The sequence below is a fragment of the Parabacteroides sp. ZJ-118 genome, assembly GCF_011038785.1.
Lineage (GTDB): Bacteria > Bacteroidota > Bacteroidia > Bacteroidales > Tannerellaceae > Parabacteroides.
Window position 1 is genome coordinate 1 of record NZ_JAAKDT010000016.1, and the last position, 57671, is coordinate 57671.

The 57671-nt window shown below is 47.2% G+C and carries 40 protein-coding genes and 2 tRNA genes (1 of these 42 running past the window's edge); 8 read left to right on the forward strand and 34 right to left on the reverse strand.

Translation table 11 applies throughout. The features are described from left to right. Positions 1-216: 216 nt before the first annotated feature. Together G7Y39_RS06030 and G7Y39_RS06035 are read right to left on the reverse strand one after the other, a co-directional pair. A tRNA-Arg gene (locus tag G7Y39_RS06030) sits at positions 217-290 on the reverse strand. A gap of 77 nt (positions 291-367) precedes the next feature. Beyond that, positions 368-2728 (reverse strand): BamA/TamA family outer membrane protein, encoded by a 2361-nt coding sequence (locus G7Y39_RS06035; RefSeq protein ID WP_165156053.1) that lies wholly within the window; start codon positions 2726-2728, stop codon positions 368-370. 76 nt (positions 2729-2804) lie between these two features. On the opposite strand from G7Y39_RS06035, the gene G7Y39_RS06040 reads away from it, so the two are divergent. After that, positions 2805-3572: an RNA methyltransferase gene (locus G7Y39_RS06040; RefSeq protein WP_165156055.1), complete on the forward strand. Its 768-nt coding sequence runs from the start codon at positions 2805-2807 to the stop codon at positions 3570-3572. 273 nt (positions 3573-3845) lie between these two features. Here G7Y39_RS06040 and G7Y39_RS06050 read toward each other — a convergent pair whose 3' ends face one another. The 5 genes from G7Y39_RS06050 to G7Y39_RS06070 form a co-directional block, all read right to left on the reverse strand. Then, positions 3846-4631, reverse strand: coding sequence for a DUF4296 domain-containing protein (locus G7Y39_RS06050; RefSeq protein ID WP_165156057.1), 786 nt, complete (start codon positions 4629-4631; stop codon positions 3846-3848). Then, entirely contained in the window at positions 4632-5249 is a 618-nt protein-coding gene (locus tag G7Y39_RS06055) for a lipoprotein signal peptidase (protein WP_165156059.1), read from the reverse strand. It abuts the gene before it with no gap. Further along, a complete protein-coding gene (locus tag G7Y39_RS06060; RefSeq protein ID WP_165156061.1) occupies positions 5250-5630 on the reverse strand; it encodes a TraR/DksA C4-type zinc finger protein in 381 nt (126 codons plus the stop codon). A gap of 167 nt (positions 5631-5797) precedes the next feature. Continuing rightward, on the reverse strand, positions 5798-9220 hold the full coding sequence (ileS, locus tag G7Y39_RS06065; RefSeq protein WP_165156063.1) for an isoleucine--tRNA ligase: 3423 nt from the start codon (positions 9218-9220) through the stop codon (positions 5798-5800). A 183-nt stretch (positions 9221-9403) separates the two neighbouring features. Beyond that, positions 9404-10453 (reverse strand): DUF3810 domain-containing protein, encoded by a 1050-nt coding sequence (locus G7Y39_RS06070; RefSeq protein ID WP_241159968.1) that lies wholly within the window; start codon positions 10451-10453, stop codon positions 9404-9406. Positions 10454-10670: 217 nt separating this feature from the next. On the opposite strand from G7Y39_RS06070, the gene G7Y39_RS06075 reads away from it, so the two are divergent. Next, positions 10671-12227 carry a M81 family metallopeptidase gene (locus G7Y39_RS06075; RefSeq protein ID WP_165156067.1) on the forward strand — a complete coding sequence of 519 codons (1557 nt, stop codon included), beginning with the start codon at positions 10671-10673 and terminating at the stop codon, positions 12225-12227. 114 nt (positions 12228-12341) lie between these two features. Here the strand turns inward: G7Y39_RS06075 and metH are convergent, their stop codons facing one another. The 13 genes from metH to G7Y39_RS06140 form a co-directional block, all read right to left on the reverse strand. Beyond that, the gene (gene metH, locus G7Y39_RS06080; protein ID WP_165156069.1) at positions 12342-16034 is read right to left on the reverse strand and encodes a methionine synthase; all 3693 of its coding nucleotides are present in this window, start codon (positions 16032-16034) and stop codon (positions 12342-12344) included. Next, positions 16027-16986 (reverse strand): nucleoside recognition domain-containing protein, encoded by a 960-nt coding sequence (locus G7Y39_RS06085; protein WP_165156071.1) that lies wholly within the window; start codon positions 16984-16986, stop codon positions 16027-16029. The genes metH and G7Y39_RS06085 overlap by 8 nt, the downstream gene beginning before the upstream one ends. A gap of 6 nt (positions 16987-16992) precedes the next feature. Further along, on the reverse strand, positions 16993-17454 hold the full coding sequence (smpB, locus tag G7Y39_RS06090) for an SsrA-binding protein SmpB (RefSeq protein ID WP_165156073.1): 462 nt from the start codon (positions 17452-17454) through the stop codon (positions 16993-16995). Between the two features lie 14 nt (positions 17455-17468). Then, positions 17469-18035: a YIP1 family protein gene (locus tag G7Y39_RS06095; protein ID WP_165156075.1), complete on the reverse strand. Its 567-nt coding sequence runs from the start codon at positions 18033-18035 to the stop codon at positions 17469-17471. 35 nt (positions 18036-18070) lie between these two features. Continuing rightward, positions 18071-18820: a hypothetical protein gene (locus G7Y39_RS06100; protein WP_165156077.1), complete on the reverse strand. Its 750-nt coding sequence runs from the start codon at positions 18818-18820 to the stop codon at positions 18071-18073. A gap of 5 nt (positions 18821-18825) precedes the next feature. Further along, complete coding sequence (locus tag G7Y39_RS06105) at positions 18826-19587, reverse strand: hypothetical protein (RefSeq protein ID WP_165156079.1); 762 nt, start codon at positions 19585-19587, stop codon at positions 18826-18828. A 125-nt stretch (positions 19588-19712) separates the two neighbouring features. Continuing rightward, positions 19713-20462: a hypothetical protein gene (locus tag G7Y39_RS06110; protein ID WP_241159969.1), complete on the reverse strand. Its 750-nt coding sequence runs from the start codon at positions 20460-20462 to the stop codon at positions 19713-19715. A gap of 73 nt (positions 20463-20535) precedes the next feature. Then, positions 20536-21807 (reverse strand): porin family protein, encoded by a 1272-nt coding sequence (locus G7Y39_RS06115; protein ID WP_165156083.1) that lies wholly within the window; start codon positions 21805-21807, stop codon positions 20536-20538. Next, positions 21804-22340 (reverse strand): RNA polymerase sigma factor, encoded by a 537-nt coding sequence (locus G7Y39_RS06120; protein ID WP_165156085.1) that lies wholly within the window; start codon positions 22338-22340, stop codon positions 21804-21806. Before G7Y39_RS06120 ends, G7Y39_RS06115 begins: the two co-directional genes overlap by 4 nt. Positions 22341-22691: 351 nt before the next feature. Next, a complete protein-coding gene (locus G7Y39_RS06125) occupies positions 22692-23939 on the reverse strand; it encodes a DUF1015 domain-containing protein (protein ID WP_165156087.1) in 1248 nt (415 codons plus the stop codon). A gap of 12 nt (positions 23940-23951) precedes the next feature. Then, complete coding sequence (locus G7Y39_RS06130; RefSeq protein WP_165156089.1) at positions 23952-24875, reverse strand: NAD(P)-dependent oxidoreductase; 924 nt, start codon at positions 24873-24875, stop codon at positions 23952-23954. A 17-nt stretch (positions 24876-24892) separates the two neighbouring features. Then, complete coding sequence (gene serC, locus G7Y39_RS06135) at positions 24893-25960, reverse strand: 3-phosphoserine/phosphohydroxythreonine transaminase (protein ID WP_165156091.1); 1068 nt, start codon at positions 25958-25960, stop codon at positions 24893-24895. Positions 25961-26059: 99 nt separating this feature from the next. After that, positions 26060-27331 carry a replication-associated recombination protein A gene (locus G7Y39_RS06140; protein ID WP_165156093.1) on the reverse strand — a complete coding sequence of 424 codons (1272 nt, stop codon included), beginning with the start codon at positions 27329-27331 and terminating at the stop codon, positions 26060-26062. A gap of 552 nt (positions 27332-27883) precedes the next feature. Between G7Y39_RS06140 and G7Y39_RS06145 the strand changes: the two genes are divergently transcribed. Together G7Y39_RS06145 and G7Y39_RS06150 are read left to right on the forward strand one after the other, a co-directional pair. Then, on the forward strand, positions 27884-31057 hold the full coding sequence (locus G7Y39_RS06145) for a SusC/RagA family TonB-linked outer membrane protein (protein ID WP_165156095.1): 3174 nt from the start codon (positions 27884-27886) through the stop codon (positions 31055-31057). A gap of 15 nt (positions 31058-31072) precedes the next feature. Further along, entirely contained in the window at positions 31073-32602 is a 1530-nt protein-coding gene (locus tag G7Y39_RS06150) for a SusD/RagB family nutrient-binding outer membrane lipoprotein (protein ID WP_165156097.1), read from the forward strand. 50 nt (positions 32603-32652) lie between these two features. On the opposite strand, the gene G7Y39_RS06155 is transcribed toward G7Y39_RS06150, so the two are convergent. From G7Y39_RS06155 to G7Y39_RS06180, 6 genes are all read right to left on the reverse strand, one after another. Further along, complete coding sequence (locus G7Y39_RS06155) at positions 32653-33846, reverse strand: site-specific integrase (protein ID WP_165156099.1); 1194 nt, start codon at positions 33844-33846, stop codon at positions 32653-32655. Between the two features lie 127 nt (positions 33847-33973). Beyond that, on the reverse strand, positions 33974-35443 hold the full coding sequence (locus tag G7Y39_RS06160; protein ID WP_165156101.1) for an ATP-binding cassette domain-containing protein: 1470 nt from the start codon (positions 35441-35443) through the stop codon (positions 33974-33976). Between the two features lie 133 nt (positions 35444-35576). Further along, the gene (locus G7Y39_RS06165) at positions 35577-37097 is read right to left on the reverse strand and encodes a SusD/RagB family nutrient-binding outer membrane lipoprotein (protein ID WP_165156103.1); all 1521 of its coding nucleotides are present in this window, start codon (positions 37095-37097) and stop codon (positions 35577-35579) included. 30 nt (positions 37098-37127) lie between these two features. Beyond that, complete coding sequence (locus G7Y39_RS06170) at positions 37128-40328, reverse strand: SusC/RagA family TonB-linked outer membrane protein (protein ID WP_165156105.1); 3201 nt, start codon at positions 40326-40328, stop codon at positions 37128-37130. A gap of 477 nt (positions 40329-40805) precedes the next feature. After that, positions 40806-41573 carry an acetylglutamate kinase gene (gene argB, locus G7Y39_RS06175; protein ID WP_165156107.1) on the reverse strand — a complete coding sequence of 256 codons (768 nt, stop codon included), beginning with the start codon at positions 41571-41573 and terminating at the stop codon, positions 40806-40808. Between the two features lie 142 nt (positions 41574-41715). After that, positions 41716-41788: transfer RNA gene (locus G7Y39_RS06180), tRNA-Gly, on the reverse strand. Between the two features lie 655 nt (positions 41789-42443). On the opposite strand from G7Y39_RS06180, the gene G7Y39_RS06185 reads away from it, so the two are divergent. The 4 genes from G7Y39_RS06185 (at position 42444) to G7Y39_RS06200 (ending at position 49631) form a co-directional block, all read left to right on the forward strand. After that, on the forward strand, positions 42444-43631 hold the full coding sequence (locus tag G7Y39_RS06185) for a DUF4105 domain-containing protein (RefSeq protein WP_165156109.1): 1188 nt from the start codon (positions 42444-42446) through the stop codon (positions 43629-43631). After that, positions 43628-45214: an alkaline phosphatase family protein gene (locus G7Y39_RS06190; RefSeq protein ID WP_165156111.1), complete on the forward strand. Its 1587-nt coding sequence runs from the start codon at positions 43628-43630 to the stop codon at positions 45212-45214. The genes G7Y39_RS06185 and G7Y39_RS06190 overlap by 4 nt, the downstream gene beginning before the upstream one ends. Positions 45215-45348: 134 nt before the next feature. Continuing rightward, positions 45349-48729, forward strand: a complete 3381-nt coding sequence (gene secA / locus G7Y39_RS06195; RefSeq protein WP_165156113.1) for a preprotein translocase subunit SecA — start codon at positions 45349-45351, stop codon at positions 48727-48729. 158 nt (positions 48730-48887) lie between these two features. After that, complete coding sequence (locus tag G7Y39_RS06200) at positions 48888-49631, forward strand: lipopolysaccharide assembly protein LapB (protein ID WP_165156115.1); 744 nt, start codon at positions 48888-48890, stop codon at positions 49629-49631. Positions 49632-49765: 134 nt separating this feature from the next. Here G7Y39_RS06200 and rseP read toward each other — a convergent pair whose 3' ends face one another. From rseP to G7Y39_RS06240, 8 genes are all read right to left on the reverse strand, one after another. Further along, complete coding sequence (gene rseP, locus G7Y39_RS06205) at positions 49766-51094, reverse strand: RIP metalloprotease RseP (RefSeq protein WP_165156117.1); 1329 nt, start codon at positions 51092-51094, stop codon at positions 49766-49768. Positions 51095-51124: 30 nt separating this feature from the next. After that, positions 51125-52276, reverse strand: coding sequence for a 1-deoxy-D-xylulose-5-phosphate reductoisomerase (locus G7Y39_RS06210; RefSeq protein ID WP_165156119.1), 1152 nt, complete (start codon positions 52274-52276; stop codon positions 51125-51127). A gap of 6 nt (positions 52277-52282) precedes the next feature. After that, a complete protein-coding gene (locus G7Y39_RS06215; RefSeq protein WP_165156121.1) occupies positions 52283-53146 on the reverse strand; it encodes a M23 family metallopeptidase in 864 nt (287 codons plus the stop codon). A gap of 28 nt (positions 53147-53174) precedes the next feature. Further along, positions 53175-53696, reverse strand: coding sequence for a ribosome maturation factor RimM (gene rimM, locus G7Y39_RS06220; RefSeq protein WP_165156123.1), 522 nt, complete (start codon positions 53694-53696; stop codon positions 53175-53177). A 12-nt stretch (positions 53697-53708) separates the two neighbouring features. Next, positions 53709-55013, reverse strand: a complete 1305-nt coding sequence (gene murA, locus G7Y39_RS06225; RefSeq protein WP_165156125.1) for a UDP-N-acetylglucosamine 1-carboxyvinyltransferase — start codon at positions 55011-55013, stop codon at positions 53709-53711. After that, the gene (locus tag G7Y39_RS06230; protein ID WP_165156127.1) at positions 55010-55615 is read right to left on the reverse strand and encodes a DUF4290 domain-containing protein; all 606 of its coding nucleotides are present in this window, start codon (positions 55613-55615) and stop codon (positions 55010-55012) included. Before G7Y39_RS06230 ends, murA begins: the two co-directional genes overlap by 4 nt. 66 nt (positions 55616-55681) lie before the next feature. Beyond that, positions 55682-56179, reverse strand: coding sequence for a GNAT family N-acetyltransferase (locus G7Y39_RS06235; RefSeq protein ID WP_165156129.1), 498 nt, complete (start codon positions 56177-56179; stop codon positions 55682-55684). 2 nt (positions 56180-56181) lie between these two features. Next, a protein-coding gene (locus tag G7Y39_RS06240) for a glycoside hydrolase family 2 protein (protein WP_165156131.1) crosses the window boundary here: on the reverse strand, positions 56182-57671 show its 3' portion. 325 nt of this gene lie beyond the right edge of the window; only the last 1490 of its 1815 coding nucleotides appear in the window; its start codon lies off the right edge, out of view — the gene reads right to left on this strand; its stop codon occupies positions 56182-56184.

The following is a 57671-nucleotide window of genomic DNA, read 5'->3' on the forward strand; positions in this document are numbered from 1 at the left end:
CAACATCGAAGTTGTCTATCAGCACATCCGGCAGGATGGCTCGTAACAATTGTTCGGGTTTCATGCCCCTAAGTTAATCAATATAGTTGAGAACGTCATCCCCCCAACCGGAAAAATCCGCTGACCCCAACTACGCCCCTTATGGACTTTCACCACAGATGTATGACATGCCCGTCATACTACAAAAAAGGGAGACCCTCTTTAGAATCTCCCTCGTGATCAGGCTGGGATTCGAACCCAGGACCCACAGCTTAGAAGGCTGTTGCTCTATCCAGCTGAGCTACCTGACCATCCCAATTTTCGTGGTGCAAAGGTAAGGATTTTTCTTTCCCTTACAAACTTTTAGTACACTTTTTTACGTATGGGTTCAGAATGGATAACCAACAGCAAAATGCAAGGCGAAATTATCCTTGAAATTAGGATGGGTTATCGCCCAACGCTTAGACTTTTTCTCTTGAGGGTTATAGGCTTTGAAGCCGGTATCCAAACGAAGCAAGAAGAAATCAAAGTCCAAACGAAGTCCCAAACCATAGGAAACGGCGATCTCCTTGTAAAAACGAGAGAAATCAAAGTTTCCAGCCTTATAGCGCTCATCCGAGACATTCCGGGTCCATATGTTCCCGGCATCTATGTAAGCGGCCAATTCAAACTTCCAAAAAAGCTTCGTACGATATTCCAAGTTCAAATCCAAGCGGATATCCCCCGATTGAAGCGCGAAAGAGGTCGTACTGTCAACTTCCATACTACCCGGACCTAACTCCCGCACAGACCATCCCCGGACACTATTCGCTCCACCCGAGAAATAAGCACGCTCAAAAGGTAAATAGCTTGAGTTGCCATAAGCCATCCCCACTCCCACTCCTATATGGAAAGCCAACTTGTTACGACTGTCAAGCACGATCCCTTTGCTAAAATCGAAATCCAATTTCACATATTGCGCATATTCCGTACCAAATAGCTCATAATAACCGTTATCATTCTTCTTCGCTCCCGTGAGATGAGAAAAGGCACTCAACAAATTTCCCGCGATCTCGACTGACGCACGCAAGGAATGCGTGTTTCTCAAACGGTTCTGGGGAGAATAATTGCTGAAAGAATAGGTATATCCTGAACTCATGATAAAATGGTTCGTATAGTTATACAGGACCATATAATCTGGCAAGCTATTGATAAAGTCCATGTTCTTATCCGGTAAATACACATAATTCAAATCCAAAAGCTTAAAGGTATGACGTGCCTGCGTATTCCCCCTATCTTGCCAGATATAACTCCAACCACCGGATAGAATCGCCCTCGTATACTCCGGACGTTTTTGCAGGTTGTAACTTATTTTCGTCTCGGTTGACGCACGCAGCCGCCTACGAAAATCCGCGCTTAGGAACGGGAACAAGAAACGAGGGAACAGCAAGGATCCCTCCGCACCTAACTCCCAGTAATTACCAAAGCCATTCGCCTTATTTCCGGATAATGCCTCGTAAGCTCCTCTCACCCTCACCGAGAACATCTCCGATCCCCGGAAGATATTCCTATGCTGATAATTCAAACTGGAGGCAAACCCATAGTCACCCGCCGAGTTGGTACCTTCCAGGTCCACTCCTACCGTATTTATCTTCGCGGGAGAAGTGAGAATGTAGCAATCCAACTTCATCGTATCCCGCTCCTCTACTTCCGTAAAACGTATATTCACGTTCCTCAAAGCCCTTAGGGAAGCGAACGCCGAATAGGTCTGTTCTATGTCCTTCTCACTAAATAATTGCCCCGGACGGATATGGGTACTCCTCCGGAGTACGCTCGGGCGGATGCTCTTCCCGTTCCGGCCATATACGATATTCACCCCCGCGCTGAGCATCGTATCCGTAGCCATGAAACCGGAGTCCTCTTCTACCCCTATCGGATTATAATCGGTTAGGACCGTTACATCCTTAATATAATACTGACGATGCGGCTGATCCTCTACCGCCCCATTCGGCAACACCTTCCGGTAAGGTCTCATGTACATATCGAGATCCACTACATTTTGGTTAAAAGAACTATCAGCGATATATCCTAAATAATCCCGGTTAAAACCATAATACCCGTTCCAGCGGAGTAAGGTCGTGATACGTTCCCGCTCCTTATCCAATATATCCCGGTCAAATAACGTTCCTTCCTTAACTAATTGGTTATACTCTTCCTGTGAGGATCGGAACGCTGATGCCAAGGGAGAGCGGCGGGGCGCTTTCAGGTGCGCCAAACTATCAATTCTCGGATCCGGGAACTTCATCGTGTAATCGCGTATCCTATACGGATCGTTTGCCTTTATATGATAAGTTACAACCGCCTTCTTATGGCGTGTCGTATCGATCGTCGTTGATACATCCGCATGGATATATCCTTTATTAATGTAAAAACGCTCCAGCTCCATAGCGGATTGTTCCACCAACGTCGTATCCAGCACCACGGGAGGCTCACCAATCCTACGTAACTGTTTGTTGATCCATTTCTTCTCATTCTTACCCGACCAATCATAGACAAACAACTGCCATTTCATCAAACCAAACACCTTGAAATTCGGTTGCTGCCTAAGATAAGACCTTAAATCCGCCGACTTATAATCCTTGTTATCCGACACGATCTCCACCTTATCCAACAAATATTCCCCATCCGGCACAAACTTCGTCGTACTGCAGGAGGCTAGCAGCAGTATGACGCAGATAAAATGGCATATACGTAGGGATCGATTCATCATTCCAAGCTTTTTACGATCGCGAATGTACTGGAATTTAAAGAATTTACCGTACTTTTGTTTTGTAAAAAGAACTAAGATGCTAAGCAGGGCCAAAGTCAAATACATCCGTTCTCTGGAATTAAAGAAATTCAGGAATGAAAACAATGTTTTTGTAGCTGAAGGAAATAAGTTGGTAGCCGATATGTTACCGGCCTTTGAATGTGAGCTACTGATAGCCAAACCATCATGGATGGCTACACAAGGCGATATTCCGGCGAAGGAGTTATTGGTAGCGGAAGAAGATGATATTCGTAAAGCCAGCTTCCTAAAAAATCCTCAAGATGTACTCGCGATCTTTAAACGCCCCAATTGGGATATAACGGGAATAACGCCGGAAAAGGAGCTTGTTCTTGCCTTAGACGGAATCCAAGATCCGGGCAACTTGGGTACGATCATCCGGATAGCGGACTGGTTCGGTATTTCCCATATCGTATGCAGCAAAGATACCGCCGATGTTTTCAGTCCCAAAGCCGTACAAGCCACCATGGGTGCGCTCGCCCACGTAAAAATACATTACACCGATCTGGAAATGTTCTTACAGGCCCAGTCAGCCCAAGCCATACCTTTATACGGCACTTTCCTTGATGGGGAAAACTTATATGAGAAAAACTTATCCGAAAACGGTATCTTGATAATGGGTAATGAAGGAAATGGAATACGTCCCCCCATCGAGGCTTTTGTAAACGAGAAATTGTATATCCCGAACTATCCGGAAGGGAGAGACTCCTCAGAGTCGCTCAATGTGGCCATCGCCACCGCCGTAGTCTGTGCCGAGTTTCGCAGACGCCAGGGGAATACCGCATAAACGGTATATATGGACAGAACATCCCGGCGTGATCTTTTCAGTTAATGCCGGCCAGGATCTCATGACCTGCTTAAAACCAATCGTCGGTTCCGAGGAAAGGACCGGCACTAGCGCTCCATCATAAAAAGCGGTTCCGGCGATCTCCTCATTCAACGGATAAACACCACGAAACACACCGTTATCATCCAGTTCGATATAATGCATACGATAGACCTGCTTCCACCAAACGTAATGAGCGGCAATTCTTCTCATAGGTACAATAAAACAGAGATATTACTTTACAGAATCCTTCGGTAATCCGGCCAGTTCCTTACCATAGTTGTATTTCATCAAGCTTAAGCTATCTATATACACCTTATAATAAGTCGTATCCGTATTATCCATACGGATATATCCAAATACACGCTTTACTTTCTTAGTCGGTATAGTCTTTAAGATCGTCTCGTGATATCCATCTTTCGTGATCTTACTATTCACCGTCAAGGTCGTATCACCCTGGTCCGCGCTTAAACGCACCTCCGGTGTATAAGTCATTTTGTCATTCAATCCCCAGACACGCGTACCCAACACAAAACTACTGCCCGAGGAATAATTCGTTTCCGGACGTATATCGAAAGTCACCCCATTAAATACAGCGGTAGGAGACAAGGTCATATAAGAACGGCGGGGCCAAATATCCACGGAATCCCGGTTCGATACCGGCGCGGCGTCTGCCTGTACATCCCCTAAGTCATTGATCCGTTTATTAAGATCGGCCAAGACCCGGTTGTAGACCTTCATGTAAATATCCAAGTTACGGCCGTACCACACCAACGAGCTATCATACACCGCTTGTGTAATATCATGCTTACGGAATACGGATTCATACAAGGCCAGCTTCATGGTATCGGATTTATACGCGTTATAATCCACATTTACCAAGGCCTCGGCCAGCAACATATCCGTTAAGACACGCTGCATCTTTTTCTCCGACAGAATACCATCCGGAACCTTACTACATGCCGATAGCAACGTCGTGACCAATAAAGCCATACCATATATCCGCAATTTTTTCCGCATTTATTTCTCCTCTTTCGAAAGACTAGCCGACAAGGTATGCCGGTAAAACAGTAACAAAAGGAAAACTCCCACGCAAATCGCCGAGTCCGCCAAATTAAAGATCGGGCGGAAGAAAACGAACTCCTGTCCACCCCAGATCGGAACCCAATCGGGGAATACGGTCTCTATCAATGGGAAATAGAACATATCTACCACCTTCCCATGCAACCACGAGGCATAACCACCTCCCTCCGGCATAAAAGTAGCGAGTTGCCCAAAACTGTGGTCAAAGATCACGCCATAGAACACCGAGTCGATTATATTGCCCACAGCCCCCGCAAAAACCAATGATATACAGGCAATAAAACCGAATTTATAATTCTCTTTAACCAGCCTATACAAATAATACCCGATAAACAATACAGCCACGATACGGAATAGGGAAAGGAACAGTTTCCCAATCACCTCTATCCCGAACGCCATACCCGGATTCTCGGTAAAATAAAGATAAAACCACGGAGTTATCTCTATACTCTCATGCAACTGCATATGGGTCTTAATCCATATCTTCAGCGTTTGGTCAAGAAGAAGGAGCAGTATTATGATTAACACTGCTCCCCAACCTTTGGAATATCTCATTTACCTCGCGCCTCCCTGTTTTGCTTCGATACTTAAGGTCGCATGAGGCACGGCACGTAGCCTTTCTTTCGGGATCAATTTACCGGTCTCCCGGCAAATGCCGTAGGTCTTATTCTCGATACGGATCAAAGCGGCCTGCAAATTCTGGATGAATTTCATCTGGCGTTGCGCCAAACGACCCGCTTCCTCCTTCGATAATGTAGAGGCTCCTTCCTCCAGCACCTTGAATGTAGGAGACGTATCAGCCACGTCGTTACCGTCGGAATTCGTAACTCCGGATCGCAAAAGATCGTAATCCCTCTTGGCGATTTCCAGCTTCTCTAATATAATAGCGCGGAACTCCTCGAGCTCAGCGTCTGAATATCTCGTCTTCTCTGCCATGGTTCTAAAAAAATTTGGGTTCAAAAATTGTTCAACTATCAATCAAAAAGAAGAATTAAGAATGAATATAAGATCCTATCACTTCCTCCTTGCATGCAAAGATAATATAATTATCGATTCCCCTATATTTCATTCCTAATGCTTCCGCGGCAAATGCTATTCTATTTTTAAGCTTTCTCGATCTTCACGGACAACTTAAAGTCCTCGAAATCGAGTTCCGTAGCGTCGCTGATCGCGTTATCCATGATTTCGATCGATTCCGCCAATACTTGGTTAGCGATATAATCCTTATACTCATGGATCGCCTCATCCATCTCCTCGCAAGAAAGCATAGATACATAGATCTTATCCGTTATATCGAAACCGCTGCTCTTGCGCAAGTTCTGGATACGATTCACCAACTCACGGGCCAAGCCCTCCTTACGCAAGTCCTCGGTTACGGTAATATCCAAAGCGACGGTCAAGCGACCTTCATTAGCGACCAACCAACCCGGGATATCCTCAGAGATGATCTCTACATCCGTACGCTCCAAAACAGCCTCCCGTCCATCTACCATCAAGGTAAACGTTCCGGCTTTCTCGAAAGCGTTGATATCCTCTTGGCTCATCGTTTGGATCGTAGCGGCCAATGCCTTCATGATCTTTCCGTAGCGCGGGCCCAACTTCTTAAAGTCCGGTTTGATCTTTTTCACCAAGATGCCTGCCGTATTATCCACGAACTTCAGCTCCTTCACGTTCACCTCGTTCAAGACCAGGTTCTTCACGGCCTCGATACTCTCCTGTTGATGAGCGTCTATGACCGGGAGCATTATCGTCTGCAGCGGCTGGCGCACCTTGATATTCACCTTACGGCGAAGAGCCAATACCATAGAAGAAACATCTTGAGCCACTTGCATACGCTCTTCCAGACGCTTGTCGATCTTAGACGCGTCGTAAACCGGAAAATCGGACAAGTGTACGGACTCAACGTGCTCACGCCCCGTAACAGCGATCAAGTCCAAGAATAACTGATCAGAATAGAACGGAGCGATCGGAGCCATCAACTTAGCCACCGTTTCCAAACAGGTATATAAAGTCTGGTAAGCGGACAACTTGTCCTCCGTCATGCCACCCCCCCAGAAACGACGACGATTCAGGCGCACATACCAGTTACTCAAGTTATCATTTACGAAATCAGAGATAGCACGTCCGGCACGAGTCGGCTCATAAGCCTCCAAGTAGTCATCCACATCCTTCACCAAGCTATTCAACAGAGAAAGGATCCAACGATCGATCTCCGGACGCTTACTCCATTCCACATCCGGATCGGAGTAATCGAAGCCATCCACGTTCGCGTATAACGCGAAGAATGAATAGGTATTATACAATGTACCGAAGAACTTACGGCGAACTTCCTCGACACCATCGATATCAAACTTAATATTATCCCAGGGTGAAGCGTTCGTGATCATATACCAACGCAACGGGTCGGAACCATATTTTTCGATCGTAGAGAATGGATCTACGGCGTTACCCAAACGCTTGGACATCTTGTTCCCGCTCTTATCCAATACCAGACCGTTAGACACGACAGCCTTGTATGCCACACTATCAAAGATCATGGTGCCCAAGGCATGCAAGGTGAAGAACCAACCGCGCGTCTGGTCAACACCCTCGGCGATAAAGTCCGCCGGATAGATCTGACGATTATCGAACTCCTTCAAGTTCTCAAACGGATAGTGGATTTGGGCATAAGGCATAGCGCCGGAGTCAAACCATACGTCGATCAAGTCCGTCTCACGCTTCATAGGCTTGCCAGAAGCGGAAACCAAGATAATATCATCCACATACGGACGGTGCAAATCGATCTTCTCATAGTTCTCCTTCGTATAATCACCCGGAGCGAAATCCTTGTAAGGGTTAGACTCCATAAAGCCGGCCTTCACGGATTTCTCGATCTCACCAAACAACTCTACCACGGAACCGATGCACTTCTCCTCGCTACCGTCTTCCGTACGCCAGATAGGTAATGGAGTACCCCAATAACGACTGCGACTCAAGTTCCAGTCTTGCAAGTTCTCCAGCCATTTGCCAAAACGCCCTGTACCCGTACTTTGCGGCTTCCAGTTGATCGTATTGTTCAACTCGATCATACGCTCACGGCAAGCGGTCGTGCGGATAAACCAGCTATCCAACGGATAATACAATACCGGTTTATCGGTACGCCAGCAATGCGGGTAATTGTGGACATGTTTCTCAATCTTGAACACCCGGTTCTGGGCCTTCAACATCATGCAGAGCTCAATATCCAATGTCTCATCTTTATCCGTCTTCGTATCATCGTAGGCGTTCTTCACGAATTTCCCTTGCCATGGATCATAATCAGAGGCGTTCATACAATTTTGCACAAACTCCGGAGCCAGGTCTTCCAGCTTATAGAACTTACCGGTCATATCCACCATAGGGCGCATATTCCCATCTTTATCCTGCATCATCAAAGGTGGGACCCCGAATGTTTTCGCCACACGGTTATCGTCCGCACCAAACGTCGGCGCGATATGTACGATACCCGTACCATCCTCTGTCGTAACGAAATCACCCGTGATCACACGGAAAGCACCTTCACCCGGATTTACCCATGGAATCAATTGCTCATATTTCATACCGGCCAACTCGGCACCCTTCCACTCACCTACCACGCTGAAAGGAACCAGCTTGTCACCCGGCTTGTAATCAGACAAAGAAAGCTCCGCGGCTTTCGGATTGAAATAAGCTGACAATAAATCCTTCGCTATAACAGCAGTCATCGGGATACCCGTATAAGGGTTATAAGTCTGTACAGCCAGATAAGTAATATTCGGGCCTACGCAAAGCGCCGTATTGGAAGGCAACGTCCAGGGAGTCGTTGTCCATGCCAAGAAATAAGGATCGCCGAATTGCGCCATCTCCGGTTTCGGGTCCAATATATGGAATTGCGCCGTACAAGTCGTATCCTTCACGTCACGGTAGCAACCCGGTTGGTTCAACTCATGCGTGCTCAGGCCTGTACCCGCGGCGGGAGAATACGGTTGGATCGTATAACCTTTATATAAAAGGCCCTTCTTATAAAGTTCTTTCAATAGATACCACAAGGTTTCGATATAGCGATTATCATATGTGATATACGGATTCTCCATATCCACCCAATAACCCATCTTCTGCGTCAGATCCTCCCACTCTTTCGTGAACTTCATCACGTCCTTACGGCAAGCGGCGTTATACTCAGCGACAGAAATCTTCTTCCCGATATCTTCCTTTGTAATGCCCAAAGCCTTCTCCACGCCCAACTCAACAGGCAGACCGTGTGTATCCCAACCAGCCTTACGATTCACCAAGAATCCCTTCATGGTTTTATAGCGGCAGAAAATATCCTTGATCGAACGGGCGATAACATGATGAATACCCGGCATACCGTTCGCGGATGGAGGCCCCTCGTAGAATACAAATGTAGGATGTCCCTCTCTTGTTTCAAGACTCTTATGGAAGATGTCTCCATCCTTCCATCTCCTCAGCACCTCTTTATTTACGTTCGACAAGTCAAACTTAGAATATTCGGTAAATTTCTTACTCATATCGCGATGTATTTATCTTGCTTCTAAAAAATTGCCGCAAAGTTAGTGATTTCTTTCGAATCAGGCAATATGGTTTTTCATTAAAGGAAACCTCTTTCTTGCCGATCCTTACACCGACCCTTACAACCGATAAATCCCATTATCGATAAGACACCCAAATCGTCTTCTTCCTTTCTGAATGAATCATTCTCCTTCCAAAGCGATCAATAAGGCGATCACCTCCGAATAATTAGCGGTTCCGGTCGGTATCTTATTGCCTTTCAAGAAAAGATTATAGACGATGTCTTGCGCCTCGCCGATCAACGGGCTGTATAGGGATTGCCAGTAGGCGACTTTCTCGTTATACAAATCCTTGATCTCGGGGCGTAATCTTTTCTTCCATGCCTCGAAAGAGTCTTTGTCCAAAGCCACATATGCGTTGCTCAATACATAAGGTAGCAAGGAGAAGTAGCCTGAGAACCGGATCTCCGGCACAGAAGATCCCGTACAGATTAAATAACTGTATAGATTAGCCTCAGCCTCGTTGGATATACTAAGCACATGGGCCATCTCATGGGCGTAGGTGGCGGGGTATTGCGCAGGCAGGAGCTGGTCGTTTAAATTGAACTCCGTGAAAAACGGTCCCATATATCCCATCACCCCTACTCCACTCATCAGCCGGGAGAACAGCATCGTTTTAGAATGAAGATAGGCTCCGGGAGTGATAAGGCCGAAACGAGCCGGCAATTCCCGATACCCTTCCAGCACCGTTTCTTTCACGACCTCACGATCGATCGTCTCTATCGGACTCCATGAGGCATTCAAGGAATCTGTATAGGTGTCCAGGAAAGACCGGAAACGTTCCGAGGAAAAGGGTACACAAGTAGTTTGCGTACGAGTGAAAAAATCTTCCCGGAAATAATTCAATCCCCATGCGATATAGAACCAGACATACACCCACGCTATGTATTCCACGATATGCCTGAATGTCCTCCCGAGCCTCCGTTTCTTTATAATCGCATACGACAGATACCCTAGTAACCCGGCGATGCTACCATAAATAAAGCAATCCCCTATCGAAAAAGGAAACAAGCAGGAGAAACGGGATAGCATACCCGATACCCATGGATAAATCGAACGGGAATACCATTCGCCTGATCCGGGATTCCCCATCACGATCCGGACAGAGATGAAAAGGATCACCAATATAACCCAACGAACACGTATCTTTTTTAGAAATTCAAGTTTTATCATGGGAGACAAATATATCATATTCTTTTCAGTCCACCAAATCACCGGTCTCCCTCTTCCACGCTTGATCATAGGCAACTATCACTGTCCGGTAAACGCTCAACAGGGTTTGTGTTTTCTGTCGATCTAAAAAATTAATGGACTATTGCTTGCAGATGTCGATAAAATTCGCAAATATTGCATGCGAATGGTGATTACAATTCACAAAAATTATGCTAATATGAAAAGGAATTTATTATTGCTCGGAATCTGTCTCTTGGCTGTATCATTCGTTGGAGAAGCCTTTGGACAGAAGAAAAAACCTCGTATCGGTATTGCCGGTATACAGATAGAAAACAGCGTGTTCGTCCCGAATAGGCAACCGCTCGTAGGATACCCCGTAAGAATGCCGGACTATCTCAGCCCAGACTCCGTAATGGGACAGGCAGCCACTTGGCTCCCCACGCAGATTGGCTACGGCGGTGGAAGAGGCCCCGTGACAAAAGAATCGTACGACGCATTTGTGGAAAAAACATTGGAGATGGTCAAGGCCAATATGCCTTATGACGCTTTCTGGTTTTATAACCACGGAGCTTGTAGCGTGGAAGGCGTGGCCGATCCTGAGGGCGAATTCATGGAGAAGGTGCGTAGTTTGATCGGAAACGACGTCTTGACTACCACCACGATGGATCTTCACGGAAATACGTCTTGGTTGGTAGCTCTCAACTCCGATTTGATTACGACATATCGTCAAGCGCCGCATGCGGATTCTCGCGAATCACATCGGCGAGGGGTTGTCAATTTGCTGGAACGTCTTGAGTCGGGGAAAGGGCGTCCGGCATACAAGGCATGGGTCGCTGTTCCTGTCCTAGTATCCGGCGAATGGTCGAGTACCCGCGTCGAGCCCGCGAAATCGCTATACGCATTGGTTCCAGAGGTTGAAGCCATGCCCGGAGTGGTAGACGCAGGGATTTGGATCGGTTATGTTTGGGGAGACAACCCACGGAACCAAGGAACCGTGATGGTTTACGGTGACGATGAGGAACAGGTAAAAGCCGGGGCGAAGAAGCTCGCCCAGAAATTCTGGGATGTCCGTAAGCAATTCTCGCTGGAAGCTCCGGGATATTCGCTCGAAAAATGTATTGATCTGGCAATAGCAAGTAAAAAGAAGCCCTTCTTTATCAGCGATATGGGAGATAATCCCGGTGGAGGTGGCTCTGGTGAAGTCACTTGGACTTTGGCGAGACTCTTGAAACGTCCGGAATTTCAGACGGATAAGGGAAAGAGCGTTCTTTATTGCTCCATCCCGGGAGAAGAAGTGGTTGAACAGGCACGTAAGGTTGGTGTAGGCGGACACGTGGAAGGCATGGTAGGTGCCATGGTAGATAATTCCTACGAAGGTCCCGTGAAACTGTCGGGTACCGTGGTTTATGTCAGCCCAGAAGAAAATAAGAATGAGGGATCTCAGAGACGTAAGAGAAATATCGCTATCATAAAGACCGGAAGTGTTTATGTGGTAGTAGGCACATCGTCTCCCACGCCAAACCTAGAGGGTTCAGGAATCGATCCGAAGGAGATGGATATCGTAATGGTTAAACAAGGTTACCTCGTAACCCAATGGTATAATATTCAAGCGGATTGGGTGATGGCTTTTACACGAGGGGGTGTGGATCAGGACTTCAAGAAGCTTCCCTATAGGAATATCGTGAGACCGATGTTTCCGATCGATCCAGACATGGCTGATCCGGAGTTGAACGTTATCATGGTTCCTTCCGCCAAGCATTACTATGGCAGATAATAGTTTATTTTTTTACTGCAATGCCTATGCAGTGTTACTGCGATAGGTATTGCAGTATTGCGGCATCGGTGCCGCGGCATCACCTCGGATCCGAGTCGCGGTGATGCTGCTAAATTATCCGATATTCTTACTTAACAACTTTCGGGCTTGCTCTTCCGTTAAATTCCGGCGGCTCGCATAATCTTTCAGTTGCTCCTCATCGATAGGACCGATCATGAAATATTGAGAAGAGGGATGGGCGATGTAGATTCCACTGACCGAAGCCGTAGGATACATGGCACCATTCTCGGTGAGCGAAATGCCAATTCGCGACATATCGAGCCATCCATCCAATGTGAAATTCAATAATTGATCCGGTAGAGAGGGGTAACCGATAGCCGGACGGATTCCTTGGTATCTCACCTTGTAAAGATCCGGGATAGACAAGGATTCGTCTTTAGCATATCCCCAATATTCTTTACGTACTTTCTCATGAAGATATTCGGCTGTAGCTTCCGCTAGGCGATCGGTCAAGGTTTGCAGCAACATTGAATTATAGGTATCGCCTTCTCGCTCGAATTCATCCTTCAACTCATCCACACCAGCTCCTGCCGTAACCACAAAGGCCCCCACATAGTCGGTCCGTCCTTCAGAAACCGGCAATACATAATCGGAAAGACATTTGTAGATATTCTCCTCCTTTTTCGCTTGCTGTCGTAATAAAGGGAAAACGGTATCCCCCATCCGAATCGTATCCCGTTCGCTATTCGCAGGGAAAAATCCGTAAATCGCCTTACAACACTCGACCTTCCTTGCGGCCAGACGGTCTAAAAGCCTGACAGCGTCCTTATGCAATTGCATCGCCTCAGCGGCTTTCGCACGATCCTTTTCCGGAAAGCTTGACAGCCAAGAGGCACGACAAGAATCGCAACCATGTATCTGGGAGATTTCCGAGAAACGGCCATTCAATTTCCATGCGCTAAAAAAGAAGGTCCAATGGATATAAGGGATAACCTCTTCCAAAGGGATATAAGGGATAACATGTACCCCCATCCTGACCGGAACAACCGGTGTATACCCGGTCCAATCTATTTCAATCGGATGCTTACGAGCCTCAGAAAGAGAGACCAAGACTTCTTTCTTCTGCCCTAAAGAGGCACGTAAGGCTTCTTGTTCCTGTTCCAACCCCCTAATATAAGCATCACGCATATCCGGATTCAATAGTTTGGCGGCGATCAATGGATTCTGTGAGGCATCCAGCACATGGATCACCGGATAATCGTAATGCGGAGCGATCTTCACCGCCGTATGCAGTCTGGAGGTCGTAGCGCCACCCACCATCATAGGAATTGAAAGTCCCGCTTTTTGCATCTCATCCGCGACATGCACCATCTCTTCTAAAGAAGGGGTTATCAAGCCGGATAAGCAAACCAGATCCGGTTTCTCCTCGATCGCTTTCCTTATGATCACATCCGCAGGAACCATCACCCCCAAATCAATCACCTCGTAGTTATTACAAGACAATACGATAGAGACGATATTCTTACCTATATCATGCACATCCCCTTTTACCGTAGCGAAAATCACCTTACCGGCCTTCGCGGAGCCGGAAGCTTTCTTTTCAGCCTCAATAGCGGGTCGCAAAATAGCCACGGCTTTTTTCATCGTACGTGCAGTCTTCACGACTTGAGGGAGGAACATCTTACCGGCACCGAATAATTCGCCGACCTTATTCATTCCGCTCATTAACGGACCGTCTATTATATCCACGGCATGTGGATAAATCCGCAAGGCTTCTCGTAAATCGTCCTCCAAATAGTCTCCGACTCCTTTGATTAATGCATGCTCCAAACGCTCCTTCAATGAAAGCTCACGCCAAGCCTCATGCTTCTCCGGAGTTTCTCCGGAAGTTTGTACATGTAAGTTTTGAGCATAGGTAATTAATTCCTCCGCAGCCTCCGGACGGCGTGCCAAGATCACGTCTTCCAACAAGGTACGGAACCCTGGCTCTATATCCTCATACAGTACGGAGGTAGACGGATTCACGATACCCATATCCATCCCTTTCCCGATCGCATGATATAGAAATACAGAATGCATAGCCTCACGTACATGATTGTTTCCCCGGAAAGAAAAAGACAAGTTACTTACACCGCCGCTCACCTTCGCACCCGGCAAGTTCTTCTTGATCCACTCAACGGTACGGATAAACGCCAGACCATAGCCATTATGTTCCTCCATACCGGTAGCGATCGCCAATACGTTCGGGTCAAAAATAATATCTTGGGGATTGAAATCGATCTTCTCGGTCAATAGGCGATAGGCCCGTTCGCAAATTTCAACCTTTCTTTCATAGGTATCCGCCTGCCCCTTCTCGTCGAAAGCCATCACGACCGCGGCCGCCCCCAACTGCTTTATACGGGCAGCGTGTTTAAGGAAGACCACCTCTCCTTCTTTCAAGGAAATGGAATTCACGATGCTCTTTCCTTGCACACACATCAAGCCTTGCTCGATTACTTCCCATTTGGAAGAATCGATCATGACGGGTACACGGGAAATATCCGGCTCAGAGGCGATCAAATTCAAGAAAGTCTTCATTTCTTTCACGGCATCCAACATACCATCGTCCATATTGATGTCAATCACTTGAGCGCCATCCTCCACTTGTTTACGAGCGATAGTCAACGCTTCCTCATAACTGCCCTCTTTTATCAAGCGTAAGAATTTCCGAGAACCGGCCACATTGCAACGCTCTCCCACGTTCACGAAATTGTTCTCCGGTTTCACTTCCAGCAGTTCCAGACCTGACAGCCATAGACAATCCGGTTTTGGAGCGGGGATATGTGGTTTAGCTCCTTTCACCAACTCCGGATACCGGGAGATATGCGCCGGAGTCGTTCCGCAACAGCCTCCGATAATGTTTACCAACCCCTCTTCCACAAAAGGCTTCACATGTTGGGCCATTTTATCCGGTGTCTCGTCATAGGTACCGAAACTATTCGGCAATCCGGCGTTCGGATAAGCGCTGATATAATAGGGGGCATACCTCGCCAACTCTTGTAAATAAGGCTTCATATCCGCCGCTCCAAAAGAACAGTTTAAGCCAACCGAAACAATATGTGTATGCTGTATGGATGCCAAGAAGGCCAATAAAGTCTGTCCGGAAAATGTTCGTCCACCTTGCGCGGACAAGGTCAAAGACAACATAATCGGCAGGTCCTTTTCTTTCTCTCTCAACACGACCTCAGCCGCTTCCAATCCTGCTTTTACGTTCAACGTATCGAAAGTAGTCTCGAAAAGGATGATATCCACCCCACCGTCAATAAGTCCCTCGACTTGCTCCTTGTAGGCATTATACAGATCTTTGTAAGTTACGGCACGATAAGCGGGATCGTTTACATCCGGACTCATGGAAGCTGTCTTATTGGTAGGACCGATCGATCCAGCCACGAAGATCGTACGATCCGGATGCTCAGTCATATAGGTATCCGCCACCTTTCTAGACAATCGTCCGGCGGCAAGGTTTATCTCACGTACATAGGCCTCCATGGCATAATCCGCCATGGAAATAGCATTCGCGTTAAACGTATTCGTAGCGAAGATATCCGCTCCCGCATCCAAATATTGACGATGGATAGACTGGATTACATCCGGGCGGGTGATACACAATAAATCATTGTTTCCCTTCAACTGTCCCGGAAAATCAGCGAAACGTTCGCCTCGGTAATCTTGTTCGTTTAGTTCGAAACTTTGGATCATGGTACCCATACCACCATCCAAGATCAAAATGCGCTCATTCAAGAGTCGCAGAAATCGTTCCTTATTCATAAATATGTTTTACCTTTCTTGCGTACATATAGCTATATCCCCGGAGGATCCATACCACGGCGATAGCGAAAAACAGACGGGTAGGCACCACCCAAAGGGCGGGTACCCCTATCGCGGCAAAGATAATCGTATCTTCCAACAGGGAATGGCACACGGCCAAATGATGATTCAGCAAATTGCCGTCACCGTAAGACAACTTCCTCAGCTCCATTTGCTCTACCATAATAGCCCCGCCATAAGCCAGTCCGACCACATTACCTACCAACCACAAAAAAGCGGCATCTTGAGGCAAGCCCAATAATCGCATCAGCGGAGAAAATACCGAGGACAATCCTTTCATTAGATTAAACTCTTCCAATATACAATGGAGGATCATCAAAGCCGTAACAATTATCAAAATAGAAATTACCACCTTCATCGAGCTGGTAAACCAAAGAACGAATACTTCCAACCAATTATCGCATACGGCCGCACTTTGAGCGATCCCAACCTGTCCCCATCCTTCATGGGGCATTACCCCATTCAAAGAAAAGGCGATCACGAAACTCATAATCAAACGGAGCAACGTCATCTCCCAAAAAGAAGACCCGGTCTTTGCTTGTACGGAAGATTCCACCATTAGATTATGGGAAGTAAGGCACATCAATGCCAGTATCGTAGCTTCACGGGCTCCTAAAGACATCGAGGTGATCAAAGCGATCGGGGCATATAATGGGGAGAATATACTGGTTATAAAAACAATGGCTGTCTCCCCCGGCAGACCAACCAACGAGAACACGGGCACTAACCAATCCGATATCTGAGCCAATATTCCGGAATATTGCAGTATACGGACCAATAAAGAAATAGGCAAAATAATCTTTAGCAACCATAAGCACGTCTTGCCTGCTTTAGGCAGAGCTCTCAGGATACATTCCCAAACCCTACCGATCACGCCTTGCCCTGTTTCCATCTCGACTTATCGTTTGAAAACCCGATCCATCTCCCGTCGGTCGTCACGTTCCCGGATGGAGTCTCGCTTATCATATTCCTTTTTACCCCGTGCGATCGCGACAACCACTTTCGCCAATCCCTTCTCATTGATAAACAAACGAGTGGGAACGATCGTAAAACCACTGGCACGAACCGCACCCTCGATCTTTCGTAATTCCTTTTTGGTGAGAAGTAATTTCCGGTCCCACCGTGCGTTGTGATTATTGTACGTACCGTAAAAATATTCGGCGATGTACATATTCTTCACCCACAGTTCCCCTTTTTCCACGATACAAAACGTATCTACCAAACTCGCCTTCCCTAAACGGATCGATTTAATCTCCGTTCCGGTCAGTACGATCCCGGCCGTAAATGTATCGAGCAACTCGTAATCGAACGTCGCCCGCTTATTCTTTATCTGTATGTTATTACTAATCCTCTCTTTCATCTTGTGTTATTCTGTCAAAAGCTCAAACCGGGCATCAGCATCGATAACAAAACCTCGATTACTGCCGGAGTCAGTAATATTATGGCGGTTGTAAATCCTACGAACTTCAGACGGATCTTCTCCTCGACTCCCATGTAAAGGCCAGCGCCTTCCCAAACAATATAAAATGTATAAAGGATAAATATCCGCAAGAAGAAAAATTCAGGAAGCAACATCAATACGATATTCAAAGCGAACATCAACGACGAGGAATACCCGACGAAGCGCAACCACAGTTTCAAATCCTTCTCCCGCTTAAATAAACCTTGCCATATCTCGTTCATCAGATAGGCCCCCAGGTAAAAACCTCCGAACGAGGACACCAATGTCCGGATAGACGACTTCAAGGCCAGCTCTAAATCAAACTCCTTCCGCGTAAACAATACGCCCAGAAAGGCCGCAACGGTAACGAAGCCGATCAATGGATACACGAATCGGGATAAGAACTCCTCATGCTTCTCTCCTTTTTTCGCTAACAAAACCCACGCTTTCGCCGGCTGTGAGATGATAGCGATTACCCATCTGAATATCTCCTTATACATTTCTATTTGCTTTTTTAGATAGCAAAAGTATATATTTAATTCGTAAAACGCAACGTAAATACGTCGGTAGCCCCCCAAACGCATGCGGTTGTATCCGCATTATAGCGTTCGGCATAATTTATTTTAAAATTTATCACACTTTGCCCCTCACGGCTCTCGATCACTTTGGCTTGGTCCAAAAACCTATCGATCGTAAAAGCAGTCGTATTGATCCACCTGGAGGAATCGCCGGTACCCCCCTCTTGGATTACCCGGAGATATAGGTTATAGATCCGTTGTCCGGTACTGTCTTCTTCCACCTTCTGATCTGAGTCATAGGATAAATTGAAAATATCCTTTTGATCAACCTGATGATTTACATGTTGGGTTTGCAAGAAGAAACGTCCCTCCAAATAAATACTTTTCTTAAAGTCCAGCGTAACCAGACACTCCTTGTCCAATACAATCGCCGTGTCAGTCAATGTCTCATGCAAAGGCCATACCGCGACCGAGTCATACTTATAAATCTCAGCGTCGTAAACACCATTACCCAATGCTTCGCTAAAATTCGTCTTGAAATCAACCACGCAGCAGTCACCATCTTTCAAATCCGTCCGGTTCTCAAACTCAGAGGAAGAGACGATAAAGATATTCCCTTGATCATCCGCCGTATAGATACACCGCATAGGATTCTCACGTATCACCCCTACCCGATGATAATTGATGGTATTACTTCCATCTCCCATACAAGAGGTCATCGATAAAAACAAGGATAAAAATAAGCCATATATGATTCGCGTTCCCATCTTCTTTAGTTTATAAGTAAAGGATCTGTTACTCCCCATCCGAACCGGGTACTATCTTTCGGATTAATTCGATCGATATAATGAATCCGAACATACATATCCGCATCACGTTCACCTTGTTCTCGCTTATCCTTGATAAAGTTCGCCAAATTAAAGGCATTGATAACCGCGATAGCCTCTTCAGCCTTGTCCTCCGGCTTACCGGTCGTAGCAACAGCCCGTAAATATAAGGAATAAATGGATTTCCGATTTTCAACAGCAGCCTTTTGAGCCGGGTCATAAGTCAGCTGCCAATTCAAGGTCCGACCTTCCGTTGTCCAACAAACCGAGGGCAGAAATAAATAGTCTTCTAATTTAACGAACAAAGCAGAATCATTTGGATTAACCGCAAGCACCGGTTGCTCATTTGTTAACAACGCAAGCGTATCCGTAAGCGGTTTATCCGCATTTTGCTGAGAAACTGCGGTTACCCCTTGCAATGTTACTGTAAAATATCCCTTTTGTTCCGCATCCGTATTCTCTGGCAGGCTCGGATCGTAATCAAAGCTCACCAACAAACATTTACCCTCCGAGTATGAACTCAGTTTTGTCGTGTAGATCCAACCGAACCGGGTATTAGCCATCATCAACGCACTATCTCCATGTTGACGGACTACAGCGGCGGTCGTTCCCGGATTATATACGTTATTTATGTCTTTCAGGCAAGAAGTAAACAGACTCACGATAACAGCCATCAAGACAAACCCTATTAAATTCTTGTATCTCATTTCACAATACTCCTCTTGAAGTACGCAAAGATACGATCTTTAGCCATATAGACAGAAAAAACTCCCAAAAGTTTCTATGAAAAACTCTTGGGAGCCTCCCTCTATAAGAGCAAAGCAGGAAGTTCTTATTTCTTCTCGTTGGGTTTGATCGTAGGACACTCTATTTTCATAGACTTCCATGTTAGATCCGTGCTATCCTTCTCATTGATGCTACTTAGGTAATTGATCTTTAGGTTGAACTTATCCGCACCTGCATTTCCTTCTTTCTTCATGACCGGCTCCAACACATCACCAATCTTGAACGCTTGGAAGTCGGAAGTAGAAGTTTCTGTCGACCCACTTCCATCGCTTACTCTTTCCGCACGCAAGAAAAGGCTGTAAGTAGGAATTCCATCTTCTTTCGTCACCGTCTCCTCCAGCGTAGATTGATTCCAGAACAAACGGTAGCGATTGGACTGATCCTTACGAGCATTGTAGGCAACCCCTAAAAACAGATATTTATCAATATAACCGCCAGAAGTCATATTGGTTATCTCCATCTCCTTATCGTTCAACAAAGTTGCAGTATCTATTACTGAATAAAAGTCCATACTTCCTTTTACAACCTCCTGCAACCCCGAGATAGTCGCCGTATAATAGCCGTTAGTAGCCACATTCGCATTCTCCGGTAAATTTAAATCAACCTCGAAAGAAGCATAATAACATACATCAGGCAATACCGTAGCCGTAGGCGAATACAACGCACCAAAAACAGTATTCAATACGGGCTTATAGGAGCCTTCAGACACAGCCCCCACACCAAAGCCGGAGTTCGTAAAACTATTATTCCCTTCACCCAAGCAAGAAGTAAATAACAAGGCAGCAACCGCAGCCATTCCCATTAATTTTAAAACTTTCATTTTCTGTTTATCTATTTTAAGCATTTGTATTTACACTGTTTATCAAACATTAAAAACCAAAACGAAATCCGAACTGAAGACTCATGTTAAACGGCTTCTCCGAATGGATCGTTTCGATCTCGCTACCATTATCAAAATAATAGCCGGCTCCCACCTCAGCAAAAGCGCTTACAAAACGGATAATCGGATAACTTACACCAGCACGGGCATTTACAGACCATAACCATTCTTTCATTCGAGTAGGTTCGCTTTGCCTTGCGATTTCTACCTCATCCGAGAATAATTTCATCCTACGTTTACCAGCAACATTCACTTCGGTCATTCCTCCGGCAGAGGCGTAAAACATAAAACGATTCCATTCCGCAATCTTATAAGTCAAAGATAATGGAATTCCAATAAAATGCAATCGTTGATCATTCTCTATATGATACGTATTATTCGTACTCCACTCTGATCTTAAGTAAGAATAAGTCAGTCCTGTCTGCAAAGAAAAACGGTTATTCAAATAACGACTGATTGAGATACCCACCCCAATGGGGGCCTTATGATGAATATCCGTCTTAGCAGGATCTTTCTTCTCCGCATCGAAGGCATTTAAGCTCAGCAGATTCTCACTCTTCAACACGCTGCTATTCGTCACATACTGAGGCACTAAATTATCAGCGCCCATAGAAAGGCCTCCACCTCCCATACCGAACCCCCATTTCCGGGATACGATCTTCTCCGGCTTCCTTTTAGAAACAGGAGTAGCATCCGCAACAAGTACGTCATTCTTGAGAACAACGATCTCCTCATCATTAGTCCTCTCAGCCTCCGTTTCAACGGCATCTTCCTCATTCGCCGATCTATCAGCAGATATTACCCTCGACTCAGAAATAGGCCGATCCTCCGTACTCTCTACATTCTGCCGGAACGCTGCCATCCTAGCCTTAACTTCCACCTTGGCCGCCCCAAATGCCATTTTTGCCTTCATGGCCGTAGTAGCAGGAATAGCCGCTGGTACAGACGCTTGCTCCATCGTTTTCTCTACCGGAACAACCGGAGTATCCATGGATGTCGGTTCTCGTGAAGACTGTATTTCTCGGGCTATAGGCAGATCTTCCATCTCCCTGTCATATAAATAGATACCACCCGACACGATCAATAAGGAGATCACGGCGGCGGAAACCCAGTAGCGAAGCGTACGACGCAAAGGAACCGGAGCCTTTTCTGGCAATCGATCAGCTATAGCCTCCCAATCGCCGAGTAGCGTATCCACCTCGAAATCCTCTAGTTTCGATTGGATCGCATCATCCCATATATCTCTTTCCTTTTCACTCATCTTATCTCAAACAATGCGTTAATTCTACGTTGTAATAACTGCTTGGCACGGGTATATTGAGAACGGGAAGTACTCTCTGTTATGTTCAACATCTCACTGATCTCCTTATGAGAATATCCCTCTATCGCAAACATATTGAATACGGTACGAAAGCCAACCGGCAACTCCTCCACTAGACTCATCAACTCAGCTGCCGACATGTCCGAGATAACCGAACTATCGGGTTGAATCAGTTCCGCCGTATTGTCAAGATCAGTCGCTTCTCGCAACACATCCGACTTTCGCAGATATTCCAACGCACAATTAACAAAGATCTTCCGCATCCACCCCTCGAATGAACCACTCCCTGTATAGGAGTCTATACTGGTAAAGATTTTCACGAAGCCATCCTGCAACAAATCACGAGCCGTTTCCCTGTCGTTAACATAACGAAGACAAACTCCCATCATTTTTCGGGAATATGCATCATAAAGCTCTTTTTGAGCTCGTCTCTCCCCCTTCCGACAACCCTCTATCAGTTGTTGCTCATTCATTCAGTCGTGCCTTGAACGTCTCCCTTCCGGAGACTGTACAATAGTAGGATGTAAATAAATAAATAAACGCTGCATTCCGCAGAAAAATTATTTCATGAACAGGGCGGACACCTCCGGCCCGCCCTCACGGAACATTTGCAAAGATAAGATGTTCTTATGAATTTCCATGTTAATACGCGGAGTATGCTCACTTTTTTTCAAATGTCAGGTGTGTAGATTAAGTATTCTAAGTGCGTGGGCTGAGTATCTTAAGTATAAAGCAAAAGTATCTTAGGTGCATCAGTTGATACACCTAAGATACTTTTTTGGGAGGATTGTACTCCTCTTTCCAGGAAAGAAGGAAAATTCTTCCTAATCCAATTTATGGATAACCAAACCGGAACGAAGCTTCGGTTCGAACCAAGTTGTCTTCGGCGGCATAATGTTACCCGTATCGGCGATATCCATCAATTGCTTCATCGTAACGGGATACAAAGCCAAGGCAACCTTCATCTCACCGCTATCCACACGACGTTTCAACTCGCCCAGACCACGGATACCTCCCACGAAATCGATCCGCTTGTCCGAACGCAAATCCTTAATGCCTAAAATCTCATCCAAAATCAAGTTCGAAGAGATCGTGACATCCAACACGCCTATTGGATCATTATCATCGTAGGTACCGGGCTTAGCGATCAAGGAATACCATTTCCCTCCTAAATACAGGGAGAAATTGTGCAAGGCACCCGGTTTGTAGATATCAGCGCCTTTCTCCTCCACCACAAAGTTTTTCGTTAGTTTCTCAACGAATTGTTTCTCGGTCAAGCCGTTCAAATCTTTTACCACACGGTTGTAATCGATAATGGTCAATTGGTTGGCCGGGAAGCAAACAGCCATGAAATAATTATACTCCTCATCTCCCTTATGATCCGGGTTTTGCTTGGCCTTCTCCGCGCCTACCAAAGCGGCGGCGGCGGAACGATGATGTCCGTCGGCGATGTACAACGCAGGCATCTCCCCGAATAACTCCGTGATGCGGGTGATGTCCTTATCCTCATCGATAATCCAAAACGTATGGCCGAAACCATCTAGTTTCGCGACGAAATTATATTCGGGCTCACGGGCCGTATATTTCATTACGATAGCGTCTAACTCTGAGTTGTCGGGATAAGCAAAGAATACCGGCTCGATATTAGCGTTGTTGACACGTACGTGTTTCATACGATCCTCTTCTTTGTCACGACGGGTCAGCTCATGTTTCTTGATCGTGCCATTCATATAATCGGGAACATAAGCCCCGACTACCAACCCATATTGGGTCTTGCCATTCATGGTTTGGGCATAGACATAGTAACATTCTTTCTGATCTTGAACCAACCAACCTTTTTCCTGAAAATCATTGAAATTAGCGGCAGCCTTCAGGTATACAGCCGGATCATGCTCATCCGTCCCTTCCGGGAAATCGATTTCCGGTTTAATGATGTGGTAAAGGGATTTCTCGTTTCCTTCCGCTTCCGCACGAGCTTCTTGCGAGTTCAATACGTCATACGGACGAGAAGCCACTTCCTCTATAAATTCTTTGGGCGGACGGACTCCCTTGAAAGGTTTTATTTTTGCCATGGTAATTAACTATTATTTATTAACCCGATACTTTTCATTGCCATCCACCAAGAAATCAACGATCTGCTTGGCAGCGGCAATACCTGCGTTGATATTAGCCTCGGCGGTCTGGGCACCCATCTTTTTCGGGGTACTGAAATAACGACCGGCATATTTCTCGACCAATTCCGCATGGATAGCGGGCATAATATCTGTCAAATACTTGAAGTCCGGACGTTCCTCCAACATCTTAGCGATACCAGCCTCATCCATCACCTCCTTACGAGCCGTATTCACAACGATTGCTTCCTTCGGCATGGAATTCATCAACTCAAAATTGATAGAACCCCTCGTCTCGGCCGTAGCCGGGATGTGCAAAGAAACGATCTGGCAGGTCTTGAACAAGTCTGCTGTAGAAGCCACAGCCTTCACCCCATCAGCCTCGATCGCGGAAGCCGGACAGAATGCGTCGTAAGCGTAAACCTCCATGCCAAAGCCTTTAGCGATACGAGCCACGTTACGACCCACGTTTCCATAAGCCAAGATACCCAATTTCTTTCCTTTCAACTCCGTTCCAGAAGTACCGTTATAGGAATTACGAACCCCGTACACCAACATACCGAATACCAATTCAGCGACAGCGTTAGCGTTTTGGCCCGGTGTATTCATCACGCATACCTTACGGGCGGTAGCCGCGTCCAAGTCCACGTTATCATACCCCGCACCGGCACGAACCACGATCTTCAGGTTCTTAGCGGCATCCAATACCTCAGCGTCCACCTTATCGCTACGGATAATCATGGCATCGGCATCCCTAACCGCATCCAGCAATTGAGCCTTCTCTGTATATTTTTCTAAAAGAGCCAGTTCCATACCAGCGGCTTCCACTACCTCGCGGATACCTTTCACAGCGACAACGGCGAAAGGTTTCTCTGTAGCAACTACTATCTTAGCCATGTCTGAATCCTCCCTCATTAATGTTGTTTCTCGAACTCTTTCATACAAGCGACCAAAGCCTCTACGCTACTCCTCGGCATAGCGTTATAAAGAGAAGCGCGGAAACCACCTACCGAACGGTGTCCCTTGATACCGACCATACCTGCGGCAGTAGCATATTTGCTGAACTCATCCTCCAACTCCTTATACTCGTCATTCATCACGAAACAAACATTCATGATCGAACGGTCTTCCTCCGCAACCGTACCGCGGAACAACTTGTTGCGATCGATCTCATCGTATAAGATCGCCGCGTTCTCAAGATCCTTCTTCTCCATAGCGGCGATACCACCTTGCTCCTTATACCATTTCAAGGTCTGCAAAGCTGCGTAGACAGGCAATACGGGAGGAGTATTGAACATAGAATCCTTCTTGATATGGGTAGCGTAGTTCAACATAGTCGGGATCTGACGGTCTACATGTCCTAAGGCGTCCACACGAACGATAGCCAAAGTCACGCCAGCAGGAGCCAAGTTCTTTTGAGCGCCCGCGTAGATAATATCATATTTGGAGATATCAATCGGACGAGAGAAAATATCAGAAGACATATCGCAAACCAAACGTTGTTTCACGTCCGGGTCCTTACGCATCTCTGTTCCATAAATCGTATTATTAGAGGTAAAATGGAAATAATCCGAGTCGTCAGCGATCGTATAATCTTTCGGGATATAGGTATAGTTCTTGTCTTTCGAAGAGGCGACAACGTCTACCTCTCCAAACAATTTAGCTTCTTTGATAGCGTTTGAAGCCCAAGTTCCAGTATCCAAATAAGAGGCTTTCTTATTCAACAGATTGTAAGGGACCATACAGAACTGCATACTGGCGCCACCGCCCATGAACACAACCTCATAGCCTGCCGGCACATCCAGTAATTCCTTGATCAACGCACGTGCCTCGCCGTTTACGGCTACAAACTCCTTACTTCTATGAGAAATCTCAAGAAGAGATAACCCCATACCCGCAAAATTTTCTACCGCAGCGGCTGTATTCTTAATTGTATACTCGCTCAAGATAGAAGGACCTGCATAAAAATTGTGCTTCTTCATACCAATGTCTTTTTAGAATGTTATTATAAATAAAGTAACTGTTTTTCTCATTTGCCGACATTTTCCGGGCATTTTTAATTTACAATCAGAATATGTAAATTAAAAACGGTCTCCCCAAAGACGCCTCATTTGCTCAATTAGTTTGTGTTCAGCCGGATTTTCCTGCCCCTTCCACAAACGCTCGTCTAAAATTTCCTCCGGAAGATACTCTTGCTTTACAAAATGATTTTCGTAGTCGTGCGCATATTTATATTCCTTGCCATACTCCAATTCAGCCATTAGTTTAGTAGGCGCATTGCGTAAATGAAGCGGTACGGGTAAATTCCCGGTACGGTTAACAAGTGCCAAAGCGTCGCTGATCGCCATATAGGCCGAATTACTTTTCGGGCTGCAAGCCAGATAAACGGTCGTCTCGGCCAAGATGATCCGACCCTCCGGCCAACCGATCTTCTTCAAAGCATCAAAACAGGCGTTCGCCAGCAAAAGCGCATTCGGATTCGCCAATCCGATATCCTCGGAAGCGGAGATCACTAACCGCCGTGCGATAAACTCAGGGTCTTCCCCCCCGGCCACCATACGGGCGAGCCAATAAATGGCACCATCGGGATCGCTCCCCCGGATCGACTTGATAAAAGCGGAGATTATATCGTAATGCATCTCTCCTCCCTTATCATACGCCGCTGGGTTCTCCTGCAGCCTCTCCACTACCTTCCCATCCAAAATCTCAATATCGTTACTCTCCTCGGCAGACACCACCAGTTCCAATATATTCAGCAACTTCCGTGCGTCTCCGCCCGAATAACGTAACATGGCATCCGTTTCCGTCAGCCTTATGTTTTTATCCCTCAGAACGACATCCTCGGCGATCGCCTTATGCAATAGCGTAAGCAAGTCATCCTTGTCCAAAGACTTCAACACATACACCTGGCAACGGGATAACAACGGACGGATTACCTCGAACGAGGGATTCTCCGTGGTTGCCCCGATCAGCGTCACCACGCCCGTCTCTACGGCGTTCAGCAATGAGTCTTGCTGCGACTTACTGAACCGATGTATCTCATCTATAAACAATATCGGCGATACCGTATTGAAGAAGCGATTGCTCTTGGCCTTCTCTATAACCTCCCGCACGTCCTTCACTCCCGAACTGATCGCGCTTAACGTATAAAAAGGCGCATCCAACTTATTCGCTATGATCTGCGCCAAGGTAGTCTTCCCGACTCCCGGCGGCCCCCACAATATAAAGGAGGGAACCCGCCCCGCATCAATCATCTTTCTCAACACGGCTCCCTGGCCTACCAGGTGCTTCTGTCCGATATAATCATCCAACGTCTTCGGACGCAATCTCTCTGCTAATGGTTGACTCATCATGGAAGCAAAAGTCGGACATTTTATTTACTTTTCAAAGGATAAGTCAAGAAATTTATCGTATAAAAAGAATGTTAAACAACAGGAAATGGCGACATAATGAAAGAGCAACCCCTGCAAATGCACTTTTATACATGCAACTTGCTAACATTATGACAATAATAATTTAACAACAGTCGGTGGATGATCATGCACCAATTATTAGATGATCTATACTTCCATATAAAACCCACAAACCTGCCAAGGAAATGGGATAAGGGAAGGTCACTCCAAGTAACGCCCATCCGAAAGAAATCCTTCGCATTATCATAATGCCTGAGAAACAGTGATTAAGTTATGATTTAACAGCGTTAACAATTAAAAAAATGAAGAAAATAGATCATAATAATGACAATTTGTTGTTTTTTACGGGTATAATTTATACTTTTGCAGCCGTTTTTCATTTAGGTATGTCGTAAAACATAAAATAAAGTAGTTCTGAATGAACTTGGTTAATCAACCATTAAAATGCAGAGAGAGCATTTTTAAGTATATAGTTAATAAATAAGCGTATTTATGAAGAAAAAGTTGACTTCTGTGCCACTATTTCTTGCATTGAGTGCAGGTGTGGTTTCAGCACAGATCTCGAAGGTTACCGGCAAGGTGATTGGAGAAGATGGAGAGCCGGTGATCGGTGCCTCTATTATCGTAAAAGGGACAACCGTGGGAACAATCACGGATTTTGATGGTAACTTTGAACTGGAAGTACCCGCGAATGGTAAGCAATTGATTATTTCATACATCGGCATGAAATCTCAAGAAGTTACGGCCACTTCCCATGTAAATGTAAAACTATTGGCTGATACCCAAAACTTGGATGAGGTCGTGGTTACGGCTATGGGAATCTCAAAGGAAAAGAAGGCTTTAGGTTATGCGGTTCAGGATGTGAAAGCAGAAGAATTGACGAAAGGAGCTAACACCAGTTTGTCCGGTGCGTTACAAGGTAAGGTTTCCGGAGTGGAGATTTCTCCTTCTTCCGGTATGCCGGGTGCCTCTTCCAAGATCACGATTCGCGGTTCTAGATCTTTCACAGGGGATAATACTCCTTTGTATGTGATTGACGGTATGCCTGTCGCTTCAACTGCCGATGTGGACACCGGCAGTTCTATTTCCGGCACGGACTTTGCATCTCGTGCGGTGGATATCGACCCCAACGATATTGAAAGCATTAATATATTAAAAGGACAGGCTGCATCTGCCTTGTATGGTATGCGTGCTACAAATGGAGTAATTGTTATTACGACCAAAAGTGGCAAGGGAGCCCGTAAAGGGAAACCCCAGGTCGCTTTTAATACAAGCTTATCTTTTGACAAGGTCTCAACGGTGCCTGAATATCAAAAAGTGTATGCGCAGGGTACGAATGGCAAGTATAGCCCGTATGCTTCAACTTCTTGGGGACCGCTAATCAGCGAACTGCCTAACGATCCGACTTATGGAGGTAACACGGATAATGAGTTTACCAAGCGATATGGTAAGCATGAGGGTATGTATTATGTACCTCAGCGTGCCGCAGCAGGATTAGACCCTTGGGCTCAGCCGCAAGCTTACGACAATATCAAGGATTTTTTCAATGTGGGTACGACATGGAGTAACTCTGCGAATGTGGCTCAGGCTTTTGATAAGGGCAACTATTCTTTCTCGATCGGTAATACTACGCAAGATGGTATTATTCCAAATACGGGTATGGACCGGTACAACGCAAAAATGAGTGCCGAAGCTCAATTACACATGAACTGGTCTACCGGATTTACCGGCACCTATGTAAATTCGAAGATCAGCAAGCAGTCCAGTGCCAATGATGGAATCTTAGCTACTGTTTACGGAGCGCCTTCTAGCTACGATTTAGCCGGTATCCCCAGTCATATTGAGGGCGACCCGTATACACAAAATACATTCCGTAACACATCTGGCTTTGACGGAGCTTATTGGGCGGTAGATAATAACGAGTTTTTAGAACGTTCACAACGTTTCTTTGGAAATACTTATTTGAAGTATTCTACGAAGTTCAATACCGATAATCACAAATTGGATGTCAAGTATCAATTGGGTGTGGACTCTTACACGACTCATTATACGGATTCTTGGGGTTATGGACACACAAATGGTTATGGAGAGATCGATCACTATGGATACTCAATCACGGAGTTGAACGCTTTGTTGACCGCAGCATATACTTGGAATATCAATGAAAACTGGTTGTTCGATGCCCTTGTCGGTAATGAATTAGTGGAGAATCAGCGGAAATTTTACGAGTCTTATGGTGCGAATTATAACTTCCCGGGTTGGAATCATATAGATAATGCTACGACTATGATAGCATCCGAGTCATTACGCCGAAAACGCACGGTTGGTAACTTTGCTAGCGTCTCATTGTCTTACGCGAACATGGTTTACTTCAGCGCAACTGTTCGTAACGATATTGTATCTAATATGCCTCGTAACAACCGTTCGTTCACTTATCCGTCTGTTTCCTTGGGTTGGATTTTCACGGAATTGGAGCCCTTGAAGAATACGGTCTTGACTTATGGGAAATTGCGTGCTTCTTACGCCGAAGTAGGACAGGCTGGAGATTATTATGATTCTTATTATACTACACCGGTTTACGGCGGTGGTTTTTATGGTTCTACGCCTATACAGTATCCGATGAGCGGAATTACGGCGTTCACTCCATATGCGCGTGTGTATGATCCGAATTTGAAACCTCAGAACACGAAGTCTTATGAGTTAGGTATGGATCTGATCTTCTTGAATGGCCTGTTCTCGCTGAACTATACCTTCTCTCGGCAGAATGTGAAAGATCAGATATTTGAGGTTCCTTTGGCTGGTTCTACAGGCTCCGCAGAATTGGTAACCAATGGTGGCGCTATCCATACGAACGCTCATGAGATTACGTTGGGGATCAATCCGATCCATACGAAGAATTTTAAATGGGATATGGCATTTAATTTCTCTAAGATCGATAACTGCGTAGATGAGCTGGCTCCGGGTGTAGAGAGTATTTTCTTGGGAGGTTTCGTTGATCCGCAGGTACGTGCGAATATTGGCGATAAATTCCCTGTAATCTATGGTACGACTTTCTTGCGCAATGACAACGGTGATATTGTCGTAGACGAAGATGGCTTGCCTCAGATCGGTAGTGAGGGTGTGATCGGTAGGGTTTCCCCGGATTTCATCTTGGGTTTCAATACCAATTTTGAGATCTATAAATTCCGCATCGGCGCTACATTCGATTGGAAGTGTGGTGGACAGATGTATAGCGGTACGTTGAACACGTTGAACTATTATGGTACGAGCATGGAGTCTGTTGAAAGTCGTACGACCGAGACTTTCCGTTTTAGTCATCCGGCTGTTAAGCAGTTGGAAGATGGTTCCTATGTAGCTAACGACATAGATATCAGAAGTGAAGACGCTTTATCTTATTACGACCGTATGACGCTTATTTCCGAAGCAGGTATTTATGACAGTGGTTTCTTGAAACTACGTGAGTTGTCTGTTAGTTATCCGGTATGGGATAAGAATGGCATCAACGTGAACTTAAATGTTTTTGCCAGAAATATCATTCTTTGGTCTGAGTTAAAAGGGTTGGATCCTGAGGCTTCTCAAGGTAATAATAATATGGGCGGTGGCTTCGAGCGCTTTTCTATGCCAGGTGCTTCGAGCTATGGCTTCGGTTTAAATGTGAAATTCTAATAAAGGAAACAAAAGATGAAACTTCAAAATATCTCAAAAAATTTATTGACGGGAGTTGTTTTCACCGCAGCCTGGGTCTCTTGCTCTGAGGATAAGATGGATGAGATCAACAAAGATCATAATCATACCACGGCAGTTCCCGCTAAGATGATCCTTACGGATGTCATGACTTCTACCGCGTTTAACGTGGTTAGCGGCGATTTCAATTTATATGGTGGTATGTATGTAGAGCATGAGACCGGTTCACATAACCAGTTCTACTATGCGGAAACTCGTTCTTCTTGTACATCGGCTTCTACCTTTAATAACTCATGGGGGGGAACCTATTCGACACTGAAAGATGCGTTGATCTCTGTCAAAATCGCAGAAGAAGAGCAGGACTTCCTGACAAAAGGCATCGCGGAACTTTTCGTAGCTTACAATTTGGCGATCTTGACAGACATGTATGGTGATACTCCTTGGAAAGAGGCCTGTGACTATACAGTATCTATGACTCCCGCTATCGACAAACAAGAGGAGATTTACAAGGATATCATGGCCTATGTGGATGCCGCAATTGAAGATCTTCAGAAATCGGATCTGACGAGTCTGTCTAATCAAGATTTGATTTATAAAGGCGACGCTTCGGCTTGGCTAAAGACAGCCTATGGCTTAAAGGCTCGTTATACGATGCGCTTGATGGGACGTAGCGCCGATGTTAAGGGAGATATGGAAAAGGTGTTGGATTATGTTTCCAAATCATACACCTCGGCGGCCGAGCAATGTAGCTATGCCATGTATGGTGTGGGTGTTAATATCAACCCATTTTTCGGAGTATTCTATTCTCGTTTAGGAGAAGTAGCCAGCCGAAGTATGTTTGATAAATTGAATGAACGTAAGGATCCTCGTATCAGACGTTGCTATGTGGAAGCTAACAGCCAAACGATGATTGCTTCTAAAGATGATCCATTATTGAATCTTGCTCATAATGGTGATTTGGTGCAAAGTCAGTTAGAATATACTGTTTCCATGTTCTGTGCCGCTCAAACCGCTCCGACTCATATCTTAAGTTATCATGAGGTATTGTTCTTGAAAACAGAGGCTTTGTGTCGTTTAAATCGTAAAGAGGAGGCAAAAGCGGTGTTAAAAGAGGCGGTTGTCGCGGGTATGGCTAATATGGAGGTCAATATCAAGTCTGCCCTTGCTTCCGATTATTGGGAAGATTTCTTGAATGTAACAAATGAGGTGACACCAGAGGAGGCTGCTTCTTACTTCGACGAGAATGTCGCGCCCCTATTCGATGCTAATCCTTTGAAGGAGACGATGATTCAGAAATATATCTCTTTCTGGAACGCAGATGGAGAGTCTACCGAGTGCTATAATGACGTACGTCGTTTGAAGAGCTTGGGTGAGGATATTTATGACTTGCAAAATCCGGGTAAGTTCCCGTTAAGATGTCCGTATGGTAACGATGATACTACGACTAATCCTAACATACAGGCTGCTTATGGCGATGGTCAGTATGTATTTACCGAAAACGTATGGTGGGCTGGCGGATCTCGCTAATCGATCTATAAATGCATAAAGGGATGTTTCCGAAAGGAGATATCCCTTTCTCATAAATCCGTATTCTGACTAAACTGAAATTGTGTCTCAATCTTCTCCAGATCGCGGACAATCGTCATATCCATGATATTGCTATAGATCTCAGTCGTACGAACGCTTTTATGCCCTAGCAACTTCTGTACCGTAGTTATGTTCGCCCCATTATATAATAATAAGGTAGCGTTCGTATGCCGGGCGGCGTGGAAAGTGACCTTCTTGTCAATACCTGCCAATTGGCTGATCCGGTGTAATTGCTTATTCACGTTTGAATTAGAGGATAAGGAAATACCAAACAGGGTTCTCGGAGCATTCTTATATCGCTCATAAATAGGTAAAGATTTGCCCTCGAACAAAAGAAATAACGGTAAACGGACGCTCACGTCTGTCTTCATCGATGAATAAACCAGCCAAACCTTATCATCAATAATCAAAAAATTCTCTTTCGTTATACTTACTATGTCAGAGAAGCGTAGTCCCGTGTAGCAACTAAATAAAAACATATCCAGACATCGACGCAGTGTACGCTGTCCATCCAGCTTTAAGTTTTCCAAACGACCCAACTCCTCAGGAGTTAAATGGGTACGCTTACTCTCTTGATACTTAATCTTATATTTCCGAAAAGGATATTTGTGTAACTCGAACAATTCCTTATTAATCGCCAAGTTGATATATCGTTTCAAATGCTTCATATGTTTAGCGATCGTATTTCGATGATACTCCTGCTTCAATAAGAAATATTCAAAATCGCATAAAAAATTGAAATTAATATCTTTAAATAGGACCTCCTTCTTGTATACAGATAAAATATGCAAAGTGGACAAATGGTTTTTCAATGTCGATTTTTTCAAATTACTGTGTAAGACTTCCTCACGCATAAAAACAAGAAACGAGGGAGACGTTGGTGTCGGAGAGCTCTTCTCGCACAGATCCTTCAACGAGAAACCGTCATTCGCCTGTCTCTTCTCCAACTCATCTCTCTCCAACTCCATAATATAGTTCTGAAGATACTGGTTTAGCACATCCCTATTCGGATGATTCTTTATGGAACGTCTTTTGTTGTCCCATTGACAAGGTTTCACATAAACTTTCGTTGAAAAATACCTCTTTTGCCTATTCAAATAGGCCTCTACTTGAATCAAAGCTTTTCCTTCCGCGTTCAATTGCTTTTTTCGATTAAACACTAAGTTGTAAATTACTTTTTCCATGGCACATTTATATATTATCGGTTGTAAACACTAAGGAACACTAATAAATTCTTTGTAGCACAATCTACAAACTAAAAGTTTGTTATCACGGATTACCTAGTATCGGGTATAACACCCGATTTATCCGCTAAATTTTCACTAAATCGAAACGCTTATCCACGCATGCAGGCACCTCATGCGAGTAATGGGTTACGTAAATCAAGGTTTTCCCCGGACGATCGCAGAATTGCTCGATAATAGCAGCCGCCTTTTTCTTATTGCTCACGTCCAGACCGTGGAGAGGCTCATCTAATATAATTAAATCGGGATCTTTCACGAAGGTTCTCGCTAATAAAGCCAAACGTTGTTCTCCCGACGATAAGGTCAGGAATAAACGGTCTTTCAAATGTCCGATACCAAAGACATTCATCCACTCCAAGGCTACCGTTTCTTGTTCGGCATTACACTTACGAAACAAACCGATCGAATCGAAAAAGCCGGAACCCACAATATTCAAGGCAGAGACATTCTCTTTATAATATAAGTGCATCTCCGGCGATACATATCCGATACGCTTCTTGATATCCCAAATACTTTCCCCGGAACCTCTCTTTCTATCAAACAAATACAACGTATTCGCATACGACTGGGGATTGTCCGCATACACCAAACTCAGCAAGGTGGATTTACCGGAGCCATTCGGACCGAGTAACGCCCACTTCTCTCCGTTCTTGATTTCCCAATCCAAGTCTTTCAAGATCGTGCGGCTGCCATAGCGTATCCTTACACGTTCCATACGTAAAGTCACCTCGTGGGAAGAGGCTGTTTTGTTCATATCCACAGGTAAACGGACCTTACCAACTTCCTCGCACGCATGAATCCCTTCCGTTGGAAAAAGACGGGCGATTAATTCCGCATCCGACATAAACGCCTCTCGAGTCAGCGGAGGCAAGCAAGTACGATCATGGATAGGCAATACATGCGTGACCACAGCCGGTATGTCATGGGGATTAGATAACAACAGAACGAGCTGCACCCCATTCAAATTTATCATCTGCCCCAGCGTCTCTGCCAATAAATCCCGGGATGGAGCGTCTAAGCCGATAAAAGGATTATCTAAAATCAAGACACGAGGACGACTAAGCAACGTACGGACAATCAAGATTTTTCGTAATTCGCCACTTGATAAGAAGATCAACCGCTTAGGCAATAAATCCTCTATACCGAAAAAAGTCAATATCTTCGCTAAATCATCAGAACCGGCATATTCCTTCAACAACTCCTCGACAGTAGGTATCTCATCTGTCTCTGTCGAATGCCAACGTTGTTGATAATAAGAATTCCGGCAATCCACCAATGAATATATATCTTTAAACGCCACACATTTGATAAAATCACGGACTTTTCCGTCTCCAGCGAATACAACCTCCCCTTCCTTAAACGCGAATTTCCGTTGCATAATGTCTGCGATCAACGTTTTTCCTGCGCCATTCGGGCCTATCACGGCCCATTGCTGTCCTTCATCAATCCGCCAGTTCACGGGTGCCGTAAACCGTAATTCCGGCAAACGGGTAACGATATTCTTGATACGGATGACCATCTTTCCTTCTTTTTGCATATTTTCTAAATAAATTAAACAAAGGTACATAGTTTATTTAAGAATGACAGCATACTGGCAAAAAGGGGACTACTCCTCGCGAGCAGTCCCCCTATAGTATACAGGCACTTGGTATGTCTATATTAACTAGTAGTTAATGAACGCCTGTACGTGTATCCCACCACATTTGTTTGCCCCAAAAATTATCTACAACCTCGGCGTTAAACGGCGCGTTATTTGTTTTGTTCAACGAAAGCTCCGTATTCGGATAAGGAGAACGGAACGGAGGCACATTATGATTCGCATATTTAGTGGCACGTCCCGGAGCGATATAATGAGTCTCGGGAACACCCGTACGACGATACAAAGACCATCCTTCCATGGCTTGCTTGAACATTGCCACCCACTCCTCATACCAGATTTGCTTCATGTCGTCCTTAAACTTACCGGCACCCGCCATATAAGCCTCTATATCACCTTCCGCTACGCCATTTTCCTCCAAAGAAAAGCGAACCGCCTTGTTATAAGCCTCCTCCGCGGTCACACCCTTCGTGTTATATCCCAGTTTCGCAGCCTCCGCGATATGGAAATAAACCTCAGCTACACGCATATAAGGAGAGAAACCACCTAAATCGATACCGAACCGCTTCCCCCATACGGAATAAAGGCGAGAAGGAGGATTAGTGGTCGCCCCGATCGTATAACCGCGATAAACCGGGGTTCCGTCCGTATAATCGCTCTCCGTATCACCCTCGGAAGGAGGAGTTTGGCTAGACGGTGTCGGCTCACAATAAACCGAGATACGCGGGTCTTTGTTCTCCAACAAATAATTCACCATCACGTCGGAACAACAGAACTCACTCTTACGTGTACGGTACGCGTCAGCGATCGGCTCGTAGTAATTGCCATCGCCTTCCAACCACCAGAAGAACGCATTGTCATCGTTATCCTCCATGATCGGGTAATTAGCAGGATCGGCCAGCACCTCTTCCACAGTCTGCCGGGCCAAAGCCGGACTTACCTCGGAGATACGGATCGCTAAACGCAAACGCAAGGAGTTGCAATACTTCTGCCACTTCAGCATATCGCCGTGAAACAACAAGTCTCCACCACTAATATCATCGTCGCCACCGGCCGCGAATCCATCAGCCGCCTCTTTCAACTTCGCCAGCAAAGCCGGATAAATATCCTCTTGCTTATCATACTTCGGGGTCAGCACGCCATCGGCCATCTTGACAGCGTCAGAATAGGGAACATCGCGCCAACGATCCGTAGCGATCTGGATCACGTGCGCCTCCAACACCTTAGCCACGTTCAACATATTCGGGGAAGCCTCCGAACGTCTTTGAATATCCATCACATTGTTGAGCACACGGTAAATATGCTCCCAGTTCGTATCTTGCACACCCGGACGGAACTGATAACGGGACTCGTCTATATAACTCATCTTGGCTACATACCCACCAAACGACATAGGTTCATCCATAGCGAACCAACGATCATAAAAACGATAGGAAGTGTTATATAAGGAATATGCCAACAAATTCTCGGTCGGGGCATTTTCCGCATTATCAGGATCCGTGTTCACTTCCTCGAAGGAATCCGTACATCCTACCATGAACAATGAAGACAAGGCCACACACGCCGTACTTATATTTTTAATATATTTTTTCATCTTTCTATATTATGACTATAAATGATACTTTTAGAATGTCACACCCACTTTCAGTCCAAAGCTGCGAGAAGGAGGATAAGAATTGGACTCAAAACCGACATCTGCATTTGCCGCACCCGTCGTAGACTCCGGATCCAAATGGATCTGGTTCGATTTATGTACCCAAAGCAACGCAAGGTTCGTCCCTACCAATGATACATGAGCCGCCTTCAAATATTTCGTCTTTTTCAAGATAGACTGCGGGAATGTATATGTCAAATGAGCCTCACGCAATTTCAAGAAAGAACCATCCACCACGGCCATCTCGCAGATCGTATAATAGTTGCCGAAGAAGTCCTCAGCGCTAACCGCCGTATTATTGATAGAGCCATCCTCGTTCTTGAACACCTTGTCGGTCATTACGTTCTGTCCGGCAATAACACCGTTCTCACGAAGATCTCCCTCTGCCGTGAAGTCATAGATACCGGTATAGGTACCAAACGCCTGAGAGATTGAATATATATCGCCACCCTTACGGAAATCCAACAAGAAACCAAAACTCAAGTTCTTATAAGAGAACTCATTGTTGAAGCCCATTAACCAATCCGGGGTCACATCACCGATTTCCTTGTTCTCCTCGTACATTGGCATACCATCTCTAACCAAGATAGCGCCATCCTCATCATACACAAAACCTGTACCCACCAAAGTACCCCAACTCCTGCCGGGTTTCGCGTAGTTGTAGCAACTCCAACTAGAACCGATCTCATAAGCATCCAAGGACTCTCCTGTTGTCGGATCCGTGTACAACTCCACAATCTTCGATTTATCCTTAGACCAGTTCAAGGTAGCTGTCCAGTTGAAACCATCCTTATTCTGGATAATATCACCACTCAATTGAAGCTCGACACCTTTATTACTGATCTCGCCGGCATTGATCATCATCGAACGATAACCGGTAGATGTAGAAACACGCGCCTTCATGATCTGGTCTGTTGTCGTTTTCTGGTAGTAGGCTACATCCAGGTGCAAACGGTTCCGCAATAAATTAGCCTCCGCGCCGACCTCCCAAGTCTTCACCATCTCCGGACGTAAATGAGTGGCGGGGAAAGTGGTCGGATTATAATACAAGCTTGTTCCATTAAACGGAGCGGAAAGAACCGAATAATAGGCGTTCGATAAATAAGGATCCGTAGCGGAACCAATCTTCGCCCAACCGCCCCGCAACTTCAAGAAGTTCAACCAATCGGATTCCGTCAAGGAAGGGAAGGTCTCGGTCATGATCCAGCTCGCGCTGAACGACGGATAAAAGAACGCATCCTTAATCGTAGAATCCCAATCATTACGAACACTGATATCCACGTACGCTTGATTCCTCCAGCCAATTGAAGCATTGGCGTAAACCGAGTTGGAACGGCGTGTCTCGTGATTCTCCGACGCATATACCGAACCTCTGGCATTCGCTACCGTATAAAGCCCCGGAACGGTCAGCTCATCCGCGCCGATAGCTTTAAGGAAGTAATCATAATCACGGTAATTGGCGCCAGCCAACGCGTTCACATGAAAATCACCAAACTGCTTGTCAAAGTAAGCGATGAAATCCGCATTTATCTCCGTTGTCCTACGATCGTAATCGCGGAAATAGCCATCCGGGTAATCGATACTCCATTCAACGTTAGACAACTGACTGGAGAAATAGGTATCCAAGCCGATACGTCCCTCGAACTTCAACCAATCCGTCGGCTTATACCACAAAGAAGATTTACCGAACATACGATCGCGTTTATATTTGTTCAAGTTCTTGTTCAACACCCAATAAGGATTGTTGGCATAGGATTGTTGCCAGTTATAGTGCGTATAAGCGCCGGTCTCATCTTTCTGATCCCAATTCGCCTTCAGGTCGTCCATATCGATTTGGCGGCCGTGCCATTGCAACAAGGACTGCAAGACATTGGCCCCGTCATAACCGGTAGCCGGAAGATTACCGCTGGTCGTACGTACGAAGTTGGCGGAAAGATCAAACTCCACGTATTTATTAAAGTTCATCTTCGTATTCAAGGAGGCCGCGTAGCGCTGCATATCCGTATTCGGGGTCGTACCCTCTTGGCCTCGATAAGAGATAGAGGCACGAGTAGACGATTTTTCCGTAGCGGCAGTCAAGCTGATCGTATGGCTCGTAGAGTAACCGGTCTGGAAGAAATCCTTAATGTTATCCGGATGAGAAATCCATGGAGTAGCCTGCCGAACCCCATTCACCACGGGGCTATTAAATTGAGGCAATTGCAAACCGATATCCAGGCGAGGTCCCCAAGACTCATCCGCGTTATCATTAACACCGCTACCATTTCCATCCGCGTAAGAATATCCCATAGAAGAGGCGAAATCCTGATAAGAGCCATCGAAACCGCTGGCCTTCCAATCAAACTCAGAGCCATAGTAACCTTGTCCGTACTTATTCTGCAAACCCGGCAAGTTATAAATACGATCCATCGTAATATCGCCATCATAACTTACCGAAACGCCTTTGTCTTTTTTCCCCGACTTCGTCGTAATCAAAATAACACCGTTACCGGCACGCATACCATAAAGGGCGGCGGAACCTCCCTTCAAGACAGAGATAGACTCAATATCCTCCGTATTGATATCATTCAATCCCGATCCCAAGATAACAGAGCTACCTGTAGGGTTATCGTTCGTCATGGGCACACCGTCCACAACGATAAGAGGCTGGTTATTTCCGAAGGAAGAGTTTCCACGGATCACGATATTCTGCGAAGCGCCGATTTGTCCGCCTTGAGCGGTGACTTGCACTCCGGCAACCTTTCCGGACAACGAATTAGCGACATTCATCTGTCCCGCTTTCGTTATATCCTCCGATTTTACTTCCTGCAGCGCATAACCCAATGATTTCTTCTCGCGGGTCAAACCCATGGCGGTTACGACCACCTCATCCAACGCCTTGGAATCCGAGTCTAACACGATATTCAACACCGGAGCTACCGCCACTTCCTTCGTTTTCAATCCCACGTAAGAGATAAAAATCGTCTTAGCGTCTCCTGGCACATCCAAGGTGAAGTTACCTTCAAAATCCGTAACCGTACCGATCGTAGTGCCTTTCACAACAACCGCCGCACCGATCACGGGTTGCTGATCTTCCGATGATATAACATGCCCTGTTATCTTCATCGTCTGTGCCGTTACGACTCCTATGCTTATAAACAAGCATAACAATACAAAAGTCAATCTTTTCATAAACACACTCTTTGTTTAACAATTAATTATTTTCTAAAAACGTTTTTCATAATTTATCAAGAATCAACACAACCTTCACGCCGCAAATGTACAAAATATTTTTCGTTAAAAACAAATAAATACACAATTTAATGTTATTACAATACCACTTTGGGGCACAAAAAGATATTTACAGAGATTAAAAACAAACATTTTATCACTGTGAAAATATCATAATATCACAAAATAAACCTTCTTGTTGCTATTTTTTAGCTTATCTTCCTCTCCAAAATAAAAAATATACGGGTTTTGAATGTCATTTTAATAAATTTATGAACATTAGTAAAAAAAGGAGGGTTAATTTCTATAGTTCATTACTTTTATCACATTTTTCCTTGTGATCCTAAAGGAAACCGTTTTTCATAAATTAGGTTTCCTCCCCAATAAACGAATATCAATGTGTGGCAGGTCCGTCCCATTTTGGCACAGCCACCTGCCTTAAAAAACGATTGTTCCTTTACCCTGGTGGATTTCCGAGGCTTGCGTAATGACCACTTGCTTCACCCCTGCATCTATCGCTTGGTAAGCGTTTTCCAGCTTCGGGATCATGCCCCCTTGGATAACGCCTTGTTCCACATATTTATCAAACGCTTCCCGGTCAATTTCCGGAATCACGCTCTCGTCATCGTTCGCATCCAATAGAACTCCCTTTTTCTCAAAGCAGAACATCAAGGTTACCTCGAAGTATCTCGCCAACGCTTTCGCGGCCTCTCCCGCTATCGTATCCGCGTTCGTATTTAACAGGTTTCCCTGCTTATCGTGTGTAAGAGGAGCCAATACCGGAACGATTCCTTGGTGGATCAAGGCGGCTAACAAATCAGCGTTCACTTCCCTCACGTCTCCGACGAAACCATAATCCACCTCTTTCACGGGACGCTTGTCCGAACGCATCAAATTCATATCCGCTCCGGTCAATCCTAAAGCGTTCACGCCTAAAGCTTGCAGGCCGGCGACAATATGCTTATTCACCAGTCCGCCATAAACCATCGTCACGATCTTCAGCGTCTCGGCATCCGTAATACGACGGCCATTCACCATCTTACTCTCAATACCCAATCGGGCGGCAAGTTTGGTAGCCGAGCGTCCTCCCCCATGCACCAACACCTTATATCCTTCGATAGCGGCGAAATCATTCAACAGCTGACGAAGCGTTTCTTCTTCCTCAACGATCCTCCCTCCTACCTTTATCAAGATTAGTTTTTCCATTTCCTATACATTATTACATTATATTATAGATGAATCCTTCCAACATGCCACGCCTTCTTCCCGATAAACAGACACAAGAGCCTCCGGATAACAAAAAAAACGGCCGTATAATCGCTATACGGCCGCCTGATTATCGGTACAGAGCGGTAGGCGAGGCTCGAACTCGTGACCCTCAGCTTGGGAAGCTGATGCTCTACCAACTGAGCTACTACCGCATTGCGAACGCGAATATAGCTATTATTTTTCTGTAAGCAAGGTTTTCGGGAGAAAAATTAAGGCAATCGTATCCAAATTGTCATTTTGACACTTTGTAATCGAAACTTCCGGAGAATCGATTATTTCGAGACAAGGTACGGCTTGCTTCCAAATTTGAGAATATTTTTTCACAACAACCTATCAGACAGATCACTATGGATTTTAGCCGGTTCATGCTAGCGAGAAATCTCCTCTCCTGCTGGTCGCGGACGGACAAACCAGCGACTTTTCATCCGGATATAACAAGCTTTTCACCCGAATACACCCAAGTTTCCGGCCGAAAACAATATGAATCGCGATCGGAAGTAACTTACAACGCCGTCATAAACACCTCTCCGTTGGATCATAAACTCCCCGCAATGCCTATTCATATCCCCGAAAAACGGCAAAATAGGCTATTCCCGCCTTCCTTTTCCCTCTATTTTCGCCTTCCCGCAAAAGGCATCTGTCATCAAAAAACCTTTATTCCTGTCAAAACAATCGAAAAAGAGGTATTTGGGTAACATCAAGGATTGGAAGACTTACATTCCGGCACGGTTTTGCCCCAAGCCTGTTCCGGCTTTTATCTTTATAGAAAAGAAATGATTACCTTTGTATCCGATAATCAAGAAGAGCATGAAAAAGATATTATCTCTATTCCTGCTGGGGATTCTTTCCATATCGGCGATCGCACAGCCCAAACTGAGCGAGGAGGCCCGTATCAGTTTGATGACCAGCGCACCTTACGACGAGGAGGTATTCACCGTGTACGGGCATGCCGCCCTGCGCATATACGATCCCAAGCAAAACATAGATTATATATTCAATTACGGTATATTTGACTTCTCCAAACCTAATTTTATCTACCGGTTCGCGAAAGGAGAGACGGATTATAAACTGGGAGTGGCCGATTTCCAAGACTACGTGATCGAGTACCAGATGCGGGGCAGCGATATCACGGAGCAAGTATTGAACCTTACCCCAGAAGAGAAAGAACATATATGGGATGCCCTGCTTATTAATTACAGGCCGGAGAACAGGGTATACCGTTACAACTTCTTTTTCGATAATTGCGCTACCCGCCCTGCCGCGATCCTGGAAAAGGAGATCGACGGGAGCGTAGACTATCAGTATCCCTATCAATCCCGGACCTTCCGGAATCTTATTAATCATTGTACCCGAAACCATCCGTGGCTCACGTTCGGATGCGACCTGGCGCTGGGCAGCCCCACCGACCGGGAGGCCACCCAACACGAGATGCTCTTCCTTCCCCCTTATCTAAAAGAAGCGTTCGCTAAAGCCACCATCACGAACCCGGACGGCACAATCCGCCCCTTGGTGAGCGAGACTCACGTGATCGGAGCCGGGGAAGCCGATGAACCGGAAAGAGAGATCTGGGATTTATTCACCCCTTTAGTCTGCGCCTGGCTTCTGTTCGGGACCGTTTCAGGACTTACTTGGATCGAATGGCACAAAAAAAGATATTGCCCGTGGGTGGATCTCGTCCTTTTCTCGGCAGCCGGGGCCGGAGGTGTCATCCTTTTCTTTCTTAGCTTTATATCCGTCCATCCCTGCACGTGGCCGAACTGGTCTTTGGTATGGTTACAGCCGCTCGATTTGATCGCTGTTATTTTGTTTTGCGTAAAAAAGCTGAGGAAGGCTGCATATTACTACCATTTTATTAACTTTGCGGCGCTTACGCTGATGTTACTGGGATGGCATTTCATCCCGCAACATCTAAACAGTGCCTTTATTCCGCTTGTAGCCTCGATTTGGGTTCGTTCGGGTTGGGGTGTTTACAGAAAGATATGGAGAATCGGATGAGAAAAATTATAACGTCACTTATCGCTATCCTCGTGGTGACAAACCTTGAGGCGCAACAGCGTACCCCCAAATTGGTGGTATGTATTACCGTGGATCAGCTGAGGGGCGATTATATAGAATACTTTTACAATACATTTGGCGAACGTGGCTTCAAGCGTTTGATGAACGAGGGGTTGGTATATAACAATATCCGCTTCGAGTTCTCGGACATAGACCAAGCCAGCGCGTTCGCGACCCTTTTTACCGGGAGCAACCCTTGCTTCAGCGGTATCGCCGGAGATAAGACGTTTGATTTCGAGAAAGAGAAAGAGGTCTCGATCTTAAATGATCCCGAATATCTAGGTAACTACACGAAAGAGAATTATTCGCCCAAGAATTTATTCAGCTCCACGATCGGCGACGAGTTGAAAATCGCCTCTCAAGGGAGGAGCGACGTATATTCCATCGCCCCGGATGCCGAGAGTGCCATCCTTTCCGCCGGACACGCGGCGAACGGAGCTTTCTGGATGGACAACATCAACGGGAAATGGGCTACCACGACGTACTACAAGGGAATCCCTTGGTACGTAGACCGCTATAATAACGGCCCGGAATCCTTGGCGTCACGCCTGGAATCCATGGTATGGACTCCTACCCTTCCGATGGATAGATACGATGCCTTTCCTTACGTGTTGGACGATCTACCTTTCCGCTATACGTTCAGCGAGAAGTTCGCGAACTGCTATCCGAACCTGAAGACCTCGCCGTTCATCAATAAGGAGATCAATCGCTTGGCCCTCCAGTTCCTGGAATACGGAGGGTTTGGCACACGCAGCTGCCCGGATATGCTGTCGATCACGTACTACGCCGGTAATTACCGGGGAACGATGAGCAAGGAATACACCCGGGAGATTCAAGATACGTATTACCAACTCGACCAAGACATTGAGAAGCTGTTGGATACCATCGACAAGAAAGTGGGCTTGGCCAATACATTGGTAGTCTTCACCGGTTCCGGTTATTACAAAAGCGAGGAGTCCTATCCGGACGGTCTGATGGTGAATGGAGGCGAGTTCCACCCGAAACGTTGCGTGGCCCTGCTTAACATGTACTTGATGGCCATTTACGGCCAACATACCAGTTGGGTACAGGGATACTACGACAACCAGATCTATTTGAACCGAAAGGCGATAGAAGATGCCAAACTGGATCTGACAACTTTACAGAACAAGGCCGCCGAGTTCATACAGGAATTCAGTGGCGTACAACTCGTCACCACGGGTAGGAGCTTGCTTACGGGCGACTGGAACGAGGGAACCGCCAACTTCCGTCAAGGCACGCATCATCTGAGACGGGGCGACCTGATCATCGAGCTGCAACCCGGCTGGAAAGTAAACCTCGACAATCCGAAAGAAAAAGTCAAGATCATACGCAATAACGCGGTTATCACCCCGCTGGTATTTATGGGCAACGGGTTGAAGCCCCAACATATCTACCGCGAAGTCAAGGCTACAGAGGTAGCCCCCACGATAACCCATGTGCTGAGAATCCGGCCACCCAACGCTGCGCGAAGCTTGCCGCTCTGGGAGCTGACAACCAGATAATAGAGACTTGATCCTTAAAAGTTGATAATTGTCAGGGGTTGTGTGGCTCTTTCTTTATTTATTATTATCGAATTATTCAAACAACAAAGTAATAACAGACGATAGTTGCTCAACTATCCATTAACATAAGAATCATGGGATTTAATGAGTTTATGACGAAGCTGTTCGGCAATAAGTCGCAGCGCGACCTTAAGGAAATCACGCCTTACGTAGATAAGGTAAAGGCCGTATATCCGTCAATCAAGGCACTCTCGAACGACGAGTTGCGAGCGAAGACAGATGAGATCAAACAACGTATCCAAGACTACGTAGCCGAGGAGAAAGCGCAAGTGGAAGCGCTTCGCGAAGGCATCGAGGATAAGGAACTGGAAGAACGAGAGGCGATCTGGACCGAGGTAGATAAAATCGAGAAAGCCATCACGGACAAGATGGAAGTGATACTGGAGCAATCCTTGCCCGAGGTATTCGCCATCATGAAAGATACGGCCCGCCGTTTCGCCGAGCATGAGGAGGTGGTAGTTACCGCTAACCCATTCGACCGGGATCTGGCCGCTCGCTTCGACTTTGTCCGCATCGAAGGCGATAAGGCGATTTACGCGAATCACTGGAAAGCCGGTGGAAACGAGATCACTTGGGATATGATCCATTACGACGTTCAGCTGTTCGGTGGCGTCGTTCTTCATAAAGGCAAGATCGCCGAGATGGCGACCGGTGAAGGCAAGACCTTGGTGGCTACCCTTCCGGTATTCTTGAACGCCTTGACACGTAACGGCGTACACGTGGTAACCGTGAATGATTACTTGTCAAAACGTGACTCCGAGTGGATGGGACCGCTTTATATGTTCCACGGACTTTCCGTAGACTGTATCGACAAGCACCAGCCGAATTCCGAGGCTCGCCGTAAGGCTTACGAGGCGGATATCACGTTCGGCACGAACAACGAGTTCGGTTTCGACTACTTGCGCGACAATATGGCGATCAGCCCGAAAGACTTGGTACAACGCAAGCACAACTACTCCATCGTCGATGAGGTGGACTCCGTATTGATCGACGACGCTCGTACGCCGTTGATCATCTCCGGACCGATCCCTCGCGGAGAGGAACAATTGTTCGAGCAATTCCGCCCGAACGTGGAGGTTGTCGTGAACGCGCAGAAAGATCTTTGCTCCAAATTATTGATCGAGGCCAAGAAGAAAATGGCTAGCGACGACCCGAAGGTCGTGGAGGAAGGAACAGTCCAACTATATCGTTCCTATAAAGGACTCCCGCGCAACAAGGCGTTGATCAAGTTCTTAAGCGAGCAAGGTATAAAGGCCCAAATGTTGAAGACGGAAGAATATTTCATGTCCGAGAACATGCGCCATATGCACGAGGCAACCGATGAGTTGTATTTCGTGATCGACGAGAAGAACAACAGTATCGAATTGACGGATAAAGGTATCGACCTATTGACCGGCAAGACGGACGACCCGACATTCTTCGTACTCCCCGATATCACTTCCCAATTATCCCAATTGGAGAATATGACCGGAACCGAGGAGGAGAAACAGGCTCAAAAGGATGAAATCTTGGCGAACTATTCCGTTAAGAGCGAGCGTGTACATACCATCAACCAATTGTTGAAAGCTTACACCTTATTCGAGAAAGATGATGAGTACGTGGTTATAGACAACAAGGTCCTGATCGTCGACGAGCAGACGGGCCGTATCATGGACGGACGCCGTTATTCCGACGGCCTGCACCAAGCGATCGAGGCTAAGGAACGTGTAAAGGTAGAGGCCGCTACACAAACATTCGCCACGATCACCTTGCAGAACTACTTCCGTATGTACCACAAGCTATCCGGTATGACCGGTACGGCGGAGACGGAAGCAGGCGAGTTTTGGGATATCTACAAATTGGACGTGGTGGTGATCCCGACCAACCGGCCGATCGCCCGTAACGATATGAACGACCGAATCTACAAGACAAAACGTGAGAAATACAACGCGGTTATCGAGGAGATCGTTCGGCTGACGGAGGCAGGCCGCCCGGTATTGGTGGGTACGACATCCGTAGAGATCTCCGAGTTATTGAGCCGTATGCTTACGATGCGTAAGATCCAGCACAATGTATTAAACGCGAAGTTGCACCAGAAAGAGGCCGAGATCGTGGCCTTGGCAGGTCAGAAGAGTACAGTTACGATCGCTACCAACATGGCCGGTCGCGGTACCGATATTAAGCTATCTAAAGAGGTTAAGGATGCCGGCGGTTTGGCGATCATCGGTACGGAACGCCACGAGAGCCGCCGGGTAGACCGTCAGTTACGTGGTCGTGCCGGACGTCAGGGAGACCCGGGTTCCTCCGTATTCTTCGTATCACTGGAAGACGACTTGATGCGTTTATTCGCTTCCGAAAAGATAGCCGGCTTGATGGATAAGCTGGGTTTCAAGGAAGGCGAGGTTTTGGAGCACAATATGTTGAGCAAGTCCGTAGAACGTGCCCAGAAGAAGGTAGAGGAAAACAACTTCGGTATCCGCAAGCGTCTGTTGGAATACGACGACGTGATGAACTCACAACGTAACGTGATCTACACCCGTCGTCGCCATGCCTTGATGGGAGAGCGTATCGGCCTGGACGTATTGAACACGATTTTCGATACCTCTACGGCTATCGCCGATCAACACGCCGAGGACTTCGAGGGCTTCAAGCTGGAATTGTTCAAGACATTCGCCATGGAAAGTCCGTTCACGGGAGACGAATTCAAAGGCATGAAACCGGAGCAACTCGTAGAGAAACTGTTCGAGGAGGCATTGAAGACGTATAAGCGCCGTATGGAGCGTATGACGCAGGTCGCTCATCCGGTTATCAAGCAAGTATACGAGAATCAAGGAGCGATGTACGAGAACATCATGATCCCTATCACGGACGGCAAGCGCATGTACAATGTATCTTGTAACCTGAAAGAGGCTTACGACACGGAGTGTAAGGCTATCGTTAAATCCTTCCAAAAATCAATCGTATTGCATATGATCGACGAGGGATGGAAAGAGCACCTACGCGAGATGGACGAGTTACGCCACTCCGTACAGAACGCGAGCTATGAGAACAAGGATCCATTGTTGATCTACAAACTTGAGTCTTACAACCTGTTCAAGACGATGGTAGACAACATGAACCGTAAGACAGCCGCTATCTTGATGCGTGGCCAGATCCCGGTGCGCGAGGAGCCGACCGAGGAGCAAATCCAAGCCATGCGGGCCCGTCAAGCGGCCGTAGCCCAGCAAGCCGCCCAAGCGATCGCCGAGGGAAGAGCCCGCCAACGTATCGCCGTACAAGAGGCTGCCCCGGAGAGACACGAGGATATGAGCCGTTACCGTGCGGAGAAAACAACCTTGAGCGGAAACAACGCCCAAGCCGGGGCACCCCAGCCGAAGCAAGCTCCGGTTCGTGCCGAGAAACGGGTAGGGCGCAATGATCCATGCCCTTGCGGAAGTGGCAAGAAGTACAAAAACTGCCACGGACAAGGTTTATAATAGACCCATCGAGTCTTTCATTCGTAGGGATTGCTTGCGGCAATCCCTTTTTTTATGTTTTCTATTTTTATTGTTTTCTAAAAAACGTAAAATATCTTGGCGACTTTTCCCGCACACCCTAACTTAGCGCATCCAATCAATTAAATTTAATAATTATCATGAAAAAAATTGTTTTATTAGTGGCTTTATGCCTATGTGCGGGAGACCTATTCGCGCAAGATGCTGACAAATTAAGAGATGAAGGTGACGCTGCTCTGAAAGCAAAAGATTACGCTACCGTCGTAGCAAAATACGGCGAATACCTAAAACAAAACAATTACCAAGACACGGCCCGTATCTTCAATTGCGGATACGCCGCTAATCAAGCGAAGAACTACACCGAGGCCGCCAAGTACTTCGACATGGCCGTTAAGATGAACTACAACGTAGACGACTCGTATGTAGGCGAGGCTATGGCTTACCGTAACTTAAACAAGACAGAAGAATTCCTGGCTACGGTAAAAGAGGGATTAAAAGTGATTCCCGATGGAAACAAGAACAAGACCAACCTGGAAAAGCTGCTTTACGGTTACTGCATCAAACAGGGACAAGCCGCCCAAAAGAAGGGAGATCTGGCAGGTGCCGAGAAAATGTACAAAGAGGTCCTAGCCGTATCGAACAAGGACTACCAGAGCAACGCTTACTACAGCCTTGGCGCCATGTCGTACGGCAACGGAGCGAAGATATTACAAGCCGCTACCCCGATCGCCACTTCCGATCCGGATAAATACAACGCCGAGAAGGCAAAAGCCGACAAAGACTTCAAGCAAGCGAAAGAATATTTGACAAAGGCTGTCGAGCTCGACCCGAAAGACGAGAACTCCAAGAAGATCCTCGCTTCTATCAACGACATCCTGAAATAAGAAGGAAGTTAAAGTTTGACTGCTTTTTGGGCGCAGGGGGAAATGACCGTGGATAGTTTTCTCCCCCTGCGCTCTTTTTCACCGCCTAATTGCCGGGCACAAATATATACGGGCCCTTCTTGATTCTCGTCCGCTTATTTGAAGAAGAAGCGGAAGATGTCGTTTCCATTCGCGTAGATCAATAGAGCGAACAGGATGAACATACCTGCCATTTGGGCGTACTCCAGGAATTTATCGCTCGGTTTGCGACGGGCCACCACCTCATAGATCAAGAACATCACGTGTCCGCCATCCAGAGCCGGAATGGGTAAGATATTCATGAATGCCAAGATGATCGACAGGAAAGCCGTACGTTCCCAGAAAATCCGCCAGTCCCAGACAGACGGGAACAACCCGCCGATCGTACCGAAACCGCCTAGACTGGAAGCGCCCTCTTTCGTAAACACATATTTCATGTCGTTCACATATCCCTTCAACGTGTTAATACCTAACTCGACACCGGCGGGGAACGACTCGAAAAAGCCGTATTCGCGGGTCACGGTCTGATAGAGATCCGCGGGCGACATCACCGCTACGCCAATTTTCCCGGCCGAGTCCGTCTTCAGGGTCAACGACTCCAACCGGCCGTCCCGGTAGAAATCGACGGTCACCTCCTCACCCTTATTCTTTGACAATAACCCGGAGGCATCATAAAACGTCGGGGTAGCCACACCGTTGATAGCCACCACGCTATCCCTCGGCCGCATGCCGGCGAGAGCCGCCGGGGCATTCTTGTCGGGAAGCTCGCGGACGACCATCGGGATACGCAAAGGATCGGCAAAGCCTTTCCCGTCGCGCATGCAACGCTGCATCATATCCTCCGGTATGGGGATCACGGTCTCTTTCCCGTCGCGGAGCACCGTCACGGTCTTCGCCTCCACCACCTTGCGAAAACAGTCGCTACCGAAACGCTCCAACTCCTCGTCGTCCGCTCTCAGCAAGATATCGCCGTCCTGAAAACCGACGTTCCGGAACGTCTCGCTGTAATTCATACCCATCTTCATGTTCTTCAAGGGCAAGTACGTATCGCCCCACGTAAACAAGACCATGGAATAGATAAACAAAGCCAGCAAGAAGTTGAGCAACACGCCCGCTATCATAATCATCAAACGCTGTCCGGCCGGCTTGGAGCGGAACTCGTAGGGCTTGGGCGGTTGAGCCATCGCCTCCTTGTCCATACTTTCGTCGATCATACCGGAGATCTTGCAATATCCTCCCAACGGGAGCCAGCCTACACCATACTCCGTGTCACTGTTTTTCGGCTTATGCTTAAAGAGCGAGAACCACGGGTCGAAGAACAGGTAGAACTTCTCTACCCGCACCTTGAAAATCCGGGCGAAGATAAAATGCCCGAACTCGTGGACAATCACCAGTATCGATAAGCTCAAGATGAGCTGTAACGCCTTAATCAAAAAAGTTTCCATCTACTATTGTTTGTTCTGTTTTAAATGATCTCAAAATAACTCGGCCGCCAACCGCCTGGCCTCGGCGTCAGTGGCCACGTAATCCTCATACGAGGGATTGGCGATAAACGAGGCTTTCCGCATAGCCCGCTCGATCACGTCGCTCATTTGCAAGAAACCGATACGGTCTTGCAGGAAGGCGGCCACCACCACCTCATTGGCGGCGTTCAGCACACAGGGCATATTTCCTCCTTGACGGGCCGCCTCGAAAGCGAAAGCCAAGTTGCGGAAGCGCCCCATATCCGGTTCCTCGAACGTCAGGGTCGAATATCGGTTGAAATCCAAGCGGGGCGCCATGCTCCTCATACGTGTCGGGAACGAGAAAGCGTAGGCGATCGGCAATTTCATGTCGGGTATTCCTAACTGGGCGATCACGGCGCCATCCTCGAATTGCACCATCGAGTGGATCACCGACTGCGGGTGCACCACTACCTGTACCTGATCCGGCGTGACATCGAACAACCATTTCGCCTCGATCATCTCGAAGCCCTTGTTCATCATCGAGGCCGAGTCTATCGTGATCTTCGCCCCCATCGTCCAGTTCGGATGCTTCAAGGCCTGCGCCTTCGTCACGGCAGCCAGCTCCTCCAGCGTCTTCCGCCGGAACGGGCCGCCGGAAGCTGTCAGCAAGATCTTCTCGATCGGATTATCGTACGCACCTGTCAAACATTGAAAAATGGCCGAATGTTCCGAGTCCACCGGCAAGATAGGCACCTTATGCTCGGCGGCCAGCTTCATGATCAGCTCGCCGGCCACTACCAAAGTTTCCTTATTCGCCAAAGCGATCGCCTTTCCCGCCTCAATCGCGGAGATCGTCGGCCGCAAGCCGGAATAGCCCACCATCGCCGTGAGCACCATATCGATCGGCTCCGACCGCACCATCTGGGCGATAGCGTCGGCACCCGCCCATACCTTGATCGGCAGATCCTCCAAGGCCTCTTTCAGCTCGGGATATTTCCGCTCGTTGGCGATCACCACCACCTCCGGCATATATTTCCGGGCCTGGTTGATCAATAAGTCCACTTGGTTATTCGCGGTCAAGGCATACACCTCGAAAAGGTCGGGATGCTCGCTCACCACCTCCAAGGCTTGGGTCCCGATGGAACCGGTCGAGCCCAATATCGCTAACTGTCTTTTTTTCATGGATTATCAAAAAGCTATATATTCTTCCGGATTCACCGGATTGCCCTTATACCACAACTCGAAATGCAGGTGCGGCCCGGTAGACAACTCTCCCGTATTCCCGACCATAGCGATTGCCTCGCCGGCCACCACATGGTCTCCCACCGCTTTCAGCAGCAATTCGTTGTGCATATAAACCGAGATGAATCCATTCTTATGTTGTACTTGAATTACGTTTCCGTGGTTCGGGTCGAACCCGGTGTAGATCACCGTACCATCCAGCGTAGCCAAGACGCTCTCCTTCGCTGCCGCAGCCAGATCCACGCCATAGTGGTGGACATCCGTCTCATAATGAGAGGTGACCACACCATTCACGGGCTTATAGAAAAAGACTCCATCGGTCGGGACCTTGCCCGGATCGGTCAATACCGATAAATTATATTTCTCCTCTTCCTCGTAATCTTTCACGAAGCCAATCTCTTCCTCGCTACGGGGGATCTCATAGTTAATATCGCTGCTAGCCAAGGAGTCTATCCGGCGGATCGAGTCCAGGGGCATCGTGCCGGAAAGGATTCCGGCCACGTTATCCAGATAGAGGGACTGGATCTCGATCATACGCTCCAACGAATCTGCCCGTAGGGCATTCTGCATGATCTCCTTGCGGACCTCCACATCCAGATAGCCCGGCAAGTAGTTACGAATCGGAGTCTTGACGATGATAAAGGCGGTAAAGGCGATCAAGAAAAAGGCGAACACCGCCAAGGTGACAAACGCCGATAACCGCGAAAGCCGGAAAGACCACACCTCCTCCAACGTCCCCTCATTGATAAAGGAAAGTTTATATTTGAACCGGATCCGGTGCCAAAACGATTTCGTATTCTTCTTTTTCAACCCCTGAGCTTCAATTATAAATTCTCAATTACAAATCAATCAGTCCTTCCGGCAAAGACACTGTAAGGCCGCAAGCCTCATGGTCGGCCTCGGTGATCAACTCCTCCACGGCGGGAATCAACAGCTCCTCGCCCTTATGATCGACACGCAGAAGGACGTTGATTGTCGTCTCATCCACGCCTGTTATCTCTCCTAAATAGCCTTTACACACGTCCGTCACGGTATAACCGACAAAGCGATCCCACGTCACATCCTCCACGAGATCCTCCTCGTCCACGGCGTCTAAAGGATAAAACACCTCCTTGCCCACGAACTTGCGGGCATCCTCCTCGGAATTCACGTCCTCCAGTTTCACCAAGACCACCGTATCGGTCTTATAGCGGGAACCCTCCACAAAGAACGGTACCAAGATACCATCCATCTCGCAAACGATGTACGGATCCTCGGCATCGTCCAGCACATCGCGGTTCGTCACCAACGACAACTCCCCCTTGATGCCATGGGGCTTGGCAAACCACCCGATCTTGAAAACCTCTTCTTCTCTGATCATCACCTAACTCCTTTAGATCCTCGTGATACGTGCCCCGATCCGGTTCAATCGTTTATCGATACCCTGATACCCCCGGTCGATCTGGTCTATATTATGGATCGTACTGGTGCCCTCGGCGCTCATGGCGGCGATCAGCAACGCGATACCCGCGCGGATATCCGGGGAAACCATCGTAGAGCCCCGTAGCTTGAAGCGGTTACCCAGCCCGATCACCGTGGCCCGGTGCGGGTCGCAAAGGATGATCTGGGCTCCCATATCGATTAGCTTGTCCACGAAGAACAAGCGGCTCTCAAACATTTTCTGGTGGATCAGCACGCTTCCCACGGATTGCGTGGCCACGACAAGGAATACACTCAGCAAGTCCGGCGTAAGCCCCGGCCAAGGAGCATCGGCGATGGTCATGATAGAACCATCGATAAACGTATCGATCTCGTAGGAATCGTGCCGGGGGATATAAATGTCGTCTCCTCGCTGCTCCACGGTAATACCCAAGCGGCGAAAGGCGTCCGGGATGATCCCCAGCTTATCATATCCTGTGTTCTTGATGGTGATCTCCGATCCGGTCATGGCAGCCATACCGATAAAGCTACCCACCTCGATCATATCGGGGAGGATGGTATGCTCCGTACCGGAAAGCGACCGTACGCCTTCTATCGTCAACAGATTGGAACCGACACCTGAGATCCTCGCTCCCATGCGGTTCAGCATCGTGGAAAGTTGTTGCAGGTAAGGCTCGCAGGCGGCATTATAGATTGTCGTCACCCCCTCGGCCAGCACGGCGGCCATCAAGATATTGGCCGTTCCGGTCACGGAGGCCTCGTCGAGCAGCATATAGGCGCCTTTCAACTGGCGTGCCTCTATCTCGTACACTTGCCGCCCGGAGTCGTAGCTAAAGCAGGCGCCCAGCTTCTGGATTCCCACGAAGTGCGTGTCCAGCCGGCGTCGCCCGATCTTGTCGCCCCCCGGCTTCGGGATCAGCGCCCTGCCGAAGCGGGCTACCAACGGGCCTACGATCATCACGGAACCCCGCAGGCTACCGCTCTTGCGCAGGAACTCCTCGGTACGCAAATACTCTATATCCACCTCATCCGCCTGAAAGGTATAGGTATCGGCGGACGGATGTTCCACCTTGACCCGCATATCCCGGAGGAGCTGGATTAAGTTATTCACGTCCAAGATATCGGGCACATTGTGTATGGTCACCTTCTCCGGGGTAAGTAATGTGGCGCAGATCACCTCCAACGCCTCATTCTTGGCGCCTTGCGGGACGATCTCGCCGGACAAGTGACAACCGCCTTCTATAACGAACGCGCTCATCTGCCTTTACGCGTAAAGTTTCTTTTGTGGCCGCCACTGTTATTACGGGCCAATATATCACGGCTCTCGGCCAGTTTGTGCTCACCCTCGCTCAATACGATCTTGCCGCCGGATAGCTCGTCCAGATCCTTGAAGATCTTACGGTCGTCCACGCTTTCCTTGTTCCAGGAAAGGAACGATTTCTTCATATGGTTGGCCAGCAGTCGCACGAGCTGGTCTTTCTCCACGCAGGGTTGCAGCTCCGTGGCCTTGCGGATCATGAGCTCCAAGGTTTTTCCGTAATGACGGTAGCGTATACAGTTGTTGTTGTACGGGATACGAGGCGGACGGCTATACAGGTTCTCCTTCTTGATGATCTCGTACGGATAGTCTATATCGAGCTTGAAATCGGCCATGATCGCCAGATGATCCCAGAGGATATGCTTAAAGTCGTTTACGTCACGCAGGTGCGGGAACATGTTTCCCATGATGTTGATAATCGTGTTGGCGCAACGCTTGCGCTCCTCCCGGTCTTGGATGGTAACGCAGTAGTCCACCATATTTTGGATATTGCGCCCGTATTCGGGCAAAGTCAATCTCTTTTCTTCTGTATTGTATTTCATTCTTTACATTTTGTTTATCGCGAAGATAGGCATATTAAATGAGAATTGAAAATTGAGATTCGAAAGTTACCTCTCGTTAGGCTTAATTATCAATTCATAATCTACCACGTCCAGCCACCGCCCGAATTTCAGCCCTACTTTCTCGAAGTGGGATACTTTTTTGAATCCCAGTTTCTCATGCAGCGAGCAGCTGGCCTCATTCCCCTCGGTGATACAGGCGATCAGGGCGTGGCGGCCGCCTGCCCGACATTCCTCGATCAGCCTTTCCATAAGCTGACGGCCGATTCCCTTGCCTTGGTGTCTCGGGGATAAATAAACGGTAGTCTCAAGCGTATATTTATAGGCGGCCTTTTCTTTCCACGCGTGGGCATAGCAATATCCCACGACCTCGTCCTGCTCTACGTACACCAGGTAAGGATAGCTCGCCGAGATCCCGGCTATGCGACGCTCCATCTCCTCCACCCGCAAAGGCTCCGTCTCGAACGTAGCCACGCTATTCGCGACATACTCATTGTATATGTCCGCGATCGCCTTGGCGTCTCGCGGACTCACATCCCGAATCATATCTACTCAGACAACGCCTTGATCACCTCTTGATTCATCTTGCGTACCTCGGCCTCGTTGATCTTTATGACCTTGCGGTCGTAGGTCATAAGGCCGTTCACCTCGCCCTCCACGTCCGTGGTTTGCGTGTAGACAGCGGCGGAGAAGCCTTTCGGAATCATCGCCTTCAACTCCTTGGCGTACTTCACGTACTCGGCGGTCACCTCATCGCTATTCTTGAATTGCACATAGCCCCAGTTGCGTTTGTTCCACCACAAATGGTTCTCCACGGCCAGGCCGATACCGCCATACTCGCCCAATACGTTCACGCGTGCCGGATCGAACAGGTACATCGCCGGGGCCGGGTAATTATGCAAATCCAATATATCGCCGCACGCACGGAAATTACCGCCACTGGCCGGATTCACCAGACGGGAAGGATCGTATGTTTTTGTCCACTCGGCAGCCTTCTCGGTATCGAACTGGCCCCAAGCCTCGTTGAAGGGAACCCATACCACTACGCTAGGGTTCGAGACGCACAGGTCCATGATCTCCTTCCACTCCTTGTAATAATTGCGGACAGACTCTTCGGTACGCTCCTTGTCGGTTCCACCGTTGTACGTATGAGGCGCCCATTGGTTACCCATGTCGCCGCTAGGCATATCCTGCCAAACCAACATACCCTCCTTATCGCAATGATAGTACCAGCGGGCCGGCTCTACCTTGACGTGCTTGCGGATCATGTTGAAACCCCACGCTTTCGTCTTCACGATATCATACAGCAACGCCTCGTCCGTGGGAGCCGTGTAAAGCCCGTCGGGCCACCAGCCCTGGTCGAGCGGGCCATACTGGAACAGGTTCTTGTTGTTCAAGCGCATACGCATGATGCCATTGGCGTCGCGCTCGGCGGATATCTTGCGGAAGGCGGTGTACGATTTCACCTCGTCTACCTTCTTGCCATTCTTTGACAGGCTCACCCTCATATCATATAAATAGGGATTGGAAGGTTCCCACAACGTAGGATTCTGCACGGCCAGGCGTAATTCTTTTCCTTGTACGCCCTTGGCGCCGGCAACCACCCGCCCCTTGTCGAGCAAGCTTACCTCCACGATATCCGGCAGCGGGGAGTCGGAACAAGCCCCGACCGTCACGCTCATCACGCCATTATCGATATCCGGGATCGCCTTGATAGAGGTGATATGCGAGGAAGCGACCGGTTCCAGCCATACGGTCTGCCAGATTCCGGTGACCGGCGTATACCAGATTCCCTCCGGGTCGGCCACTTGCTTGCCGCGAGGCTGGAAGCCTTTATCGCTCGGGTCCCATACACGCACCACCAGCTTATGCGTGCTTTTGCCATCCAGGCAGGGCGTGATATTCAAGGAAAACGGGGTAAAACCTCCCGTGTGGGAACCGATCAAGATATCATTCACGAACACGTCCGCTTTCCAATCCACGGCGCCGAAATTCAACAAGATGTCTTTCCCTTTCCAGGAGGAGGGTACCGTAAAGG

What these genes read in the sequence shown, in the direction of transcription:
- G7Y39_RS06035 (WP_165156053.1), bottom strand. Translation starts at nt 2,728, where the DNA reads ATGATGAATCGATCCCTACGTATATGCCATTTTATCTGCGTCATACTG.
- G7Y39_RS06040 (WP_165156055.1), top strand. Translation starts at nt 2,805, where the DNA reads ATGCTAAGCAGGGCCAAAGTCAAATACATCCGTTCTCTGGAATTAAAG.
- G7Y39_RS06050 (WP_165156057.1), bottom strand. Translation starts at nt 4,631, where the DNA reads ATGCGGAAAAAATTGCGGATATATGGTATGGCTTTATTGGTCACGACG.
- G7Y39_RS06055 (WP_165156059.1), bottom strand. Translation starts at nt 5,249, where the DNA reads ATGAGATATTCCAAAGGTTGGGGAGCAGTGTTAATCATAATACTGCTC.
- G7Y39_RS06060 (WP_165156061.1), bottom strand. Translation starts at nt 5,630, where the DNA reads ATGGCAGAGAAGACGAGATATTCAGACGCTGAGCTCGAGGAGTTCCGC.
- ileS (WP_165156063.1), bottom strand. Translation starts at nt 9,220, where the DNA reads ATGAGTAAGAAATTTACCGAATATTCTAAGTTTGACTTGTCGAACGTA.
- G7Y39_RS06070 (WP_241159968.1), bottom strand. Translation starts at nt 10,453, where the DNA reads ATGATAAAACTTGAATTTCTAAAAAAGATACGTGTTCGTTGGGTTATA.
- G7Y39_RS06075 (WP_165156067.1), top strand. Translation starts at nt 10,671, where the DNA reads ATGAAAAGGAATTTATTATTGCTCGGAATCTGTCTCTTGGCTGTATCA.
- metH (WP_165156069.1), bottom strand. Translation starts at nt 16,034, where the DNA reads ATGAATAAGGAACGATTTCTGCGACTCTTGAATGAGCGCATTTTGATC.
- G7Y39_RS06085 (WP_165156071.1), bottom strand. Translation starts at nt 16,986, where the DNA reads ATGGAAACAGGGCAAGGCGTGATCGGTAGGGTTTGGGAATGTATCCTG.
- smpB (WP_165156073.1), bottom strand. Translation starts at nt 17,454, where the DNA reads ATGAAAGAGAGGATTAGTAATAACATACAGATAAAGAATAAGCGGGCG.
- G7Y39_RS06095 (WP_165156075.1), bottom strand. Translation starts at nt 18,035, where the DNA reads ATGTATAAGGAGATATTCAGATGGGTAATCGCTATCATCTCACAGCCG.
- G7Y39_RS06100 (WP_165156077.1), bottom strand. Translation starts at nt 18,820, where the DNA reads ATGGGAACGCGAATCATATATGGCTTATTTTTATCCTTGTTTTTATCG.
- G7Y39_RS06105 (WP_165156079.1), bottom strand. Translation starts at nt 19,587, where the DNA reads ATGAGATACAAGAATTTAATAGGGTTTGTCTTGATGGCTGTTATCGTG.
- G7Y39_RS06110 (WP_241159969.1), bottom strand. Translation starts at nt 20,462, where the DNA reads ATGGCTGCGGTTGCTGCCTTGTTATTTACTTCTTGCTTGGGTGAAGGG.
- G7Y39_RS06115 (WP_165156083.1), bottom strand. Translation starts at nt 21,807, where the DNA reads ATGAGTGAAAAGGAAAGAGATATATGGGATGATGCGATCCAATCGAAA.
- G7Y39_RS06120 (WP_165156085.1), bottom strand. Translation starts at nt 22,340, where the DNA reads ATGAATGAGCAACAACTGATAGAGGGTTGTCGGAAGGGGGAGAGACGA.
- G7Y39_RS06125 (WP_165156087.1), bottom strand. Translation starts at nt 23,939, where the DNA reads ATGGCAAAAATAAAACCTTTCAAGGGAGTCCGTCCGCCCAAAGAATTT.
- G7Y39_RS06130 (WP_165156089.1), bottom strand. Translation starts at nt 24,875, where the DNA reads ATGGCTAAGATAGTAGTTGCTACAGAGAAACCTTTCGCCGTTGTCGCT.
- serC (WP_165156091.1), bottom strand. Translation starts at nt 25,960, where the DNA reads ATGAAGAAGCACAATTTTTATGCAGGTCCTTCTATCTTGAGCGAGTAT.
- G7Y39_RS06140 (WP_165156093.1), bottom strand. Translation starts at nt 27,331, where the DNA reads ATGATGAGTCAACCATTAGCAGAGAGATTGCGTCCGAAGACGTTGGAT.
- G7Y39_RS06145 (WP_165156095.1), top strand. Translation starts at nt 27,884, where the DNA reads ATGAAGAAAAAGTTGACTTCTGTGCCACTATTTCTTGCATTGAGTGCA.
- G7Y39_RS06150 (WP_165156097.1), top strand. Translation starts at nt 31,073, where the DNA reads ATGAAACTTCAAAATATCTCAAAAAATTTATTGACGGGAGTTGTTTTC.
- G7Y39_RS06155 (WP_165156099.1), bottom strand. Translation starts at nt 33,846, where the DNA reads ATGGAAAAAGTAATTTACAACTTAGTGTTTAATCGAAAAAAGCAATTG.
- G7Y39_RS06160 (WP_165156101.1), bottom strand. Translation starts at nt 35,443, where the DNA reads ATGCAAAAAGAAGGAAAGATGGTCATCCGTATCAAGAATATCGTTACC.
- G7Y39_RS06165 (WP_165156103.1), bottom strand. Translation starts at nt 37,097, where the DNA reads ATGAAAAAATATATTAAAAATATAAGTACGGCGTGTGTGGCCTTGTCT.
- G7Y39_RS06170 (WP_165156105.1), bottom strand. Translation starts at nt 40,328, where the DNA reads ATGAAAAGATTGACTTTTGTATTGTTATGCTTGTTTATAAGCATAGGA.
- argB (WP_165156107.1), bottom strand. Translation starts at nt 41,573, where the DNA reads ATGGAAAAACTAATCTTGATAAAGGTAGGAGGGAGGATCGTTGAGGAA.
- G7Y39_RS06185 (WP_165156109.1), top strand. Translation starts at nt 42,444, where the DNA reads ATGAAAAAGATATTATCTCTATTCCTGCTGGGGATTCTTTCCATATCG.
- G7Y39_RS06190 (WP_165156111.1), top strand. Translation starts at nt 43,628, where the DNA reads ATGAGAAAAATTATAACGTCACTTATCGCTATCCTCGTGGTGACAAAC.
- secA (WP_165156113.1), top strand. Translation starts at nt 45,349, where the DNA reads ATGGGATTTAATGAGTTTATGACGAAGCTGTTCGGCAATAAGTCGCAG.
- G7Y39_RS06200 (WP_165156115.1), top strand. Translation starts at nt 48,888, where the DNA reads ATGAAAAAAATTGTTTTATTAGTGGCTTTATGCCTATGTGCGGGAGAC.
- rseP (WP_165156117.1), bottom strand. Translation starts at nt 51,094, where the DNA reads ATGGAAACTTTTTTGATTAAGGCGTTACAGCTCATCTTGAGCTTATCG.
- G7Y39_RS06210 (WP_165156119.1), bottom strand. Translation starts at nt 52,276, where the DNA reads ATGAAAAAAAGACAGTTAGCGATATTGGGCTCGACCGGTTCCATCGGG.
- rimM (WP_165156123.1), bottom strand. Translation starts at nt 53,696, where the DNA reads ATGATCAGAGAAGAAGAGGTTTTCAAGATCGGGTGGTTTGCCAAGCCC.
- murA (WP_165156125.1), bottom strand. Translation starts at nt 55,013, where the DNA reads ATGAGCGCGTTCGTTATAGAAGGCGGTTGTCACTTGTCCGGCGAGATC.
- G7Y39_RS06230 (WP_165156127.1), bottom strand. Translation starts at nt 55,615, where the DNA reads ATGAAATACAATACAGAAGAAAAGAGATTGACTTTGCCCGAATACGGG.
- G7Y39_RS06235 (WP_165156129.1), bottom strand. Translation starts at nt 56,179, where the DNA reads ATGATTCGGGATGTGAGTCCGCGAGACGCCAAGGCGATCGCGGACATA.